51 protein-coding genes and 3 pseudogenes (1 of these 54 running past the window's edge) are annotated in these 57362 nt (G+C 63.7%); 33 read left to right on the plus strand and 21 right to left on the minus strand.

Translation table 11 applies throughout. The features are described 5' to 3' along the window. The first annotated feature begins 90 nt into the window (after window positions 1-90). The 5 genes and pseudogenes from A5788_RS15105 (at window position 91) to A5788_RS15120 (ending at window position 5018) form a co-directional block, all read left to right on the plus strand. On the plus strand, window positions 91-975 hold the full coding sequence (locus A5788_RS15105; protein WP_064868347.1) for a sterol desaturase family protein: 885 nt from the start codon (window positions 91-93) through the stop codon (window positions 973-975). Window positions 976-1242: 267 nt separating this feature from the next. Continuing rightward, window positions 1243-1611 (plus strand): annotated as a pseudogene (locus A5788_RS24595) (phosphorylase family protein); the annotation flags it as partial. Between the two features lie 380 nt (window positions 1612-1991). Next, on the plus strand, window positions 1992-2186 hold the full coding sequence (locus A5788_RS24315) for a phosphorylase family protein (RefSeq protein WP_082937820.1): 195 nt from the start codon (window positions 1992-1994) through the stop codon (window positions 2184-2186). A gap of 400 nt (window positions 2187-2586) precedes the next feature. Next, the gene (locus A5788_RS15115; RefSeq protein WP_197494447.1) at window positions 2587-3654 is read left to right on the plus strand and encodes a LysR family transcriptional regulator; all 1068 of its coding nucleotides are present in this window, start codon (window positions 2587-2589) and stop codon (window positions 3652-3654) included. Between the two features lie 170 nt (window positions 3655-3824). Next, complete coding sequence (locus A5788_RS15120) at window positions 3825-5018, plus strand: lipase family protein (RefSeq protein ID WP_064868353.1); 1194 nt, start codon at window positions 3825-3827, stop codon at window positions 5016-5018. Window positions 5019-5216: 198 nt separating this feature from the next. On the opposite strand, the gene A5788_RS15125 is transcribed toward A5788_RS15120, so the two are convergent. Then, window positions 5217-6137, minus strand: a complete 921-nt coding sequence (locus A5788_RS15125) for an AraC family transcriptional regulator (protein WP_231894063.1) — start codon at window positions 6135-6137, stop codon at window positions 5217-5219. A gap of 81 nt (window positions 6138-6218) precedes the next feature. On the opposite strand from A5788_RS15125, the gene A5788_RS15130 reads away from it, so the two are divergent. After that, window positions 6219-6659, plus strand: a complete 441-nt coding sequence (locus A5788_RS15130) for an anthrone oxygenase family protein (RefSeq protein WP_231894064.1) — start codon at window positions 6219-6221, stop codon at window positions 6657-6659. 124 nt (window positions 6660-6783) lie between these two features. On the opposite strand, the gene A5788_RS15135 is transcribed toward A5788_RS15130, so the two are convergent. From A5788_RS15135 to mhpA, 4 genes and pseudogenes are all read right to left on the minus strand, one after another. Then, complete coding sequence (locus A5788_RS15135; protein WP_005203101.1) at window positions 6784-7713, minus strand: amidohydrolase family protein; 930 nt, start codon at window positions 7711-7713, stop codon at window positions 6784-6786. A 28-nt stretch (window positions 7714-7741) separates the two neighbouring features. After that, window positions 7742-8779: a VOC family protein gene (locus tag A5788_RS15140; RefSeq protein WP_231894065.1), complete on the minus strand. Its 1038-nt coding sequence runs from the start codon at window positions 8777-8779 to the stop codon at window positions 7742-7744. Continuing rightward, on the minus strand, window positions 8776-9642 hold the full coding sequence (locus tag A5788_RS15145; RefSeq protein ID WP_005203097.1) for an alpha/beta fold hydrolase: 867 nt from the start codon (window positions 9640-9642) through the stop codon (window positions 8776-8778). The genes A5788_RS15140 and A5788_RS15145 overlap by 4 nt, the downstream gene beginning before the upstream one ends. A gap of 10 nt (window positions 9643-9652) precedes the next feature. Then, window positions 9653-11215, minus strand: a pseudogene (gene mhpA / locus A5788_RS15150) (bifunctional 3-(3-hydroxy-phenyl)propionate/3-hydroxycinnamic acid hydroxylase MhpA). A 163-nt stretch (window positions 11216-11378) separates the two neighbouring features. On the opposite strand from mhpA, the gene A5788_RS15155 reads away from it, so the two are divergent. From A5788_RS15155 to A5788_RS15175, 5 genes are read left to right on the plus strand one after another with little or no spacing between them, the layout of a single operon-like run. Next, the gene (locus tag A5788_RS15155; protein WP_005203092.1) at window positions 11379-12008 is read left to right on the plus strand and encodes a TetR/AcrR family transcriptional regulator; all 630 of its coding nucleotides are present in this window, start codon (window positions 11379-11381) and stop codon (window positions 12006-12008) included. Next, window positions 12005-12799: a 2-keto-4-pentenoate hydratase gene (locus tag A5788_RS15160; RefSeq protein WP_064868359.1), complete on the plus strand. Its 795-nt coding sequence runs from the start codon at window positions 12005-12007 to the stop codon at window positions 12797-12799. The genes A5788_RS15155 and A5788_RS15160 overlap by 4 nt, the downstream gene beginning before the upstream one ends. Before the next feature lie 11 nt (window positions 12800-12810). Then, window positions 12811-13767, plus strand: coding sequence for an acetaldehyde dehydrogenase (acetylating) (locus A5788_RS15165; protein ID WP_064868362.1), 957 nt, complete (start codon window positions 12811-12813; stop codon window positions 13765-13767). Beyond that, complete coding sequence (dmpG, locus tag A5788_RS15170) at window positions 13764-14804, plus strand: 4-hydroxy-2-oxovalerate aldolase (protein WP_005203086.1); 1041 nt, start codon at window positions 13764-13766, stop codon at window positions 14802-14804. The genes A5788_RS15165 and dmpG overlap by 4 nt, the downstream gene beginning before the upstream one ends. 35 nt (window positions 14805-14839) lie before the next feature. Then, window positions 14840-15970, plus strand: a complete 1131-nt coding sequence (locus A5788_RS15175) for an amidohydrolase family protein (RefSeq protein ID WP_064868365.1) — start codon at window positions 14840-14842, stop codon at window positions 15968-15970. 124 nt (window positions 15971-16094) lie between these two features. Here A5788_RS15175 and A5788_RS15180 read toward each other — a convergent pair whose 3' ends face one another. Next, window positions 16095-16487, minus strand: a complete 393-nt coding sequence (locus tag A5788_RS15180; RefSeq protein ID WP_005203081.1) for a TIGR03618 family F420-dependent PPOX class oxidoreductase — start codon at window positions 16485-16487, stop codon at window positions 16095-16097. A gap of 69 nt (window positions 16488-16556) precedes the next feature. Continuing rightward, window positions 16557-18272, minus strand: coding sequence for an acyl-CoA dehydrogenase (locus A5788_RS15185; RefSeq protein WP_005203079.1), 1716 nt, complete (start codon window positions 18270-18272; stop codon window positions 16557-16559). A gap of 187 nt (window positions 18273-18459) precedes the next feature. On the opposite strand from A5788_RS15185, the gene A5788_RS15190 reads away from it, so the two are divergent. After that, entirely contained in the window at window positions 18460-18990 is a 531-nt protein-coding gene (locus tag A5788_RS15190; protein ID WP_005203077.1) for an LppP/LprE family lipoprotein, read from the plus strand. A 54-nt stretch (window positions 18991-19044) separates the two neighbouring features. After that, on the plus strand, window positions 19045-19587 hold the full coding sequence (locus A5788_RS15195) for a GNAT family N-acetyltransferase (RefSeq protein WP_141630789.1): 543 nt from the start codon (window positions 19045-19047) through the stop codon (window positions 19585-19587). A 4-nt stretch (window positions 19588-19591) separates the two neighbouring features. Here A5788_RS15195 and A5788_RS15200 read toward each other — a convergent pair whose 3' ends face one another. Then, the gene (locus tag A5788_RS15200) at window positions 19592-20836 is read right to left on the minus strand and encodes an acyl-CoA dehydrogenase family protein (RefSeq protein WP_005203073.1); all 1245 of its coding nucleotides are present in this window, start codon (window positions 20834-20836) and stop codon (window positions 19592-19594) included. A gap of 130 nt (window positions 20837-20966) precedes the next feature. Here A5788_RS15200 and A5788_RS15205 point away from each other — a divergent pair, with 130 nt between their 5' ends. After that, window positions 20967-21332, plus strand: coding sequence for a TraR/DksA family transcriptional regulator (locus A5788_RS15205; protein WP_005203071.1), 366 nt, complete (start codon window positions 20967-20969; stop codon window positions 21330-21332). Between the two features lie 115 nt (window positions 21333-21447). After that, entirely contained in the window at window positions 21448-21726 is a 279-nt protein-coding gene (locus tag A5788_RS15210; protein ID WP_005203070.1) for a hypothetical protein, read from the plus strand. Window positions 21727-21825: 99 nt separating this feature from the next. On the opposite strand, the gene A5788_RS24090 is transcribed toward A5788_RS15210, so the two are convergent. After that, window positions 21826-22083, minus strand: a complete 258-nt coding sequence (locus A5788_RS24090) for a hypothetical protein (RefSeq protein WP_005203068.1) — start codon at window positions 22081-22083, stop codon at window positions 21826-21828. A gap of 27 nt (window positions 22084-22110) precedes the next feature. Here A5788_RS24090 and A5788_RS15215 point away from each other — a divergent pair, with 27 nt between their 5' ends. Next, on the plus strand, window positions 22111-23670 hold the full coding sequence (locus A5788_RS15215) for a serine hydrolase (RefSeq protein ID WP_005203065.1): 1560 nt from the start codon (window positions 22111-22113) through the stop codon (window positions 23668-23670). A gap of 27 nt (window positions 23671-23697) precedes the next feature. Here the strand turns inward: A5788_RS15215 and A5788_RS15220 are convergent, their stop codons facing one another. The 7 genes and pseudogenes from A5788_RS15220 to A5788_RS23575 form a co-directional block, all read right to left on the minus strand. Continuing rightward, window positions 23698-24786 carry a hypothetical protein gene (locus tag A5788_RS15220; RefSeq protein WP_005203063.1) on the minus strand — a complete coding sequence of 363 codons (1089 nt, stop codon included), beginning with the start codon at window positions 24784-24786 and terminating at the stop codon, window positions 23698-23700. A 103-nt stretch (window positions 24787-24889) separates the two neighbouring features. Further along, on the minus strand, window positions 24890-25534 hold the full coding sequence (locus tag A5788_RS15225) for a dihydrofolate reductase family protein (protein ID WP_064868368.1): 645 nt from the start codon (window positions 25532-25534) through the stop codon (window positions 24890-24892). Between the two features lie 102 nt (window positions 25535-25636). After that, entirely contained in the window at window positions 25637-26101 is a 465-nt protein-coding gene (locus A5788_RS15230; RefSeq protein ID WP_005203059.1) for an SRPBCC family protein, read from the minus strand. Window positions 26102-26218: 117 nt separating this feature from the next. Then, a complete protein-coding gene (gene gdhA, locus A5788_RS15235; RefSeq protein WP_442902877.1) occupies window positions 26219-27583 on the minus strand; it encodes an NADP-specific glutamate dehydrogenase in 1365 nt (454 codons plus the stop codon). 101 nt (window positions 27584-27684) lie between these two features. After that, a complete protein-coding gene (locus tag A5788_RS15240) occupies window positions 27685-28113 on the minus strand; it encodes a type II toxin-antitoxin system Rv0910 family toxin (RefSeq protein WP_064868371.1) in 429 nt (142 codons plus the stop codon). Window positions 28114-28168: 55 nt separating this feature from the next. After that, window positions 28169-29053: an enoyl-CoA hydratase-related protein gene (locus A5788_RS15245; protein ID WP_231894068.1), complete on the minus strand. Its 885-nt coding sequence runs from the start codon at window positions 29051-29053 to the stop codon at window positions 28169-28171. Window positions 29054-29119: 66 nt separating this feature from the next. Next, window positions 29120-29430 (minus strand): annotated as a pseudogene (locus A5788_RS23575) (oleate hydratase); the annotation flags it as partial. A gap of 593 nt (window positions 29431-30023) precedes the next feature. Here A5788_RS23575 and A5788_RS15255 point away from each other — a divergent pair. From A5788_RS15255 to A5788_RS15290, 8 genes are all read left to right on the plus strand, one after another. After that, on the plus strand, window positions 30024-30656 hold the full coding sequence (locus A5788_RS15255; protein WP_039854526.1) for an LGFP repeat-containing protein: 633 nt from the start codon (window positions 30024-30026) through the stop codon (window positions 30654-30656). Window positions 30657-30883: 227 nt separating this feature from the next. Continuing rightward, the gene (locus tag A5788_RS15260) at window positions 30884-31900 is read left to right on the plus strand and encodes a YihY/virulence factor BrkB family protein (RefSeq protein WP_039854524.1); all 1017 of its coding nucleotides are present in this window, start codon (window positions 30884-30886) and stop codon (window positions 31898-31900) included. Window positions 31901-32021: 121 nt separating this feature from the next. Then, window positions 32022-32555 carry a methylated-DNA--[protein]-cysteine S-methyltransferase gene (locus A5788_RS15265; protein WP_005203047.1) on the plus strand — a complete coding sequence of 178 codons (534 nt, stop codon included), beginning with the start codon at window positions 32022-32024 and terminating at the stop codon, window positions 32553-32555. A gap of 58 nt (window positions 32556-32613) precedes the next feature. Continuing rightward, the gene (locus A5788_RS15270) at window positions 32614-33111 is read left to right on the plus strand and encodes an RNA polymerase sigma factor (protein WP_141630788.1); all 498 of its coding nucleotides are present in this window, start codon (window positions 32614-32616) and stop codon (window positions 33109-33111) included. Beyond that, on the plus strand, window positions 33108-33713 hold the full coding sequence (locus A5788_RS15275) for a methylated-DNA--[protein]-cysteine S-methyltransferase (protein ID WP_005203043.1): 606 nt from the start codon (window positions 33108-33110) through the stop codon (window positions 33711-33713). Before A5788_RS15270 ends, A5788_RS15275 begins: the two co-directional genes overlap by 4 nt. A 101-nt stretch (window positions 33714-33814) precedes the next feature. Further along, the gene (locus A5788_RS15280) at window positions 33815-34609 is read left to right on the plus strand and encodes a glycosyltransferase (protein ID WP_064868377.1); all 795 of its coding nucleotides are present in this window, start codon (window positions 33815-33817) and stop codon (window positions 34607-34609) included. Then, entirely contained in the window at window positions 34606-35577 is a 972-nt protein-coding gene (locus tag A5788_RS15285; protein ID WP_064868380.1) for an acyl-CoA dehydrogenase family protein, read from the plus strand. Before A5788_RS15280 ends, A5788_RS15285 begins: the two co-directional genes overlap by 4 nt. A gap of 103 nt (window positions 35578-35680) precedes the next feature. Beyond that, window positions 35681-38047, plus strand: a complete 2367-nt coding sequence (locus A5788_RS15290; protein ID WP_064868383.1) for a lysylphosphatidylglycerol synthase transmembrane domain-containing protein — start codon at window positions 35681-35683, stop codon at window positions 38045-38047. Between the two features lie 13 nt (window positions 38048-38060). Here the strand turns inward: A5788_RS15290 and A5788_RS15295 are convergent, their stop codons facing one another. Continuing rightward, the gene (locus A5788_RS15295; RefSeq protein ID WP_064868386.1) at window positions 38061-39476 is read right to left on the minus strand and encodes an APC family permease; all 1416 of its coding nucleotides are present in this window, start codon (window positions 39474-39476) and stop codon (window positions 38061-38063) included. A gap of 120 nt (window positions 39477-39596) precedes the next feature. On the opposite strand from A5788_RS15295, the gene A5788_RS15300 reads away from it, so the two are divergent. The 3 genes from A5788_RS15300 (at window position 39597) to A5788_RS15310 (ending at window position 42313) form a co-directional block, all read left to right on the plus strand. Continuing rightward, a complete protein-coding gene (locus A5788_RS15300; RefSeq protein WP_064868389.1) occupies window positions 39597-40241 on the plus strand; it encodes a TetR/AcrR family transcriptional regulator in 645 nt (214 codons plus the stop codon). After that, a complete protein-coding gene (locus A5788_RS15305; protein ID WP_064868392.1) occupies window positions 40238-41362 on the plus strand; it encodes a DmpA family aminopeptidase in 1125 nt (374 codons plus the stop codon). The genes A5788_RS15300 and A5788_RS15305 overlap by 4 nt, the downstream gene beginning before the upstream one ends. 99 nt (window positions 41363-41461) lie before the next feature. After that, entirely contained in the window at window positions 41462-42313 is an 852-nt protein-coding gene (locus tag A5788_RS15310) for a 3-hydroxybutyryl-CoA dehydrogenase (RefSeq protein ID WP_005203029.1), read from the plus strand. 78 nt (window positions 42314-42391) lie between these two features. Here A5788_RS15310 and A5788_RS15315 read toward each other — a convergent pair whose 3' ends face one another. The 3 genes from A5788_RS15315 to A5788_RS15325 all read right to left on the minus strand — a co-directional run bounded on the left by A5788_RS15315 (window position 42392) and on the right by A5788_RS15325 (window position 48257). Continuing rightward, window positions 42392-45709: an ATP-binding protein gene (locus tag A5788_RS15315; protein WP_039854616.1), complete on the minus strand. Its 3318-nt coding sequence runs from the start codon at window positions 45707-45709 to the stop codon at window positions 42392-42394. A gap of 137 nt (window positions 45710-45846) precedes the next feature. Beyond that, window positions 45847-46686 carry a DUF4194 domain-containing protein gene (locus A5788_RS15320; protein WP_064869337.1) on the minus strand — a complete coding sequence of 280 codons (840 nt, stop codon included), beginning with the start codon at window positions 46684-46686 and terminating at the stop codon, window positions 45847-45849. Then, entirely contained in the window at window positions 46686-48257 is a 1572-nt protein-coding gene (locus A5788_RS15325; protein ID WP_064869365.1) for a DUF3375 domain-containing protein, read from the minus strand. Before A5788_RS15325 ends, A5788_RS15320 begins: the two co-directional genes overlap by 1 nt. 258 nt (window positions 48258-48515) lie before the next feature. On the opposite strand from A5788_RS15325, the gene A5788_RS15330 reads away from it, so the two are divergent. The 4 genes from A5788_RS15330 (at window position 48516) to A5788_RS15345 (ending at window position 53565) form a co-directional block, all read left to right on the plus strand. Further along, window positions 48516-50753, plus strand: coding sequence for an NADP-dependent isocitrate dehydrogenase (locus A5788_RS15330; protein ID WP_005203021.1), 2238 nt, complete (start codon window positions 48516-48518; stop codon window positions 50751-50753). A 181-nt stretch (window positions 50754-50934) separates the two neighbouring features. After that, window positions 50935-51288, plus strand: a complete 354-nt coding sequence (locus A5788_RS15335; RefSeq protein ID WP_005203020.1) for a VOC family protein — start codon at window positions 50935-50937, stop codon at window positions 51286-51288. A 126-nt stretch (window positions 51289-51414) separates the two neighbouring features. Next, the gene (phoA, locus tag A5788_RS15340; RefSeq protein WP_082937902.1) at window positions 51415-52917 is read left to right on the plus strand and encodes an alkaline phosphatase; all 1503 of its coding nucleotides are present in this window, start codon (window positions 51415-51417) and stop codon (window positions 52915-52917) included. A 111-nt stretch (window positions 52918-53028) separates the two neighbouring features. Then, window positions 53029-53565: an FKBP-type peptidyl-prolyl cis-trans isomerase gene (locus tag A5788_RS15345; RefSeq protein ID WP_064864036.1), complete on the plus strand. Its 537-nt coding sequence runs from the start codon at window positions 53029-53031 to the stop codon at window positions 53563-53565. A gap of 4 nt (window positions 53566-53569) precedes the next feature. Here the strand turns inward: A5788_RS15345 and A5788_RS15350 are convergent, their stop codons facing one another. Next, window positions 53570-54313 carry a hypothetical protein gene (locus A5788_RS15350; protein ID WP_064864008.1) on the minus strand — a complete coding sequence of 248 codons (744 nt, stop codon included), beginning with the start codon at window positions 54311-54313 and terminating at the stop codon, window positions 53570-53572. 252 nt (window positions 54314-54565) lie between these two features. Between A5788_RS15350 and A5788_RS15355 the strand changes: the two genes are divergently transcribed. Beyond that, on the plus strand, window positions 54566-56368 hold the full coding sequence (locus A5788_RS15355) for a peroxidase family protein (RefSeq protein WP_064869332.1): 1803 nt from the start codon (window positions 54566-54568) through the stop codon (window positions 56366-56368). A 21-nt stretch (window positions 56369-56389) separates the two neighbouring features. After that, window positions 56390-57362: the 5' portion of a catalase family protein gene (locus A5788_RS15360; protein WP_064869330.1), read on the plus strand. Its footprint extends 134 nt past the window's final position; 973 of the gene's 1107 nt are visible here — the first part of the coding sequence; it begins with the start codon at window positions 56390-56392; its stop codon lies off the right edge, out of view.

Consider the following 57362-nt stretch of genomic DNA (forward strand, 5'->3'; position numbering starts at 1 on the left):
CCCACCTCACCTAGACCGCAACAGCAAGCACACAAAAATCAGGAGTCACGTTCTTACACAAACATCTTGACAAGCTCTAGTGTTCTGCACATGAACGCAACAAGTACCTTGCTCCTCGCAGCTGTACCTGCATTTATCTTGCTCTCTATCGTCGAATACGTTGACCACAGACGAGACCGCGACGCCACCCACACGTTCTCCAAACGATCTGTGCTCGACTACGTCGGAAACTGGGCCACGTACCTGATCAACACGGCCGCCAAGGCGCTTACTCAGTACATCCTGCCGTTCTCGACGATCGTCGTTGCCTCAGCGCTGACGCCGCTGCACTTGTCGGCCAAGCACTGGTGGGTGTGGGTGGCATGCCTGGTCGTCACCGACTTCTGCTACTACTGGGCGCACCGCGGCGACCATCGCATCCGGCTCCTCTGGGCCGCCCACAGCGTCCACCACTCCAGCAACTACTTCAATCTGTCCACAAACCTGCGGCTGCCCTGGTTTCACCCTGTGTCCTACACACTGCGCAGCCTCGCCTGGCTCCCCGCGGCCCTACTGGGATTCCCGGTCTGGATGATTCTCCTACTCAACACCGCCGGTCTCCTCTTCCAGATTCCGTTCCATACCCAACGTATCGACAAGCTCTGGGCGCCTTGGGAGTTCATTTTCAACAGCCCGTCCCACCACCGCGTGCACCATGGATCGAACCAGCCCTACATCGACAAGAACTATGGCGGTGTGTTCATCATCTGGGATCGCATTTTCGGTTCGTATGCCGAGGAGACCGAGCCGGTGCGGTACGGGCTTCTCCACGACGTCGAGACCCAGAATCCCATCAAGTACAACTACGTCGAGACAGTGAACATGCTTCGCGACACAGCGCGCGCTCACACGTGGCGCGGACGCCTCGGCTACCTCTTCGGACCTCCCGGATACGCCGAGAAGAACAAGTCCGACGACGAACTCATCACAGCCTGAAGTTCACGACGCCACGCCGCCTCCCCCACACGGGGAGGTGGCGCCGCGCGTAGCCCCCCATACCGCGTATGGAGGGCTATCGAAATGTCATGGTTCTGCGCAGTCCGACGATGGTCGACGATGTAGACGTGACTGCACGTCGAACAAGCCCGGCCACGATCACGGCGCACGCTGCGGAGAGTCGCCCGGTACACAGCCGAACCGACTCCGGGGCATGAGACGCCAGGTCGGTTGAGGCGATTGCTTCTGCTCTGCGTTTCGGCCTCGATGCTCGCGCTGGCATGTGTGGTATCCGCGCCTGCCGGTGCGCAACCCGTCTGTCGGCCAGTCACTCTGGTGACGTCGGCGTATCCAGCAGAGTTGTCCGCGGTTCTCGCGAAGTCGTCCGGCGTCCGGGACCGGTGGACCGATGACGGAGTCACCTTTTACCGGACCGAGATCCGGGGCAAGCCGATCGTCGCAGCGATGACAGGAGTCGGCATCGTCAACGCCACCCGAACCGCCAACGCATCGTTCGCGGACCTCACCTGCTCGCGGCACGGCCTTCGGATTGCCCGGATCGTCTTCTCCGGCACGGCAGGTGGGTTACCGCCGGCGGGCATCGGCGATGTCGCGGTTCCGGCAACGTGGTACCTCACCCGCACAGGACGGGCACTTCCCGCGGATCCCACACTGCTGGCTGCCGCGCGGGCCGCACACCCGCACCTGAACCATGTCACCGACGGCGTGAATCCGCTGGCGCCCTGCGGATGCAAGCTGCCCTGGGTGCCGCCGATCGATCTGCACCGAGAACCGCGGGTGGTGGTCGGCGGTAAGGGGCTCAGCAGGACCCATACCAAGGATTCACGTTTCCGTGTGTACCCGGCAGTGGCTCCGCGACCGGTTGCAGGCCATGCTCGTTCGCAGACCCTGAGGAGACTCGTCGCGACGTCGATACGCTTGCCCGTACCGATCCCCGTGTACTCACAACCCTGTTCGCCGACGTCGATTCGGGTTCGGGCTATCTCACCTCCGACATGGAGACCGCCGCCGTCGCCGGGGTTGCGGCGTCGCACGCCATACCCTTCGTCGGCCTACGCGGGATCTCCGATGGTCCCGGCGACCCGAATCACCTTCCCGGCTTTCCGGTGAGTTTCCTTGTGTACCAACAGCTGGCCGCGACGAACGCGGCCGCGACCGCGGCGGACATCATCGCCTCAACCGCCATCTGATCGACGCCGCAAGCAAAGTGGTGGCGCGGCCGGCGGAGCGTGATGGGTGCTCGGCTCGTGCGTGTTCGCCCGATCATGTCGCACGGGCACACCGACTGTGCAGGAGTAACCGTTGACCGATCAACAGTGTCAGGGCAAGCACAGTCGTGGACGCTATGAAGCGCCACACACGACCACCTCCGCCGATTGCAGCGACCTACTACCCGTGACATATTTACCGCTCACACGCCCCATCACAGCGCCGGCCGGACAGCTCACCGGCCACCGGGTATCACGGCGGCATCGGCCGTCGCTCGCGTCGATCGGAGGAGGTCGATATGCACTCGCCAGTTGTGGTCCGTCGTCCCGACCGCCGTCGGTCGTCGGTCGCGCGGTGCTTCGTGGCAGCACGGACACGGTCGTGACGGCGAGCGGCGCGCCGTCCGAGGGTGGTGAGTTCGACGTACAGGCACTGGATCTGCGCGGTCTGCACGCACTCATCGCGGTCAGAGAGTCGGGCTCGATCTCGGCTGCAGCGTCGGCGCTGGGCTGGAGTTTCCCGACCGTGGACCACCACCTGCGCAAGCTCGAGCGACTGCTGGCATCTCCGGTGGTCGACCGAACTGCCCGCGGTACTCGCGTCACCCCGCTCGGCATGTCCGTGGTCGCCACCGGCGAGTCGATAGTGCAACTCTGCGACCAGATTGTCGCCGATGCGCGCACCTGGCGGCGCGGACAGTCCGCGGTCGTGCGATTCGGCGCGTTCCCGAGCTTCGGTGCCGCGATGTTTCCGACCCTGCACCTGGCGATAAACGCCAGCGGTACCTCGGTGGAGTACCTTCTCGACGAGAACAGCGCACTGGCCACACGGCTCGCCGACGGCACACTGGATGTCGCGCTGGTGTTCGCCGCGCCGCACTTTCCACCCGATATCGACCACCGCGAATACACGGTGGTCGGGCTGGGCTCAGAACCGGCGTATCTCGCCGTGCCAGACAGCCTCTTCGACCAGTTCACCATCTCCGCTGCCGGCGAATACGACCTGACACCGTTGCGGGGACAGCGCTGGATCCTCGGCACAGCCAACGATGCGTTCGATCGCGCGACGATGGCCTTCTTCCAAAACCGGGGGATAGAAGTCGACGTCGGCGCTCGGATCGACGACTACGCGGCCATCTTCACCTTCGTGAAATCCGGCAGCGGCGTCGCGGCCATACCCGCCATCGTCGCAGCCCAGGTGCCCATCGGTGTACACCTGATCGAGCTGCCCGAGATTCGCCGCGACATCCTCCTCGCATTCCGTCCCAGGGCTCGCACCAAGCATCGCGTCACACCGGCCGAGGCCGCGCAGGACCGCGTGATCTCCGCGGTCGCCTCGGCCGTCGACGACATGATCACGCGGACAACGTATCTCGACCACCCGCGCATCCATCGGCGTATCGGCGCGGCAGCAGGCGCATCGCCACACGCTCCCCCATACCGGGTATAGGGGGTTATCGACATGTCATGGTTCTGCGCAGTCCGACGATGGTCAACGATGTAGATGTGACCGCACGTCGAACAATCGCGGCCACGATTTCGACGTCGGATGCGGCCGTGCGGGCGCGTCTCCTCGACGTCACTGCGTCGGCTACTTCAGATTAAGGATAAGGATCGAGTATGCGTGAAATTCCGTGGCGGAGAAGAGTTGTCGCTGTCGCGATTGCAGTCGCAACCGCCGTAACCGGCCTGAGTCTCGCGCTCCCCGGGCAGGCCGCGGCCGCAATGGCCAACGGCACCGCGATTTCCTCTGAGCCGCTCCCCACGTCGGTGTGGACCATCAATGGCGCCGACGCCGGGAAGCAGCGCCGCGTCGTCTATTGGACTCGCGGCCCTCAGGGACGACCAGGCTTGTCCAGTGGTGCGATCTTCCTCCCGACGACACCGCCGCCACCCGGCGGCTACCCGGTGTTGTCGTGGGCTCACGGCACGGTCGGCATCGGAAATCAATGTGCCCCATCGATTCACGGGCCGGTCTACCGCGACAGGGACAACAACTACCTGTCGCACTGGCTGCGCCTGGGGTATGCCGTCGTCGCCAGCGACTATTACGGCTTGGGCACCTACGGCATCGACGGCACCGGTCACCACCCCTACGCCGATGCCCAAACGCCGGGCTACAACGTCATCGACATGGTGCGCGCCGCGCACCAGCTCATGCCCTCGGTGATCTCCACGAGGTGGGCCGCCATCGGGCAGTCGCAAGGCGGACAGGCGTCCGTGGCGGCGGCCAGCGTGGCGGAACAGTACGCACCCGATCTACGCTTCGTCGGGTCGGTGTCCACCGGACTCACCGGATACTTCGACCGTCTCGCCCCATACGTGATCGGGCTGGCGCCGCACGCGTCCCTTCCCGTACCGATTGAAGACGCCACGGCCTACGTGGTGTTCACTCTCGCGGGTATCCAGGCGGCATACCCGGAGCTGAACATCGCCAGCTATCTGAGCCCGCTGGGCAACCGCCTCATGAACGAGGCGAACGACAAGTGCGACGACCAGATGAATGCCGAGCTGGCAAATGTGCAGATCTCGAAGCTCTTCGCGAAGACTCCCGACGACCCGCGCATCTCCGCCGCCTTCGCTGAGATGCAGCACATTCCCACGTCAGGATTCACCAAGCCGCTGTTCATCGCTGAGGGGTACTTCGACGACACTGCGATTTATCCGGTCACCGCGTCGCTGGTGAAAGACATGAGAGCGTCGGGCGCCACGGTGAACTTCCACGGATACCCCACCACTCATGACAGCACAATGCAGGCTTCGCTCGTTGATTCGACGCCGTTCCTGGCTGGGCGTTTTGCCGCCGTGCCGTAAGCCGCGGCGGCGCCGGGCCACCGCCGTACGCCAACCCTGGTGCGCGATGAGCGGATCCGCACCTCGTCTGTCGCTCGGCACCTTCGGCAGTGCAGAAGGTAAACCGTCACAGATGAGGTGCGGTCTCGAGGGCCGCCCGCGCGTGACTCACGACGACGCGTCACCACTTTCGAAGCGGCACAGATCTTCTCGCCACCCTCATTGACGCTCGCGGCGGTAGTGCGACGGGCTTGTCCCGTGCATCGTCTTGAACGCGTTGCTGAACGAGAACGCTGACCCGTAGCCGATCCGCCGGGCAATCGTCTCGAGGCCGTCGTCGGATCCGACGAGTGCGTCGGCAGCCAGGGTCATCCGCCAGCGCGTGAGGTATCTCGCGGGCGTCTCCCCCACGCTGTCACGAAACTTGGCGGCCAAGCCGGACCTGGAAACGTGGAGCGCGGCGCCGAGTGCTGTTACGGTCCAAGGCTTCTCGGGTGACTCATGGATGAGATCGAGAGCGCCGGCAACCGTCGGATCGAGTGTGCCGGACAACCACCCCGGTCCAGCCAAGGGTCCCGCGGCGCGAATTGCGGAGGCCACCACAACGTCGAGCAGGCGGTCGATGACGAAGCTGTGTCCCGGTTTCGCGTCGGCGAGTTCCTGACGCAACAGAGCGAGTGTCGTTTCGTCGACGCTGCCGGGCGGTAGCACCGTGAAGTCGGGTAACTGCTCGATGAGGTGTCGCCCGACCTGAGACGCCGACGCATAGGTTCCGACGAGGAGTTGGTCAGCTCCGTCGCTGTGATTGCCCCACGTCAGCAGACCTCGGTGTATCGCAGACTGCATCGACTCGTGGAGCGCAATGCACTTGCCGCCCTCCACAATTCGAACGGTCGGGGCGCGGTCGGGTTCGTCGGCGACCACGTAGCGCGGCCCGTGCGCAACCAACGCGACCTGCCCCGCGGTCAGAAGCACTTCCTCTTCCGGTCGGACGAGCCACGCCGATCCGCGGTCGACAGCGATCACGGTCAGTGGAGCGCCGTCGTCGATGTCGACCGACCACGGTGCGCTCATGGACAGCCGCAGTGAGAACAGGCCCTGTGCTCGAAGCCCCGACAACATCCTGAACAGAGGGTCCACGACCTTAGATTAGACGTTCGCGTATGAAAATCAGCCGTTTCGGCATGGATAACGCCAAAGAGTCGACCGATGCTTGTAGTCATGACAATGAAATTGCTGATCGGGTCGGCCGTGCTCTGCAGCGCGGTGCTCGCTGGCTTCTACTTCGCCTACGCCACGGTGATAGCGGCCCTGAGCGGAGTCGACGGCGCTGACGCGATGCGCAGGATGAACTCCGCTGTGGAGCGTCCACCGTTCCTCGCGGTCTTCTTCCTCGCGCCGGTGCTGGCGGTGGCCGTCGTGGTCGGGATCGTTGCATTCGGTCCTCGTGACGTTCGCGGACTTGCCGGCGTGATCGGTGCGGTGCTCGTCGTCGTAGCGTCCGTGACGACCGTGGCGATCAACGTGCCCCTCAATCAACGGCTTGCCGCTGGAACGGTGGACTGGGCCACGTTTGCCAGTACCTGGGGGACGTGGAACGCGGTGCGCACCTGGCTCTCAGTGCTCGGCGCAATTGGGATGGGCGTCGCCGCGTTTCGCTGAGAATCGGTCGAGTCGGTTCAGGTGACTGCCGAGTCTGAATACGCGACGAACGCTCGCACCTTATTTGTCGCAAGCCACCTTCGGCACCGCCGAAGGTGAATCGACACAGATGAGGTGCGCCCAGCTACGGCTGCCGGAACATCTGTGCCGCGTTGGACCATTCGATCGCGTCGCGCTGCGCGGCGTCGAGGTCTGGGTAGTTCTCCAGGTTCGCGGTGAAGTAGGCGCCGGCGACCGTGGGCGCGAAGGGCCAGTCCGAGCCGTAGGTAATGTGTCCGCGCTGCGCGAACGCCAGCAGACTGGGCAACGATGCGTTGCTGGCGGTGAGTGCAAGGTCGAAATAGAAGCTGCGGAAGTCGTCGAGAATGTCAACAATGCTGCGGCCCGTGCTACCGGCTATTGCGATCGCCATGCGGTGCGCGGCGTAGGGTACGAATCCGCCTCCGTGGCTCAGGAGAAGGCGAATATTGGGGTACCGCTGCCGAATGTTGTTGCTGACGAGCAGATATGCGGCGCGCGTTGTGTCCAGGAGAAAGTCCGTTGCGAACGGTGGAATTCCCGCTACTGCCGGACTAGGGAGTTCAGCCGGATGAATGAACGCGACCGATCCGCGTGCATTGAGTTCTTCCCAGAGCGGCTCGAGTCCGTCCTCGCCCAGGTACCTTCCCGCCGAGTTGGCAAGTAAGACAACGCCGTCGGCGTTCAGATCGTCGAGCGCTCGGATCGCTTCGGTCGCGGCCAGTGTCGGGTGTGGTGTCGGCAGCGTCGCGAAGAACCCAAACCGGCTCGACGCACCACCGGCGAGTTCTGCGCAGTAGTCGTTGATCTGCGCCGCGAGACGGGCGGCGGCGCGTGGTTCGTCGAGGAAGGTTGTTCCCGGCGTCGACACCGAAAGAATGGCGGTGCTGACCGCCAACGCATCCATTGCTTCGAGCGATAGCTCGGGGGTCCAGGCGGGTAGGTCGCGTCCTCCGGCCGCGTCGATCCCCGCGGCTTGGAGCGCCGCTCGATAGAACGGAGGGATGACGTGGTGGTGGGTGTCTATGCGCGGCATGGTGATGGGTTCTCCGTAGTTCTTTCGGTCAGTTATCCGGAATCCCTACGCCTGCAAGCGCAGTGACGGGATCTTCGTCGTGCCGGAGCGAGAGCGCGCCGCGGCGGAACTGGTCGAGTTTCTCGATGATCGTCTGACCTTCTGGTGTGTGCCCCCAGATGCTGATCCCCTTGTGGGTAGTCGGTTCCCACGTCTTCTCGTCGACGGTGATCGGGTTCCAGCCGACCTCCCATTCGAAACCGGATGGGCTCTGTGCGTAGAACGAGAGCTCTTTGTCGTTGGTGTGCTGGCCGACGGAGAGCGCCATGTCGAAGCCGAGTTGCTTGACCCGCTGATATGCCTGGGTCATGTCGTCGAGGGATGCGACCTCGATGTTGAGGTGCTGAACGCGAGTCCTGATCGGATTGATCGGCAGGGCACGGACATTGGCGATGGCGATCGAGTGATGACGCTCGTTCACCCGCAGGAATCGGATCTTGAGCTTGGCGCCGCTGATCGTCTCGTCGATGTAGTCGGTGAGCCGGACGTCGAAGACGGTGTTGTAGTAGCCGCGCATCTGCTGCGGTTTGGTAGACGTGATCGCCACGTGCCCCATTCCTGATGTGCCGGTGACGAATCCGTGTTGGTTGGTCATCGCCAGTGGTGCATCGGTCACTCGGGCACGGGTGAAGATCTCCTGGGCCAGACGGTTGGGACCGGGAAAGCGGATCAGGCGTTCCACTCCGCGGACTGCGGCATCTTCTTCGGTGCCGGCCACAGTCGGCACACCTCGGCCGGTGACCCGACCAACGATCTGGTCGAATGCCTCATGCTTGTCGAGTTCCCATCCGAGGGCGACGACGTCTTCGGCGGGGCCGCGCACGATGATGAACCGTGCTTGGTGATCGTCGAGACGGAACCGAATCACGTCTGGCGACAACTCATCGAGGTGCATTCCGATGGCGTCTTTCCCGAATCGTCGCCACTCACTGAACTTTTGGCTTTCGATGACGATGTAGCCGAGGTGTACGTTCCCGAACACCGACGGTGCGACGGTCGTCGAGGCGCTCAACATCGGGCCGCTCATGCGTAGGTGCCGTCGAGGAAGTCGGTCACAACCTTGTTGAACAGGTCGGCTCGTTCCCACTGAACCCAATGGCCGGTTCGCGCCGGCATCAGCAGGTCGGCGTTGGGCATGGCGTCGACCAGCATCTGTCCCCCGGCCGGCCGGTTGACCTTGTCGTTCTGGCCCCAGATGACCAACGTGCGGTTCGGGAGTGTCTGGAGGCGCGAGTCGCGGGTGAAGTCCATGCGCCACAGGGTTTTCAGCGCGCCGAGACCCGAGGGACGTCGCAGCGGCGGATGTGCGACGACGTCGGGGTCGATCGAGGCCCGATAGCGCTCCTCGATTGCGCTCTCCGGTACCGCTTCGGCGTCGTAGACGAGGTAAGTGCGGATGAAGGTTTCGAGCTTGTCGCGGCTGGGCCCGGAGCCCGTGTAGTAGCCGAGTAGTGCATTAAGTCCCTTGGTGGGCGCCCCGCGCGTGGTGCCGATCCCGCCCGGTCCCATGAGCACCAGCCGGTCGACGCGGTGCGGGGTGTCCAAGGCCAGCCGCAGCGCGCAGGCGCCGCCGTAGGAGTTGCCCACCAGGTGGGCGGTGTCGAGTCCGAGGTGATCGAGTAGGGCGCGGATCGCCTCGGCAAGCGCGCCGAACGGGTCGGTTTGCTCGAGGTTCTTGCTGCTACGACCGTAGCCGGGCAGGTCGGGCACGATCACACGGAATCGGCTGGCCAGGGCGTCGACGTTGCGCGCGTAGTTCGACATACCGGAGGCACCTGGTCCGCCTCCGTGTAGCAGAACGACTGGGTCGCCGGTACCGATCTCGGTGTAGAAGATCTCGGTATCGCCATTGACTGTGACGGTGTGGGATGCGTTGTGAGGGGCCAACATCAGGCTTCCTTCATCGTGAGGTGGCGGTCGCCGCACGCAATCCTGCGGGGGGCGTTGGGAGGGTGTGTCCGGAGTCGGCAGCGCAGTAGACGAAGCCGTCGGGGCGCAGTGCAACGGCCGAAGCATGGTGCGTGCTGAACCACGTCCGCAGTGTGCCGTCGGCGTCGACGATGGCGTCGGGGGCCGGCCGTGCACCAGCCGGCAGTACTCTCAGCACTTCGACGCCGCGCGAGTGCCACGCGGTGTGGTCGCGTTCGTCGAGACCGAGCACGACCCAGCGACCGTCGAGCACGTCGTCGAGGTGAATTCGCGTTCCGTGCTCGTCAAGCACCCACGGCTGAGGGATCTGCCATCCCCGGGCGGGGTGGGTCTGCTCGCTGAAGAGCCCGTCGGAATAGTGGGCATTGGGGATCCATTTGTTGTCCACCATCCAGCGCGTGTAGATGGAGAACCTGGATGCGAACCGAAAGACGTTGTTGCGCAGGCTTGCCGCCCATGGGCGACGTTCGGTGATCACCTTGCCGGCGAATACGGCATGATCGGTTGTCTCGCGCACGTGGGGCTCACGTTCGACCTGATAGCTGTCGAGTGCTGACTCCGGAAGACTTCCGTCGACAACTGCGGCGAGTTTCCAGCACAGGTTGGCAGCGTCGCGTACGCCCGACGCCATCCCCTGTCCGATCCATGGCGGCATCGCGTGCGCGGCGTCGCCTGCCAGGAATACCCGGCCCACACGCCAACGGTCGGCTACCCGGACATGGTGGCTGTAGACGACTGCGCGGAGGATCTCGACGTTCTCCTCGGTGATGCCCTGACTCTTCAGGATGTCCCAAATAGCTTGGTGTGTAGCGAGATACTTCTCGTCTTCGCCGTCGCGGACCGGGAACTCCCACCTGTGATGCCCGAGCGGCGTCGGACAGTCAACGGTGGGACGCGCCGGGTCGCAATGAAAACGTAAGCGCGAGCTACCTTCCCAGTCGCGGAGCACCTTTGTGTCGATGACAACCCATCGCTCGGTGTAGGTCGTGCCCTGGTAGCCGATGCCCAGTTGTCCCCGGGTCGCCGACGACCCTCCATCCGCGGCAATCACATACGACGCGCGAATCCGAACGAAGCTGTCGTCGGCCAGGTCGGCGGCCAGGATCTCGACGTCGTCGGCACCGCTGAGCACCTTGAGGCTTTCGTGCCTCGTCAGCACTGTGACATTGGCAAACCGTTCCACTCCGGCGCGCAGCGTCGTGTCGACGGCAGGTTGGTAGATGAACTGCTGCGGTGGGTGACCAGCGCCTCGTGATGCCGGCTGCACCTCCGAAAACGGCTTGCCCTCGGCGTCGACAAATGCGACGACGCCGCCGGGCAGCATGTCGCGCTGCAGGGTGTCGGCCAGGCCCACCTGCTGTTAGATACGCATGACCTCCTCGTCTGTTGAAATTGCGCGGGCGCGACCGTAGACGTCCGGATCACGTTCGAGCACAACCACATTCAGTCCTTGTTGACCGAGGAGGTTGGCCGCGGTGACCCCGGTGGGGCCATAGCCGATGATCGCCACGTCGTAGTGCGGAATGTCGGACACGGAAGTCTCCTAGAGCCTGACCTCGCCACCAGGGCGAGATGCCACATAAGCGAGCTGTAGTGATCACTACGCTAAGACCTTGACCACGGGCCGTCAAGGACTTACTGTAATGACCACTACGGCAATTGCGGCCACTCCCCGACCAATCGAGAAGGGTGATCCGATGGCAGAGACATCGCGGCGACGTCGAGCGAATGGCGAGACGTCGAGAGCCAAAATCCTCGACGCGGCAACAGAAATCGCCAGTGAGCGTGGCTACGAGGGAACGAGTATCAACCTCGTGAGCAAGCGGTGCGGGTTGCCTGCGAGTTCGATCTATTGGCATTTCACCGACAAGGACGACCTCATCGCGGCAGTCACCGAGCGAAGCTTCGGTCGATGGCTGTCGGCGTGGAGCATGCCCGACGACGGGACGGCTCGTGACCGGGTCGCGGAGATGACCATGCAGGTGGCCAAGGCGCTGCTGGAGTCACCCGACTTCCTGCGGCTCGGACTGATGCTCGCGTTGGAACGCCGACCAGTTGAGCCGCGCGCCCGCGAGATGTATCTGCAGGTGCGAGCTGAGGCTCAGGTCCGAATTCGCGAAGCAGCCAAGGAACTGTCTCCGGATCTCGACGAGGCCGCTGTCGATCAACTCGCCACCTACGCCATGGCGGGCGCCGACGGTCTGTTCATCGCCAAGGAGATCGGCGGTGACTCGGTCGATCTACCAGCGCTGTTCGAACTCCACGGACGCATGTTGATCGATGCCGCACTCCGACTCACCGAATCACCACGAGACGAGGACTCATGATCTCTCCCCTGCCACCGGCCGACCTTGACGACTGGGCTGACAGGTTGCACACCGCACTGCTCGACAGCGCACCGATTGCCCCGCTGAGCGAGAGCATTCCCGACTTCGACGTGGCCGGCGCCTATGCGATTCAGCAGCGCAATCTCACGCGACTGCTCGACGACGGGGCTCGGCTGGTCGGCCGCAAGATCGGTCTGACGTCAGCGCCCATGCAACAGTTGCTCGGCGTCGACGAGCCCGATTACGGATTCATTCTCGACACCATGGTGTATCCCGACGGAGGCGCCATTCCAGTGTCGTCGCTCTGTGCGCCGCGCGTCGAGCCGGAGATCGCGTTCCGGCTCAGCCGTCCGCTGCAGGGACCAGGTATCAGCGTCGCCGATGTCCTTGATGCGACCGACGCAGTTGGTGCTGCCCTGGAGATCGTCGACAGCCGGATCGCTGACTGGCGAATCACTCTGTGCGACACCGTCGCCGACAACGCCAGCTCTGCCGCGGTGGTCCTCGGTCCGTGGGTGCCGATCAACGACGCACCCGACCTCGACGACATTTCTGCGTCCCTGTACGTCAACGATGAGCAGGTCGACACCGGAGTTGCCACCGCGGTTCTGGGTCACCCTGCCGAGGCGGTGGCGTGGTTGGTGAACGCCCTGGCCGCGTTCGACATCGGGCTGCGGGCCGGCGAGTTCGTCATGTCCGGATCGATCACCTCAGCCGTGTTCGTTCACTCCGGCGATACTGCGGCAGCGGATCTGTCCGGTCTTGGCCGCGTATCCATCGACTTCACCTGAGGGAGCCATCGATGACCACGACTCATCGCTACCCGGTTGCCATCATCGGCTCGGGAAATATCGGCACCGATCTCATGATCAAGATCCTCCGAAGCGACGGCCCACTCGAGGTGGTTGCAATGGTGGGGATCGATCCGAGCTCCGACGGCTTGGCGCGTGCCACACGACTCGGCGTCGCCACCACCGCCGAGGGCGTCGACGGACTGCTCGCCATGGACGAATTCGCCGATGTGCGACTGGTTTTCGACGCGACGTCTGCCGGGGCGCACCGCGCCAATTGGTCCACACTCAAGCCCACCGGGGTCCGGGTGCTCGACCTCACGCCTGCGTCGATCGGTCCGTTCTGTGTGCCCGTTGTCAACCTTGACGAGCATCTGGATGCGCCGAATCTGAACATGGTGACCTGTGGCGGTCAGGCGACCGTGCCGATCGCCGCTGCTGTCGGCGCAGTTGCTCCGGTCTCGTATGCCGAGATCATCTCGTCGATCTCGTCCAAATCAGCAGGGCCCGGAACGCGTGCGAACATCGATGAGTTCACCGAGACGACCGCCGCCGCGTTGCGTGACGTCGGGGGTGCGCAGCGCGCTAAGGCAGTGATGATCCTCAACCCGGCCGACCCGCCAATCCTTATGCGCAACACCGTGTATTGCCTTGTCGACGGCGACACCGACCATACGGCGATCGAGGCGTCGATCACCGACATGGTCGAGCGCGTCAATGCCTATGTTCCCGGCTATCGGCTCAAGCAACGTGTGCAGTTCGAGACGTTCACCGCGGAGAATCCGCTCTACATCCCCGAGACCGGCAAGTTCAGCGGCACGCGGGTGACCACAATGCTCGAGGTGACGGGCGCAGCCCACTACTTGCCCGCCTACGCAGGCAATCTCGACATCATGACCTCGGCTGCGAAAGCCACCGCCGAACGCATTGCAGTTCATGCCGCGCAGACAACAGGAGCCACACGGTGAGCAAGGTGTATGTCAGCGACATCACGCTGCGAGACGGCATGCACGCGATCCGGCACCAGTACACAACCGATCAGGCGGTCACCATCGCCACGGCACTCGATGCGGCCGGTGTGGATTCGATTGAGGTGGCGCACGGCGACGGCCTTGCCGGCTCCAGTTGCATCTACGGCTTTGGTGCCCACACCGACCTGGAATGGATCGAAGCCGTTGCAGGCGTGGTGAAACGAGCGACTGTGGCTACTCTGCTCCTACCCGGGATCGGAACTGTGCAGAACCTCAAGGACGCTCATGGCGCCGGTGCGCGCACGGTGAGGGTCGCGACGCACTGCACCGAGGCAGACATCTCCGCCCAGCACATCGCCGCTGCCCGTGAACTCGACATGGACACCGTCGGCTTTCTGATGATGAGCCACATGGCCAGTCCGCAGGAGTTGGCGCGGCAAGCCGTGCTGATGGAGTCCTACGGCGCCACCTGTGTCTACGTCGTCGATTCCGGAGGCGCGATGACCATGCGTGACGTCGCCGAGCGCTGCGACGCGATGCGTGGAGTTCTGCACGGCGACACCGAGATCGGCATCCATGCACACCACAACCTCTCACTGGGCGTGGCCAACTCGCTCGTGGCTGTCGAGCATGGCGCGAATCGTGTCGACGCGTCGCTGGCGGGTATGGGCGCAGGCGCGGGCAACGCTCCGTTGGAGGTGTTCGTGGCGGCCGCGTCGAGAGCCGGAATCGAACACGGCTGTGACCTCAATGCGCTCGAAGACGCCGCCGACGACATCGTCCGCCCGTTGCAGGACCGGCCCGTGCGCGTCGATCGCGAAACGCTGACTCTCGGATACGCCGGTGTGTACTCGAGCTTTCTGCGTCACGCCGAGAGCATTGCCGAGCGCTACGACGTCGATGCCCGCAGCCTGCTGGTGGAAGCAGGCCGACGGGGCATGGTCGGCGGGCAAGAAGACATGCTCGTCGACATCGCGTTGGACTTGGTCGCCGGAAGCCGTTCTCAGACAGCCGTTCTCACCCATGACGCCTAAGCGTCCACACTCATTTCCCGAGAGGCCCACAACCGATGACTGCTGATATCAACCCGTCCTCGCCCAGCACTGGCGAGTCCTTCGGCATGAGCCGTCGGTCGCTGTTGATCGGTGCAGGCGCGGCGGCCGCAGGAGTCGCCGTCGCAACGAGCGCTGTGCCGGCGACCGCTTCGGCCGCACCGTCCGGAAGGTACCGGATCGATCTTCACGCCCATTTCCTGCCGCCTGAGTACCGTGCCGCACTGCTCGAACACGGCCATATCACCATTGGCGGATATCCCACCCCACAGTGGTCACCGGAAGCAGCGATCGACTTCATGGACCGCTGGGGGATCCAATCCCAGGCACTCTCGGTGTCTGACCCGGGTGTGTCGTTCCTGCGCGGCAAAGAGGCCCGCGATCTTGCCCGCTATTGCAATACGTACGCCGCCAGGCTCTTTCGCACACACCGCACCCGCTTCGGCGCATTCGCGGTACTGCCCATGCCCGACGTCGCGGCCTCGATCGCCGAACTCGAGTACGCACTCGACACTCTCCACCTCGACGGCGTCGTGTTGCTGTCTGCGTACGACGGCATCTACCTCGGCGATCCCCGTTTCGAGCCGCTCATGGAGGCACTCAACCGCCGCGAGGCGTTCGTCTTCGTCCATCCCGCCGCTATCCCCGACGACGCCAAACCCTCACTGCCACTGCCGGATTTCCTCGAAGAGTTCACGTTTGATACCACTCGAGCGGCGACCCTGATGCTCGCGGGCGGAACCCTGCGCCGCTACCCCGGTATCCGGTTTCAACTCGCCCACGCCGGCGGGACGCTGCCCTTCCTGTCCTGGCGCATCGGCGTGGTTGCGGAAACGCCTGTCGGCAACCATTGGCCCGTTGGTGCGCCTCGTCCCTCTGCCCTCGATGTGCAACAACTGATCCGCACCTTCTACTTCGACACCGCCCTCAGCGCGTCGGAAGCTGCGATGCGATCTGTGCTGGAGGTCGCGCCGCGCTCGCATATCGTCTTCGGCTCCGACTGGCCGTTCAGCCAGATGGTGTTCGTCGAGGGCTCAGGCGATCCCGCTCCCGGATTGAGCAAGGTCTTCACCACAGATGAGCGCTACGAGGTCGAACGCATCAACCCGCTGCAGCAACTCCCCCGGCTGCGGGCTTCCGTGAGCTGACGAACTCGGTTCTGCCGCAACATCGACGGACATATCGATTTTGCCCGCACCTCATCTGTCGCGATTTACCTTCTGTACTGCCGAAGGTAGCTGTGCACAGATGAGGTGCGGGGCCGGGCAGCCGTCACGGCACCCGCGATATCCGGTCGGCCTCGATCGTGACGATGATGCGGGTCTGCTCCTGCCCGCCGTACCAGGCGTACGGCCTGCCGGTGTACTTCTGCGCCAACTCGTTGATCGAGTCGACGCCTCCGTCGGTGGTCATCTCGACTACCCGACCGCGAATTTGAGTGAACAGCGCTGGATTCGCGGGATCAGAGACCGCGACCGCGACTCGCGGATCCCTTTCGAAATTGCGGGCCTTCTGCATGCCCGCGACGACGTTGATCACCACGTGCTTGCCATCGGTGTCGACCCAGGTCTGGGTCAACTGTGGTGATCCGTCCGGCATCACGGTTGCGACGTAGCAGAGTGCGGGCGTGCGCAGTAGTTCGACGACGTCATCAGGTAAGTCCATGTGGAGCTCCCTCGAGGTGGTTGACGCGGCTGGGCGTCGCGCACCGCCGACTGTACTGATCGCCGGCTGTCAGGCAGGCATCACGTAAGCGCCGTCGAGCTCCTTCACCTGCTGCCAGACCCTGTCGAAGGAGTCGGCATCGGCGACGGGTCGTCGGACGGCGTCGAGCGCCCACGACTGCTGTTCGGGTGTGGCCGTCGGCTTGCCGTACAGCGACACGGCGTAGCCGGAGAAGTCGCGGATCTGGAAGTCGAAGATCCGGTTGAGCAGATCGGCGTCGAGTCCGATGATCGCGGCTTGCTCGAGGATCAACTGTCCGTAGACGACCAGCGAGAACAGGTGTCCGATGGTGAGGACGAAGTCGAGGTCCTTTTGCTGCTCAGCGCTGGGCGCAGCGGTCTGCAAGAGATTCTGCAGTGCCTGCGCTTGTTCGTAGAACACCGCGACGTTCGGCACATCGGTACGCGCCGCGTACGGCGCGGTCCAATCGCCGAAGCGCACCTTGCCCGCACCGCCGACAGGCCCCTGCGCGAAGAAGAATGCGTCGTCGGTGGCGTCGAGTCGCGTCTCGATCTCTGGGTACTCGACCGGTCCGAACAGGTAGTTGGGCATGAACTTGAGGATCTGCCCGACGTTGACGTGCACGGTGCCCTCGAGCCGCGGCAGCCAACCGATGAAGCGGTTGGCCTGGTGGAAGTACGTATTCTTCTCGTAGCCCTTGGCGGCGATCGCGTCGAGTAGCAGGGTCATCACGGTTTCGCCCTCGGAGGTCACCTTCGACTTCGTCACCGGGTTGAACAGTAGGTAGCGGCGGTCGTCGAGGCTCGCCGAACGGAAGTAGTCGACGGCGCGGTCGCTGAACAGCTTCATTGCCGACAGTCGCGCGAACGCGTCGACAAAATTGCCTTGGACGTGCGAGAAGTCGGTGACCGGGTTGCCGTAGAGGATCCGGTTGTTGGCGTGGTCGATCGCCTCGTACAGCGAATGCGTACACATCCCGACCGAACCGTGACACAGGTTGAACTTTCCGACGTTGACCGTGTTCAACGCGGCGGCGAAGGCTTCGGGGCCGGTGTGCAGGATGTCGTCGGCGCTGACCGGATAGTTGTCGAGCTCGAAGGTCGACACGAACATCTGTCCGTGCACGACGTTGTCGATGAGACGGTAGTTCTCGTGTCTGCTGTCGACGGCGAAGAACACGTAGCCGTCGGGTCCCTCGATGTCGGCGCGGCGGCCGAATACCGACACCATGCCCGCGACGTTGCCGTTGCCGATGTAGTACTTGGTGCCCGACGCGGTGAATCCGCCCGCACCGTCGTCGGTCAGCACCATGTCGGTGCTGTACACGTCTGCGCCATGGGTTCGTTCCGACAACCCGAAGGCCATCACCTCGCCATCGAGAAGCTGCTGTGCCGCTTTGGTTTTGGCGACCTCGTTGCTCGACATCCAGATCGGCCCGAGACCCAGAATGGTGACCTGCTCGGCGTACCAGTACGACAGACCGTAGAAGCCGAAGATCTCGCTGAGCGCGGCATTGCGCGCGGCGTCCCAGCGTCGGTTCTCGTCGCCGTCGGCATATGCGGCGGGCGTGAGGAACGTCGCGAACAGCTTTTCCTTCTTCTCGAACTCGAGGAAGTCGCTGACCCACTCGGCGTTCAGATCGGCCTGCAGCAGGCGTTCCTTGCCGTAGGACTCGAAAAAGTCGATCGTCGCGCGCAGCAACCTGCGGGTTTCGGCGTCGAACTGCGAGTAGTCGTTGGTGGCAGGGTTCAGCAGCAGACTCATGGGGCCAAGCGTAGCCAGTCGGGCAATGCGCCCAGAGATCGACCATCCACCGTCAATGGGTCTGGTCCACTCGGTAACGATCGCGCGTCTGCCCTGCATCGAAAGGTACGGCGGCTAACGCGCCACGACGTCGAGCCGAAAGTCCCCACAGGGCCGGGAAACGTCCACTCGAACCTTGGAGTCATCAATGTCTCGTCGTCGCACACGTGTACTGAGTTTCCTCGCCGCATCCGCATTCCTGACGTCGCTGGCGGCAGCGCCCGCAGCAGCTGCCCCGCCGGGCGCCCAGGCTGCCGGTACCTCCGTCGGCGGAGCATGCCTGTCGGTCGCTTCGTCGGAAGTGCAGCGCGGACTCCGCCAGATAGGTCCGCCACTCGGCCGAAACGATCTGCACTGGGTGCTGCGCGCCAAGTCGAACGACCGCACCCCGTGGTGCCCGCCACTGATGTGGGCCGCGTTCGACACGTCGGGCGGCACGGGTTCGTCGCCCGTGGCCGTGCTGCTGTTCCGACCCGGAAAGTACCTCGGCTCCGCCGGGAAGCCCACCGGCTTCGTGTCGGTGACGGGTTCGACGCCGATCAGCGTCACGATTACCTACAAGTGGCTGAATCCGGGTGACGCGAACGCCAACCCGACGGGCGGTCCCGTCTCGTCAACCTATGTGGGACTGTGGGATTCGTTCTTCCGCTTCGGTGAGCTCCGGCCTCCCGGAAAGTGAGTTCGACGCCGCGCTCGTCGAGCATCGCCGCGCACGTTGGCTATGCTGCCGACCATGCACACCGAGATCGTCGACGCGGCGCGCCTAACCGGAGATCCGCAGGCGCGCCAGCGGTTTGCCCGCGAAGCGCACCAGATCTTGTTCGGCTTGGTCCGCGACGGCGCTGCGCTCGGATGGGTTGATCCGCCGGCAGAAGCCGAGGTGGCCGAGCTGATCGACGAGATCCTCAGCCATGTCGCAGTCGGCGACGCGTCGCTACGGGCTGCGTACGTCGACGATGTGCTTGTGGGCCTTGGCTACTGGAGTCGCTATGCCCGGCCGACGCATCGGCCGCACGCCGACATCGAGAAGATCGCCGTCAGCCCGAGTGCTCAGGGCATGGGGATCGGTCGCGCGCTGACGGCCGCCCTGATCAACGATGCCAGGGCAGCCGGCGTCGAAGTACTCACCTTGGATGCGCGCGGCGACAACATCACGGCGTTGTCCCTGTACGAATCCCTGGGTTTCACCGAGTACGGACGCCTACCGAGATTCGTCGCGTTCGGGGAACGCCGCTACGACAAGGTCTTCCTGATGATCGATCTGCGCTCGACGTGAGGCACTATGCCTTCGCGTCTCCGGCGCCCGCAGCGGTATCGGTGCGCACACCGGCACTCCAGGCATACGGTAGATCGGCTCCGTTGAGCAGGTAGTCGCCGATCGACCGCAGCTTCTGGTTGATCGGGTTGTGCACGGCAAGGGTACGTGCGTTGCGCCAATGCCTGTCCAGCGCAAGCTCTTCCGCCACGATCGACGCCCCGCCGACCTCGAAGAGTTCGTTCGTCGCCGCGAGTACCTGGGCCGCGATCGCGGCCTGCGCCTGTCCTGCGGCAAGCTCGACCCGCGTGATCGCCTCGGCGTCCTCGGGGTCGTTCGCGAGCAGTTCGTCGAGGAGATCCGCGACGGCAAGGACGCTCGATCGTGCCGAAAACGCGGTGGCCGAGAGGCGTCCGACGATCTCCTGAACCAGCGGGTCGTCACGCTGACGATCGGCGACGGAATGGGTGAATGTGCGCTCGCGCTTGGACACCCATTCGATCAGGTCGTCGGTCGCGCGTTGCGCGATACCCGCGAGGCCGGCCAACTGGAACAGTTGAAGGTAGGCGGTGGCATACGTGGGGCCGGCTGCTCCGTATCCGGGACCGAGGATCTCGTCGTCGTGGACGACGACATCGGTGAAAATGGTTGTGCCACTTGCGGTCAGACGCTGGCCGAAGCCGCGCCAGTCGTCGATACGCTTGACGCCCTCCCGTGTTGCCGGAACGAGGACGCTGACCCGTTCACCGTCGCGATCAGCGGCCACGAGGATGTGGTCGGCATACAACGAGCCTGTGCTGTAGAACTTCTCGCCGTTCAACCGCCACTCGTCGCCCGTTCGGGTCAGTACGGTGCGGTAGCCGTCGATGGCGCCCGCGCCTGGTTCGGTGATCGCGTTGCCCACCAGGATGCCGTCGGCGATGGCGGAAATCAGTCGGTCGTTACGTGCGATGAGCTGGTCTTCGACAAACGAGAAGTGGACGCGCAGCGCCTGTGTGATGTTGGAATCTGCTGCGGCGAGCGCGATCAATTCGGTGAACAGGTCGCGCACCGACGCGCCGGAGCCACCGAGTTCGACGGGCAGCCGCTGTGCGCCGAAACGACGCTCCCACAGCAGCGCGACCTCGGGGTGCGCAAGAGTGCGCGACCGCTCGCGCTCGACCGCACCCGCGGCGATGGTCGCGTACACGTCGTCGAACGTGGCGGGGTCGAAACTGGTGGGACGGTCGTCGACCTGTGCAGGACGATCCGGCGTCAAAGAAGTGGTCATGGGAAGTCAAGCTGTCATGTTCGTGCGTCGGTGGCACCCGTTGTGCTCACGGGGATGTTTACTCGGCGAGGATGTTGGTGCCCGTTCGCGCCTCGGACGTGGCAGATCCCCGACGTAGAATCTTGCTGACATGACCTCGCAGAACCAGTCCATCGATACGCTCGTGGCAGAGCGCAATCGAACGGTGGAATTGATCGAGTCACTGTCTGCACGGCTGGCCGCGGTGCTCGAGGCGACCTCCGACGAGGCGTCCGACGACGAGCACGACCCAGAGGGATCGACGCTCGCCGTCGAGCGCGGACACCTCGTCGCTCAACTCCAGCGTTCGCGCGACCGGCTGGTCGAGATCGATTCCGCAGTCGAGCGGGTCGAGCGTGGCTCGTACGGACGATGTGAGACGTGCGGCGAGCAGATCGATCCCGAACGGCTCGACGTCTTGCCCGCCGCACGCCAGTGCATCGACTGCGCCAGAAAGGGTTCGACGCGCCGGTGGTGATGCGCCGTTCACACAAGAGCACCGCGACGCTCGTTCAAGCAACCGACGCAACACTTTTCAAGGCCCCACCAACCTGCAAGAGTTGAGCCCCAGACCAGACGAGGGGGCAGATCTCATGGCACGCACTCCCAAGCGCTCGATCTTCTCCGACAAGGCACAACCTGCCTTGAATCCCGTGGAGGTCGATCGCGGTCGTCGAGCCGCACGAGCCGCCGTCAACACTGCACGAGGATCGTTGTGGCTCACCAAGAAGCGGCTCTACCGGCGGTACCGCGACAACGCAGGCGACCGCTTCCTCGACTGGCCGCGCTGGGAAGCCGCGTATCTCGCTGAGTACGGATCTTCGACGCCAGGGGTCGGCAACAAAGCCACCGATTACAGCGGCTACGCCTGACACGTCGTGGGCCAACCCGGCCTCCGACCGCAAGGTTCCAGACGTCTCCCGTTTTCAGTCAATCTCGGAGGTGCCTGACTGTAAAAGGCCAGGTCGGCTTTACGAAGACGGTTCAGAAATGACTGAAAACGGGAAGCCGAGCAGGCCTGGTGCGACCAACCGGGCGGTATCGCGGCTGATGAGGGAGTAATCTCCTCCGAAATGCAGGCTAGTGAACTGCATCACACCTGTGGAGGTGCGGCGATGACCGGTCCCGCTGAACGCGTTCTGCTGCGTCGACACCATCAAAGCCAACTCCATCAAAGTCGACTCCATCAAAGTCAAGACCGTCAAAGCCAACACCATGAGAAACCCCATCGTCGACGGCGCGTCCTGGGTGCGGTCGTGCTGGCGGTGGCTCTGCCGCTGGCCGCATGCTCGACCACCACGTCGAGCAGTAAGCCGTCGGAGTCATCTCAGCCGGCCGATCCCAATGCGGCCGTGGCCAATCCCCTGCCCGACAACGCGGTGGGCAACGCCGTGGGCAGGCTCGACGGTTTGGTATCGGACCTGATGTCGCGCACCAAGATTCCAGGTCTGGCTGTAGCAGTGGTGCAGGGCGGTGAAGTCAAGTACGCCAAGGGTTTCGGAGTCACCGACGTATCCACTCGCGCAAAGGTGAACGCAGACACGGTGTTCCAGCTGGCGTCGGTATCCAAATCGGTGGGTTCGACCGTGATCGCGAAGCTCGTCACCGACAAGGTCGTCGGTTGGGACACGCCGGTCGCGACGAACTATCCAGGTTTCGCGCTGTCCAATCCGTACGTCACCTCCAACGTCACGATCGCCGATATGTACGCCCACCGCTCCGGACTACCCGAGCATGCCGGCGACAAGATAGAAGATCTCGGGTACAACCGGGAGCAAGTGATCAGCCGACTGTCAGCGATGCCACTTTCCCCATTCCGGATCACCTACGACTACACTAACTTCGGCCTCACCGCAGCCGCGACGTCGGCAGCCAACAAAGCAGGCGCCGACTGGGCAACCCTCTCGCAGAACGAGATCTACGGCCCGCTGGGTATGTCGCGCACCAGTTCTCGCTACTCCGACTTCGCGGGCCGCGACAATCGCGCGGTCGGGCACATCAAGTCCAACGGGCAGTGGGTCGTGTCGCCGTATCCGCGGCAACCTGACGCGCAGTCGCCCGCGGGCGGGGTGTCGTCGTCGGTCAACGACATGGCGCACTGGATGTCGATGGTGCTCGCAGGCGGCACGACCAGTTCCGGGCAGCGAATCGTCGACGCCGACGCGCTGACGCCAGCGCTGACTCCACAGATCGTGTCGTCTCCCGCAGCGGCTCCCGACGATCGTGCCGGCTTCTACGGGTACGGCTTCAACTCATCGGTCACCGAGGCGGGGCGTACGCAGTTCAGTCACTCGGGTGCGTTCGCGAGCGGTGCGGGTACCACCTTCCTGATGATCCCCTCGGCCGACCTCGGCATCGTGGCGTTGACCAACGCCGCGCCCATCGGTGCCGCGGAGACGCTCACCGGCAAGTTTGCCGACATCGTGCAGTTCGGCGAGGTGAAGCACGACTGGGCAACGCTCTACGGCAACGCATTTGCCGACATGAGTAAGCCTGTGGGATCGTTGGTGGGGCAATCCCCGCCCGCCAATCCGACACCAGCGCAGCCGCTTTCGACATACGTTGGCGTCTACCAGAACCCGGTGTACGGGCAGGCCGAGGTTCGCGACAACGGTGGCAAGCTGATGCTCGACATGGGCCCCGGCGGCGTTACGAAGCGCGAACTGCGTCACTGGGACGGCAACACCTACACGTTCACGCTGCAGAACGAGAACGCCGAACCCGGGTCGATCTCCAAGGTCACCTTCGACGGCCCCGGCATGTCCATCGAGTACTACGACGACGCGTCCAACAACGGGGTGTTTGTGCGGTCGTGAGGGGCGACGTCGCGCATGCCGTCGGTCCTATTTCGCCAACACCGTCGCCGCGATCTTTGGCTGCCAGTTGTTGGTGAGCAGCGCACCGAAGTTGTCTTCCCGATTATTCGACGACGTTCCCTGGTCCCGAACCGAGTAGATGAACGCGGGGCCGCAATAGCCCGACTGTCCGGCCGCCCGCAGAACGTCGACGATCTGCGTCGCCTGCTCCTGCTGGGTCACCATGTCGGTTGCCCCGAATCCCAGTGAGCCAAGACCCAGGTTGCTGGAACCCGATGTCCCCGCAGCCGGTCGGGTCGGAGCACCCATTTCGGTAAGCCAGATCTTCTTGCCGGAGTCGCCATTCGACGTCATCACCGATCGGATCTGCTGAGTCTCGCTCCAGCCGTTGGGCGTTGAGTTTATGCCCTTCGGAAACACGTACGGGTGCATGGCAGTCGCATCGAAGTAGTTCTTGGCACCCGCGGCGTACATCTTGGTGACAAAGTCGACGGCGCCGGCGCCAGGGCTCATGCCCGCGGCAACGACAGTCGACGACGGCTGTACCTCTTTGATCGCGGTATACGACGCCTTCAGCAACGCCGTGTACTCGGTGGGATTCGCCGGATACAACCCCCAGAAGGCCGGCAGGTTCGGCTCGTTCCAGATCTCGTGACGCGTCACGTCGGGGTAGCGCTTGATGAAAGCCTTCAGGAACGGGGCAATGCTCGCGGGGTTTGACGGGGGTGCGTACATCCCCGCCAACGCACCCCCGCGTCGTGCCCATGCCGGAGTCGACAACACCAACGAGAGCACCTTCAGCTTGTGAGCACGTGCCGCTGAGATCACCCGGTCCGTCACCGCCCAGTTGTACGTGCCCTTCGTGCTCTCGATCGCCGACCAGTTGACGAGTACGCGCAACCACTGGCCGTTCGTCTTCGATACAGCGTCGAGTTCCCTGTTTAGATCCGCCGCACTCATGGTCAATTGCGGGGCGCCCTGGGCGAAGCCGTAGCCGGCGGCGGGCGCGATCACATCGGCACGGGCTGCCGAAGACCCGACCAGAATCGACCCGACGAACAGGGCGATCGTCGCGACGACGACCAACGAACGCGTTGCTGCACACTTCACTCGCATAGTCCGTACCTCGCAGGTCATCGACGCTGATCGAATGAGTCTAGCCAGCGAGAAGCAGATCGGGTCTTGCTTACGATTCCTTGTCCCTAATTTGTCCTGGTCCCTATTTGCGGTTCCAGAACTGATGGATCAGCCCGGTCGTCGTCGGGACAGACTCGATATCGAAGCGTGTGTGAATCCCGCCGAGTCCTGACCACAGCGATACTCCCCCGCCGAGCACGATGGGGTTGATGGAGAGGTGCATGAAGTCGACGAGGTCGTCGCGGAGGAACTGATTCACCGTCGATGGTCCCCCGCCGATACGCACGTCTCCACCCTCCGCCAGGTCGAGGGCGAGTTCGAGCGCTTTCGCGGGCGAGGCGTCGACGAAATGGAAGACGGTTCCATTGTCGAACGTGATGGGTTCGCGCTCGTGGTGGGTCAACACGATCACCGGAGTCTGAAACGGGGGTTCGTCTTCCCACCACCCGCGCCATCCGTCGTCGGGCCACTCGCCCTGCTGTGGCCCGAACTTGCCGCGGCCCATGATCTCCACTCCGACACCCTGACCCCACACGCTGGAGAAGACGCGGTCGGCACTGATCGGCGCGTCCGCATTCTGGACGCCGGCGATCACGCGTCCGTCGAAGTTGCCGAACAGTTCGCCGGCGCCGCCGATCGGTTCGTCCAGCGTGATGTGATCGCCTGCGGCGTAGCCGTCGAGCGAGACGTTCATCAGGTCGACCCGTACCTGCGCCTTGCGTGCCATCGTCAGACTCCTTGTCCTCGTCGTCAGCGACTGCTGATCGCAGTCACCCTACGACTGACCATGCGCGAGCGCGGAACTCATCGGTGATGGCGCCGCCGGTTCTCAGCCGCTGACCGCCGCGGCCAAACGTCCCAGTGTGTCCTCGAGCTGTTCCTCGGTGACCAGCGGAAAGCTGACCTTCTTGAGGAGATCCTTGTCGGTGACCTTCGACCAGTCGTAGGTGTGACGCACGAGCGTCTTATCCGGGCCCTGGGCTTCGAGCTCCCACACCCACTCCCACCCGGGAGGCTCGGTGCCGGCAGGTGCGGTCTGCCACGCCAGGAGTTTGTCCTTGGCGTAGCCGGTGACATGGTTGTCGGTCTTGTACTCCCCGCCCATGTGCGCACCCTCCATGTTCATGGTGAATACGTCGCCGACCTCCTGAATCCGATCGGCATGGTCGACGCTGCGGACGAATCCCGAACCGTCGAGTTCCGGATGGCGCCGAGGATTGCTGAGCACGTCGAAGACCTGGTCGGCCGGTGCATCGATGACTCGTTCTACGGTGACACTCGTGTGTTCGCTCATACCTCCACCGTGCCGAAGGCACCGACGCTTGGCAACCATGCCGGCGAATCAGCAACGGTGGCGAACGGTCAGCTGGGGCTCACCGATCAACCGGGCGTGCGGCAATGGCGCGGCGCGTCAGATCACCCCGAGCGCCAGCATCGCGTCGGCGACGTGGGTGAACCCCGCGATGTTTGCGCCGAGCACGTAGTCGCCGGGCGCCCCGTATTCGTCGGCTGTCCGCAGGCAGTTCTCGTGGATGCCGCGCATGATCTGGGCCAGTCGTAGTTCGGTGTGCTCGAAGCTCCACGAGTCGCGAGAAGCGTTCTGCTGCATCTCGAGTGCGCTTGTCGCGACACCGCCGGCGTTGGCGGCCTTACCGGGAGCGAACAGGACACCCGACGACGAGAAGGCCTTGATCGCCTCCGGGGTGGACGGCATGTTGGCGCCTTCGGCGACGATGGTGCAGCCATGGGCGATGAGGTTCGCGGCGTCGTCGGCGTTCAGTTCGTTCTGCGTGGCGCAGGGAATCGCGATGTCTGTCGGCACATCCCAGATCGAGCCCGAGGACACGAAATATGCTGGTGCACCACGCTTCTCGGCGTAGTCGGAGACACGCCCGCGTTGAACGCCCTTGATCTGTTTGAGGAGCTCGAGGTCGATCCCGTCCTCATCGACGACGTAGCCACCGGAATCCGAGCAGGCCACAACCCGGCCGCCGAGCTGGTGGACCTTGTCGATCGCATACAGTGCGACGTTGCCGGAGCCGGAGACGACGACGCGCTTGCCGTCGAGGTCTTGTCCCCTGGCGTTGAGCATCTCGCGCACGAAGAAGACGACGCCATAGCCGGTGGCCTCGGTCCGCACCTGCGAGCCGCCCCACGACAATCCTTTGCCGGTGAGTACGCCGGACTCGTAGCGGTTGGTGATGCGCTTGTATTGCCCGAAGAGGTAGCCGATTTCCCGACCACCGACGCCGATATCACCCGCCGGGACGTCGGTGTGCTCGCCGATATGGCGGTACAGCTCGGTCATGAATGATTGGCAGAACCGCATGATCTCGCCGTCGGATCGACCCTTGGGATCGAAATCCGAGCCGCCCTTGCCCCCGCCGATGGGGAGGCCGGTGAGCGCGTTCTTGAAGATCTGCTCGAACCCGAGGAACTTGATCACTCCGAGGTAGACGCTCGGGTGGAACCGCAGGCCACCCTTGTACGGTCCGAGTGCGGAGTTGAATTCGACCCGGAAACCACGGTTGATCCGCACTCGTCCTGCGTCGTCGACCCAGGGCACGCGGAAGATGATCTGTCGTTCTGGTTCGCAGAGGCGCTCGATGATCCCGGTGTCCGCGTAGTGCGGGTGCTTGGCCAACACCGGCCCCAGGCTGTCGAACACCTCGCGTACCGCCTGGTGGAACTCGACTTCGCCCGGATTGCGGGCCACCACCTCGTCGTAGAGATCCTGCACCTTCTCGTCGAAGAACGACACCTCACACACCTCCATACGCTCGCCGAAACGGCCGGTCAGGCCGCCGGACACCGTCTTGGAGCCTATCGCCCGATAGAAAAACCTCTCATGTCGGGCATCGCGGACGCCTTCTTCGGTCAGTGGAGCGCCGCGAGATTCTCGATGGACCGTCGAACGTCGGAGGTGATGACCTTGGCGACGAGGCGGCCGATGGGACCGCTCAGCAAGCCGCCGTCGAGAGTGGCGTTGAGGTGGAATCGAGAACCGCTCGTCGTCTTCGTCACCGTCATTCGTAGTCCGATCCGAACCCCGCCGATGCCGTGTCCTGAGAGTGAAATCTTCTCTGGCTCAGAGTATTCGGTCACCGTCCAGTGGATGACGTTGCGAAATCCCTTGACCTTGATCAGCGACGAGACATTGGTCCCAACGGTGATCTGGTCTGGAAGGTCACTGCGCCAACCTCCGAAGATCGTCATCCATTCGGGAAACCGCGAGAGGTCGGACGCCAGATTCCACGCCTGTTCGGGTGAGAGATTCGATTCGACACTCACGTCGACGTCGGCCATGGGTACCTTCCGTTCGAGGATGTGGGACTCGCTGGTGGGTGAATTGCGCCGACGATCAGAAGATCTCGGGCAGATCGCTCGACACCCTGTCGGTGAACACCGCTCGACGCTTCTCCAGGAACGCGGTCACGCCCTCGGCGACGTCGGGCATGGAACCCCTGACAAAGATCGCTTTGGAATCTGCCTCGTGCGCTTCACGAGGAGTCGGCGCACCCGCCATCCGCCAGATCAACTGACGCGTCAGAGCAACCGACACGGGGGCACTGTCGGCGGTCATGTCGCGTGCCACGGCGATCGCGGTGTCGACAACCTGATCCTTGGGGACAACCTGCTGGACCAGGCCGGCGTCCAATGCCTCTGTGGCACTGACCATCTGGCCGCCATACGTCCATCGGAGCGCTATCGGGATGCCCACGAGGCGTGGCAGGAACCACGACGAGCACGCCTCGGGCACCAAGCCGCGACGGGTGAACACGAAGCCGAACTTGGCGTCGTCGGAGGCGATGCGGGCGTCGGCGGGCAGCGTCATCGTCACCCCGACACCGGCTGCGGGGCCGTTGATCGCCGCCACCACGGGCTTCAAAGAATCGAAGATCCGGAGCGACGTCTGCCCGCCGGAGTCGGGTGGAACGACCCCCGGGGTGGTCTCGCCGTGGACGAACGTGTCAGCACCGGACTCCAGGTCGGCGCCTGCGCAGAACGCCCGGCCGTTTCCGGTGATCACGACGGCGCGCACGGAATCGTCCGCGTCGGTGACCTCGAGTGCAGCCTTGATCTCTTCGCCCATCTCATGTGTGAAGGCGTTGAGCCGGTCCGGCCGATTGAGGCGCAGGATCACGATTTCGTCATCGCGATCGATCTGCACGGCTGTGGACGGACCAGCGGGGTGAGATGGACCAGCAGGTTCAGACGGACCAGCGGAGTCCTTCGACGACGGCATTCCGTCAATCTACGCGGATGGTCGCAGATTCAGACAAGCCGACGCCGCGACCTGGAGGGTCGCGGCGTCGGCGTGCTCGTCCTCGGGTGCCGTCAGTCCAGTTGCCGGGTTCGAGCTGGGATTGGTCTTGTGCAGCCAGTACATTTCGTCGAGCACCGACGCGTTGTCGATGGCGAGTGACGGGATCGATTTGAAGAGATCCCACAGGGCCGCGAAATGCGCCTCCATCTCGCGTCCACCGCGGCATCACGAATCAGGAACGCCGCGCCAGCCAGGCACGCGAGTCCGGAACCGACGAAGTAGGCACTCTTGCCGTCAACATCTGCCGGCTAATCCGGCCGTCCGAATGCCTCGAAATTTCCATTACTTCGGTACACGTGCGTCTCGCCTTTTGTCGTCGCACATCGTGCGCCCGCGTCAGGATCGAACTCGAACAACGTCGACGCTAGTTGGCTAAGTGCGGATCCTGTTCCGGATCGAGATGAGGTGTTGTCTTTCCGGACAGTGTGATCTGGCATTCTCTCCACTCGGCGCGGACTGGTACGCCACGGTTCGGCGGCAGCCCACCAAAAATCGTGAGCCGCGTCTGCGCGACCCCGACAGACAAGAAGCCGCCGACCGAGGCGGTCGACGGCTTCTGAAATGGACGGAATCGGTCATGCGCCTCTCGGCGAAAAATCCGCTCTAAGCGGTGAAGGGTGGGACCCGGGGCAATGAATCCGACGCCGTCGATGGTTCCAACTGTCGATGGACCCAACGTATTCCGCCGCCCCATAGCGGGTTTCTTGGACGTGGAACTCACGATTGGGACACGATCCTTGTCCGCTACGTCGGCTTCGCCAGACTGATGTTGCAACACTGCACCAGTCGGCGAGTTCTCGTCGAGTCTGGTCGTCGGATGTGGTTACGGTCCTGAACGCGGTCTTGACGACCGTGTACTACTTCAGTGTCTCGAACCGAAAGGGAACCAATGAAGCAGACAACTCGCCGCATCGCCGGTGTCGTTGCGGCGGCATCGGCAGTCACCCTCATCGCTGCCGGTTGCAGCGATGACAATGACTCCAGCTCGTCGGCATCGGCATCGGCGTCGGCATCGGCAAGCGAGTCCGGCATGGCGGGGATGTCGGGGATGTCAGGCTCGGCGGCTGCTGGTGCCTCTGTGGAGCTCAAAGCGGCTGACGGAAGCACGGTCACGCTGACCGGACCGATCGCGGCGAAGTATCAGGCGGCGACCGAGCAGCAGAAGACCGATCTCGGCGCACCGAGCACCGGTGCCGAGGCATCGGGCACGGGCTCGAACGGTGTTGTGTTCCAGCAGTTCGCCGGCGGCGTGATCACTGCGAAGAATGGCGAAGAGGCCACCCCGGCGTACATCACGTGGGGCAAGATTCGCGACGCGTGGAACGTCAAGCGCGATGCCGAGGGCAACCCGTCGGCGGAGGGCAAGGGCGGATCGCAGGGTCCGCTCGGCGCAGCAACGAGCGACGAGACCACCGAAGGTGACGTCAAGACGTCGACCTTCGAGCACGGCAAGATCACGTGGAACTCGTCGACCAACACCGTCGAGGTCACGGTGAATGGCAAGGTCGTACCGACGCAGTAACCGCGCCAGATCTGAGTTCGCGCTCAACGGCGGCTCTTACCCGCACATGCTGCAGGTGAGAGCCGCTTGTTGTTTCTACTTCTCTGGCGTCGGTTGCGCGTCTGCTCGGCGAGCCGTGCTGCCCGATCAGGATGCCTCCGAATAGGATTTGTCGAAGCGGTGGCCGTGGCAAGCGCACAACGTCGCCATTCTCAAGGCAAGGGAGGCGAGAGTTGTCATCTGGGCGATTGTCACTTGCCGAGCGAATCGACAACTTTCAGCACCGCCATCCATCAACCGGATACCCACTGGCTGTGCTCTACAAATTCTTCGACGACCAGGGCGGTTATCTCGCCGCACTGATCGCCTACTACGGGTTCGTCTCGTTGTTTCCGCTGCTTCTGGTTTTCACATCGATCCTGGGAATCGTGCTGCGCGACAACCCTCAACTCGAGCAACAAATCCTCGATTCCGCGTTATCGCAGATCCCGGTCATCGGCTCGCAGCTGCGTGAAACGGGCACGATCAGCGGTAGTGGTGTGACGGTGGCAATCGGCGTCATCGGCGCGATCTACGGCGGACTCGGAGTGGCCGTGGCTATTCAGAACGCCATGAACATCATCTGGAATGTACCGAGAAACGAGCGACCGAATCCGATCCAGGCACGCCTCAAAGGGGCAGTGCTGTTGCTGACAATCGGAGGATCGATCATCGGTCTGACCGTGTTGAACGGATTCGTCGCCGCGGTAGACCTCGGTACGGTGGGCAAGCCTCTGGCGATTCTCGCATCGGTGATCTTGTACACGACCGTATTCACCATCGCGTTCGTCATCGGAACCGCACGCTCGGTGAGCGTCCGCGACGTATTACCCGGAGCGATCGCCGCAGCGCTGTGCTGGCAGGCGCTTCAAACCTTCGGCAGCGTCTACGTGCAACGCGTGATCGTGAGGTCGAGTGCGACCAACGGCGTGTTCGCGGTGGTGTTGGGGCTCTTGGCTTTTCTGTACATCGCGGCGGTGCTCGTCATCTTCTGCGTCGAAAGCAATGCTGTCCGCGTCGACAAGCTCTACCCGCGTTCGGTATTGACGCCATTCACGGACAACGTCGTCCTCACTCCTGGCGACGAGGCCGCGTATACCGCGCAGGCACAGGCACAACGGAGCAAGGGATTCGAGGAAATCGAGGTCTCGTTCGACAATCCGGCCACCGCGGATGCCGACCCCGAGCGCACTGCTCCGAGTGGGCAACCAGACATCGAACGATGACGATTCAGCGGGCAGCCATTGCCGGTCGACGGGTCGATGTCCACACAGATCTCACGTTTGGAGGGCACTGTGCGACTGCGTGGCGATGAGCAATGTGGACGAGACAGGAAGCGTGAAGATGATGAATGGACACACGGAGGGCGCGGGGAGCACAGCGAGATGCGGCGCGGTCGTGACCCCGCTGGGTGCTGTGACAATCGTCGCGACAGGCGAAGCGATCACCGGGATCTACTTCTCCGATCAGCGACATCGTCCCAAGGACGCGGCGTTGGGTGACCACGTCGACGACGATGCGTTGGTCGACGCCGCGGCATCGCAACTTGTCGAGTACCTCGCGGGTGACCGAACCGACTTCGACCTACCGGTCCACACTCACGGCGACGCGTTCCACCAGGCGGTGTGGAATGCGTTGCGCGGCATTCCGTTTGGCACGACCACGACCTACGGTCAGGTGGCAGCGGAGATCGGGATGCCGCAGCAGGCGCAGCGCGTCGGGCAGGCTGTAGGGCGCAATCCTGTTGGCATAGTGATCCCGTGTCATCGGGTGATCGGGGCCGACGGCTCACTGACCGGTTACGCAGGTGGGCTGCAGCGCAAGCGGTGGCTTCTCGAACTCGAGGAGCCGAAGGAGATCCGAGCATCGAGGTTGTTCTGACTGCTACGAACGGCGATCTCACGTTCTCCGGTTCCGCGGCGTTTACCGTGTGATGGACATGAAAGAGCCTTTCGAGCGTGCTGTGTCGACGCACGGTGCAACGGTACTGAGAGTCTGCCGGGCCGCCCTTGGTAGCGGACCCGACGCCGATGACGCCTGGTCGGAGACCTTTCTGGCGGCGCTGCGCGCCTGGCCGGACCTCGCTGAGGATGTGAACGTCGAGGCGTGGTTGGTGCGAGTTGCCCAACGCAAGGCCATCGACATCATCCGGGGACGACAGCGTCGTCCGACCCCCACCGAAAACATCCCGGAGGCGGCAGACCTGCATTCTGCGGCCCCCGATCGTGCGGGAGTGTGGGACGCGGTGGCCCTACTCCCCGACCGTCAACGCCTCGCCATTGCCTACCACTACATCGGTGGTTTGCCCCACACCGAGACCGCTGAATTGCTCGGCAGTACCCCAGACGCTGTCCGGCGAGCTGCCGCCGACGGCATGAAAGCGCTACGACGCACCTACATAGATGCCGACGATCAACGAGGACACGAAAACCCATGAGTGACAATACAACTGAACTGGGAATCCAGTTCGCGGTCTCCGAGGACGATCTCACCGCCCTGCACGCGCGGCTGGAAATCGGTGCAGTGCAACAAGGACTTCTCGACGTCGGCTACCGAACCGTCGATACGCCCATCGGCACACTGTTGCTGGCGGCGACAGAGGCGGGACTCGTGCGCGTCGCCTTCGAGAACGAGGGATTCGACGCGGTCCTCGACGACCTGGCGACCAGGATCGGATCACGAATTCTTCGAGCGCCGGCAATGCTCGACGACGCGGCCGCCCAACTCCACGAGTACTTCGACGGACGCCGACACGAGTTCGGACTGGCTCTCGATCATCGTTTGTCCTCGGGTTTCCGCGAGCAGGTGCAGCGATACCTGCCGCAGATCGGGTACGGGCAGACCACGACGTACAAGCAACTCGCTCAGCGGGTCGGCAATCCCGCCGCGATTCGAGCTGTCGGAACGGCCTGTGCCACCAACCCGCTGCCCGTGGTGGTTCCCTGTCATCGGGTGTTGCGCACCGACGGGACGCTCGGCGGCTACCTCGGCGGGTTGGAGGTCAAGTCGGCCCTGCTCGCGCTCGAAAGTGCCGCGTGACCTCGCCGATCATGATTGTTCGCGCGCGTACGGGCTAGAGTTGGGTAACCACGCCTTCAGCCAATGGGCATCGCGATCGTCCGACCCGTCCTGGGGGCCCCGTGCGTGCATTTACTACCCCTGTCTCATCTACTACGGCTGTCTCACCGACTGCCGCTACCTCACCGACTGCCGTCAACCGGATTGCCGTTGTGGTGCCGGCGCACAATGAGGAAGATCTCGTCGCCGATTGTGTGACGAGCGTTCTCGTCGCGGCGCGCAACACCCCGCACGAGGTGGCAGTGACGGTGGTCCTCGACAACTGTACGGATGCGACCGCACGTCGAATACCACTCGGCGTGAGAGTGATTTCGTGTTCCTTCGGCTCTGTGGGGGCCGCGCGTCGAGAAGGCTTCGCGCGACACGGCACCGGGCGTGCCGTCGATGACGCTGCGACGTGGTTTGCCAGCACCGACGCCGATAGCCGGGTGCCGCCAAACTGGTTCCAGCAGCAACTTCACTTCGCCGACGACGGTGCCGACTGCTACCTCGGCACCGTGACGCCCGACGGATGGACGGGGTGGACGCGACATGTCGAGCGTCGCTACACCGAGTCGTATCGGAATAGGGAGGGACACAGTCACATTCATGGCGCGAACCTCGGAATGCGCGCCACCACCTATCACGCGGTGGGCGGGTTTGCGCCGATACCCCACGGCGAGGACGTCGAATTGGTGCATCGTGTCCGAGCTTTCGGTGCGCGGGTCGTCTCGTCGCATCATGCGCCGGTGATCACATCCACCCGTGCACAAGGTCGGGCAGAGCACGGATTCGCCGCTTACCTACGGTCGCTCGATTCCGCCTCATGTCCCGCTCCATCATTTCCCGCCACCGCTCAGACGGGAGGCTACGCATGATCGACGACGCCTCGGCGCGAGCTCGCGATCTCCTTGACGACGGCCTTGCCGTCCCGCTTCCCGGCGCGAGCGAGACACGGACGCGATGGGGAACCCTGCGGGAGCTCTGTCATGTCGACATCGCCGTCGGACGGCTGGTGGAGGCGCACTTCGACGCCGATGCCATTCTCCACGAGTTGACCGGCCGTGGCACCGAACCAGGTGAGTTCTGGGGCGTGTGGGCCGCGGAGCCTCCCGTGCCGCGCGTGACCGCTGAGCTTCGGCGCGGAGGCCGGTGGCTCCTCACCGGAGCAAAGCCGTGGTGTTCGGGAGTCTTGTCGTGTGATCACGCACTGATCACCGCGGACGTTCTCAACGGCGGTGGTGAGCGTCGAATGTTCGCCGTCGAACTCGGCGCGGAGGGTGTACGCCGAGAGCCTGCCGACTGGACCAACGCGGGCATGAATCGCACCGAGACCGGAACCGTCGTCCTCGACGGCGTCGTCGGCCGACCGGTCGGTGAGCGTGGTGCCTACCTTGATCGCGCCGGGTTCTGGCACGGAGGAATCGGTGTGGCGGCCTGCTGGGTTGGCGGTACGCAGAAAGTTGCCGACGTGCTGTACGCCAAGGCGTCGTCGGCGCACAGTGGGCTGTCGGACATCCTCTTGATGCACCTCGGCGCCGTCGAAGCCGAGATCGCGACGGCTGTGGCACTCCTCGACGTGGCTGCATGCGAGGTCGATGCCAACCCGTCAGACATCGCGGCGGCCAGACGACGCGCTTTCTGCGTTCGCTGGTCGGTCGAACAACGTGCAAGCGCCGTGATCGACCGGGTCGGGCGCGCGCTGGGACCCGGCCCGCTGGTCCACGATGCCGAGCACGCTCAAGCCGTCGCCGACCTCCAGGTCTACGTGAGGCAATCACACGCCGACTCCGATCTCGCGAGCCTCGGTGCGCTGGTGGTCGAGAGAGCGCGAGCGGCTCGGTAACCCGTCGCCTCCCGGGTTGTGGCCGCATGTCCCGATATGTTGGGGTCTGACTACGCCCGGCACACCGTCGGTGCGCCGAAACGTGGGAAGACACGAGCAGCGGATGGATGTCGACGGACGTGAGGTCACCGTCTCCGGTGACCTGCTGCAGCCGCTGACGCGGCGTACGTCGGACATCCTTCGTCTCATTACCTCGGCGATCGTGCTGATTGTCGTCATCGTGAGCTCACTGATCACCCGGGGCGACTGGGTGGCACTGGAGAAGTCGATCTCCGACATCGTCGGAGTGTTGACGCCCACCCAGGCCGGGTTGGTCTATCTCGCGTACGGCATCGCGATTCTGGCACTCCCGTTCATGATCCTCGTCGGTCTGCTCGCCGCTCGACAATGGCGACTGCTCTGGGCGTACGCGACGGCAGCCGCGATCAGCTTTCTAGCGCTGTCGGTCAGCGAGAACGGTATCGCCGCCCCGACATGGCATTTCGATCGCAACGAACGGCTCGATTCGCTGCTGTCGCAATTCCTCGACGATCCGCGCTGGATCGCGATGCTTGCCGCCGTCCTGACGGTGTCGGGACCGTGGCTTCCCGCCCGCTGGCGACGCTGGTGGTGGATCCTGCTCCTGGCCTTCGTCCCCATCCACCTCGTGGTGAGCGCCGTCGTACCCGCGCGCGCGGTCCTGGGGCTCGCGACCGGTTGGTTCGTCGGCTCACTGGTTGTGTGGGTCGCGGGCACGCCCGCGCTGGTCGTGCCGCTCGAAGATGCGGTACGGATGCTGGAACAACGGGGTGTGCGCGTGACCGCGCTCCGCGTGGTCCGGCCGGCCAGTCGCGGACCGCTCGAACTCGTCGCCCACGCCGACGACGACATCATCGTCGACATGTACGGACCTAATCAGCGCAGCGCAGGTCTGCTGCGCGAGTTCTGGCGCAAGATCCGACTGCGCTCGGAGGAAACAGCACCGCTGCAGCTATCTGCGCATCGAATGGTCGAGCACCGCGGACTCATGACGTCCGTCGTCGACGACCTCAGTCTGTCGAACAGTCGTGTTGTCGCCGTTGCGCCCCTTGATCGGGATTGGATGATGTACGCGTGTACACCGCCCCGCGGCACGCCCCTCCACACGTGCCGCGACGACGTCGCGGTGGCCGACATCTGGGCCGCGTTGCACACGCTGCACGCGGAGCGGATTGCCCACGGCGACCTTCGGGCGGCGCAAATCACCATCACCGATGGCCGCATCGTGTTCGGCGGTTTTCACTTCGCGGAGTTCGGTGCCACCGATGTCCAGCTCCAGTCCGACATTGCTCAATTGCTCGCCACCACAACCGACCTCTACGGTCCGGAGCCCGGCGTCACCGCGGCGATCAATGCGTTCGGAGCCGACGCGGTCCTGACCGCGTCACGACGGTTGAGCTCGTCGGCGTTGCCGAGGCGGATACGCGACCAGCTGAGCGACGCCAAGAAGGTGATGTCGTCGGCGCGCGATGAGATCCGTTCGCAGACAGGCGCAGACGAGATCCGTGCCGAGACCATCACGAGGTTCAGTCGCTCCCAGATCATCCAGTTGGTCCTGCTGGTGGCGCTGGTCTACGTGGCCTACCCGTTCATCAGCACGGTGCCGACCTTCTTCAGTGAATTACGCACCCTCGACTGGGCGTGGGCATCGGCCGGTCTGGCGGCGTCGATGTTCACCTACGTCGGCGCAGCGGCCGCCCTATGGGCCTGCGCCGACGGTCTCACGAGCATGTGGAAGCTCACCGTTATGCAGTTCGCCAACACATTCGCCGCGACGACAACTCCGGCCGGCGTCGGTGGACTCGCGCTCAGCACGCGGTTTCTGCAGAAGGCCGGTCTCGGGGGTGTTCGGGCGACGACTGCTGTCGCGCTGCAGCAGAGCGTGCAGGTGATCGTGCATGTGGTGCTGTTGTTGTTCTTCACTGCGATCGCAGGAACCTCTGCCAACCTGTCGCATTTCGTTCCCTCGGCGACGGTGCTCTACCTCGTCGCGGGAATCGTGCTCGGTGCGATCGGTCTTTTCTTGTTCATTCCGACGCTTCGCCACTGGCTCGGTGCCTCGTTGCGTCCACGACTCATCGAGGTATTCGCCGACCTGCGCGCGGTGGCGCGTGAACCCAAACGGCTCGGCATCATCACACTGGGTTGTGGCGCAACGACTCTCGGCGGTGCACTCGCGCTCTGGGCAAGCGTGCACGCGTTCGGGGGGAATGTCTCGTTCATCACAGTCACCGTGGTCACGATGGTCGGCGGGACGTTGGCCTCCGCCGCCCCGACGCCCGGCGGTGTCGGGGCCGTCGAGGCGGCACTGATCGGTGGCCTGGCGGCGTTTGGTGTTCCTTCGGCAGTTGCTGTCCCGGGTGTGCTGCTCTACCGCGTACTGACCTGTTGGCTTCCGGTGTTCATCGGGTGGCCGGTGATGCATTGGCTCACCAGGAAGAACATGATCTGAATCTGCACGCCACTCACACGTCCTCGTGTATCGGGTCGGGCAGAGTCCACCGATCGGCACGACGCGGGTAGAGATAGGCGATGTAGTACAGGGCACCCGCGACCAGCGTGCCGACCGCGATCGCCAATTGGACCCATGTCCCCGGTGTGATGAGCTGATAGCAGACGTAGAGGCACACCGCGATCACGACGAGCGGGGCCAGAGGCCACAAGCGCATTCGGTAGCCACGGCTCGTCGGTGCTCCCCTGCGTCGCAGACGTAGCGCCGCACACGCGACCATCAGGTAGAGCACCACCGTGGTTGCTCCGGTTGCATTGACGAGCCAGTCGAGTGGCAGGAACGCGGCGGCGACGGCCGCCACCAGGCCAACCAGCACAGTGGCGGCAACGGGTGTGTGCAGGCGAGGATGCACGCGGCCGAGCACGTCGTCGACCGGCTTCGGCCACGATCGGTCGCGGGCCGATGCGAATACGAGTCGCGCGATCTGCAGAATGATCGCGATGACCGCATTGATGATCGCGATCGCAATGCCGACGCTGATGACAACGTTGAGCGTCGGCCCTCCGCGTGCGATGAGAAAGTAGTTCATCGGTGCCTCGGCCGAGAGAAGATCTTTCATCGATGGTGCCCCGACGACCACTGCCATCAGAGGGATGATCTCAACGGCGACGGTAACGGCGAGACAGACCATGATCACCCGCCCTATCATCTTGCCGGCGTTCTTCGTTTCCTCGACGTAGTACACGGCCGCTCCGTATCCGTTGTAGGCGAACAGCGCCACCGGTACGAGCGTGACGAGGGCCGAGAATCCAACAGGGCTCAGTGAGCCGTCGACGATGGTTTGTGCGTGGACGAACTCCCCCGGACCGCGCGACACATGCGCAAAACCCAGTATCGCCAGCACAGTCACGGCAGCTATCTCGATCACGAGAAAGAGTCCGGTGACCCAAGCATTGGTTCGGATGTTCAACGTGGCGACGACCGTCGTGACGACGATGACCCCCACCCCAATCCACTTGCCGGACAGCCCGGACCACGCAACCCCGAGATATTCACCTGTACCCAACGCGATCACCGCGATGATGAAGATACCGCTGACGAGTGTGAGCAAGAACAATGCGAATCCCGCTGGCCGACCCAGAAGTCTTGCCGCCCAGGTGTATTCACCACCCGTTACCGGATAGGTCGCTGCCAGCTCCGCGTAACACATGCCCACGAAGATGGCAGCTACCGCGGCGATGGCCATTGTCAGGACCGAAGCGCCGCCTGCCGCCAAGAGGATGGCCGGAACGATGATGAACACGCTTGACGCCGGAGTGACCGACGACAGGGTGATAAAGATGTTCTCCCGCATCGTGAGGCTCCGGGAGAGTTGCTGTTCGTATGCGACGCCTGCTGCCGGCGCGATGCGCGGGTTGATGTCGGTCATGCGTGCTCCTTCCAGTGACCGGGAAAATTCCTTGATTGGTCAATCAAAGAATTATGTGTTTATGCTGTCAATGCGTAGAAAGGCGCGTAATCAGAAGTTAACTGGCGAAACAGGAGGGTCATGGCTCGGCGCAAAGACCAGGCCGCGGCGAGGGATGCGATAGTTACAGCGACGCTCGTCGCGATACGTGATCGCGGTCTGGCGGCCCTCCGTATCGCCGACATCGCGGCCATCGCCGGTGTGTCGACAGGAACCATTCACTACTACTTCACCGATTTCGAGACACTGCTGAAAGAAGTGCACAGGCTCGCAAGCGACAGGTTTTACGCGGCCCGCCTTCGCGAGGTCTCGTCACTCGCAGATGCTCGCGACCGGCTGCGAGTGATGATCTCCGCGGGCCTTCCGCGATCGGGGGACGACGCATTGGTATCTGCGCTCTATCAACTCGATTCGCATCTCGGGTTGCGCGATGACCACGCGATCCTGGTCACCGCGCTCTTCGACAAACAGGTTGCCCTGTACATGGGAATTCTGGATGTCGGTGTTGCGCAAGGACACTTCACGCTGACCGAGCCGTCAGTCGACATCGCGGCGAACCTGGTGACACTCGAGGACGGATACGGCTTGCACATAATCACCGCAAATGCGTCACTCTCCTATTCCCGTGCAGTGCAATTGATCTCGTCGTACGCGCGTACCGCAACGGGTTGTCCCGACATTGTCGGAGCGGACTGTGCCCCGATGAACCGAAACGCAACGTCATGAGTCGGCCACGCATTCGCGATCTCGGGGTCACGCTTCCCGGCACGCCCGGACCGAAGAATGCGATCACCGACGTTGCAGGCGTCGAGGTCGGCTACACCACGCTCATCGAGGGGGCAGGTCCGCTCGAGGTCGGCCACGGGCCGGTGCGCACAGGAGTGACGGCACTTCTCCCGCGTGGCAGAAACGGTGTGGGTAGGCCATGTTCGGCAGGTTTCTACTCGCTGAACGGAAACGGCGAGATGACGGGTGCCCACTGGATCAACGAGGTGGGAGAACTCTCACTGCCGATCACGATCTCCAATACGCACGCCGTTGGAACGTGCCATGCCGCAGTGATCGAGTGGATCAACGACTTAGATCCTGTGCTGGGCAGACAATGGCTGCTGCCGGTGTGCGCAGAGACATGGGACGGCTACCTCAACGACATCAATGGCGGCCATGTCACGGCGAACGCCGTGCGTGGTGCACTTGATTCCGCTTCGGCAGCGGCGCCAGCCGAAGGCAACGTGGGTGGCGGTACCGGGATGAACTGTTACGGCTTCAAGGGGGGTAGCGGCACAGCGTCACGCGCCGTCGAGATCGGGACGCACGAGTTCACCGTTGGGGCTTTCGTCCAGGCGAACTTCGGCTCGCGCAGCGAACTGACCATTGCGGGAATACCGGTGGGAACTCGGGTCGACGTCCCCAACCCGATGGAGACGGAGCCGTGGTTGGAGCACGACCTCTCTGTTCCGGGCGGTGCCGGGTCGGTCATCGTCATCGTGGCTACGGATGCTCCGACAACATCCGCACAGTGCACGGCTATGGCGCGAAGAGTCCCGATGGGACTAGCCAGAACCGGTACGACCGGATCACTGTTCTCCGGTGATCTGTTCCTCGCCTTCTCGACGGCAGATGATCGCTCCTCCACGACGGGATTTCCGCTATCGGACAGCGACGTCCTCCTCACCACCCAGACTGTGATGCCGTGGAATCGGATGGACGCGCTCTACGCGGCGACGGTGTATGCGGTCGAGGAAGCCGTGCTCAACGCGCTCGCGGGCGCCGAAGACATGACCGGACGAGATGGGCATCACTCCTATGCGCTGCCGCACAGTGCGATCACCGCGCTCACAGCCTGATCGGGTTGGTGGACCCCCGCCGCGACCTCGGGTTCATTTCGTGTGGCCCTTGCGCAGTAGGCTGACCTGCGACCACGTTTCACAATCTGGAGGAGCTCCATGACACAGCTCGGAGTAGTCGGCGGCGGCACGATGGGTGCCGGTATCGCCGAGATCGCGATCCGCGCGGGTGACGACGTCCTCGTTCTCGAGCGCGACCAGGCTGCGGCTGACGCGGCCCGCGCACGCATCGAGAAGTCGATCAACCGTGCGGTCTCGAAGTCGAAGATCAGCGCCGACGATGCCGAGCAGGCGTTGGCCCGTCTGACGCTGACCACCTCGGTGTCCGACTTCGCCGACCGCGAACTCGTCATCGAGGCCCTGCCCGAGATCGAGGCACTCAAGGTGGGTTTCTTCGCCGAACTCGACAAGATCACCGCTCCGACCGCGATCCTCGCCACCAACACGTCTTCGATCCCGATCATCCGTATCGCCAAGGACGTCGCAGACCCGAGTCGCGTTGTCGGTGTGCACTTCTTCAATCCGGTGCCGGTCATGCCGCTCGTGGAGATCATCTCCAGCTTGGCGACCTCGCCAGAGGCAGTGGCGACCGTCACCGAGTACGCGCGAGATCACCTCGGTAAGAAGACGATTCAGGCAGGCGACCGCGGCGGCTTCGTCGTGAACGCCTTGCTCATCCCCTACCTGGTCGACGCCATCCGCATGTACGAGAGCGGCTACGCCACCAAGGAAGACATCGACACCGGGATGGTGAACGGCTGCGGACACCCGATGGGCCCGTTGACGCTCAGCGACACCGTCGGACTCGACGTCGTTCTCGACGTCGCCGAATCGCTGTACGACGAGTTCCGCCAGCCCCACTACGCGCCGCCGCCCCTGTTGCGGCGCATGGTCGAGGCGGGCTACCTCGGCAAGAAGTCGGGCAAGGGTTTCTACGACTACTCGTCCTGACGCGACGCTCTGATCAACGAGGGCCTCGGCTGGTTGCTACCAGCCGAGGCCCTCGTTGGTCAGTGGTGGTCGGTGCGCTCAGACGGGCAGACGGCTCGTGCTCGTTCGACGTAGATCCGAGAACGTCTGGATCGACGTCGAGATCGCGGTGGCGATGGGACGGCTGTTGACGTCCTCGGTCTTCGACACCATGACGACGTTGTCGATGTAGGGCTGGATCGTGCTGGTGTTCTGCACCGTTGCGACGATGATCAACTGGAAGCCGAACTTGCGGAACGCCGCGAGTGCCTGCTGCGCGAACTGCGGGTCGGACTTCGAGAACGCCTCGTCGAGCATCAACTGCGCGAAGATGGGACGGTTTCCCTTGCCGTGCGGACTCGCCAGGTTGAAGCTCAACGCCCCTGCGAGGCAGAACGCCATCAACTTCTCTTGCTCACCACCCGAGTTGTCGCCCGCGTTGCTGTACGTGCGGATGGTCTCGCCGGTCTCGGCGTCGCGTTCCTCGCAGTAGAAGTCGAACCGATTACGCACGTCGAGTGCGTCTCGCGTCCACTGACGGTCTTCGGGCGTTGCACCGGCGAGTCGTTCACGCAGAAGCAGTATGTCGGCATACTGCTCGAGGATGGCCTCCTCGTCGCCGAATCCGACGGCTGCGGTTCGCGACGAGATCTGCCGCGCCTTGTCGGTCAGTTCGGCGACTGCCGCGAGAGTCTTGCGACCGGGGCAGAGCCGTAGGCGGGTTCCGCGGTTGAAGGCCACCGAGCCGAGCCCGGAGTTGACCCGCTCGATCTGCTCGACGATCCGTCGCTCCTCGGCCTCGGCCGCCATGTGCAGACTCAGGATCGCGCCCGGCGCCTGCTCGGTGATGAGTCGTCGCATTCGCTCGTAGGCGGCAGGCAGCTCGCGCTCGTCGATGCGGCGGCACAGCGCGACATAGTCGTGGACGCGCTCGTCGAAATCGTCGCTGTCGTTCGGGATCGCGTCCGGGAACTCCTTGTCGTAGGCGTCGAGGACGCGACCCAATTCGTCGCGCGAACGTCGAGTGTCGGCGCGCGTCCGATCACGCTCGCGCCCAACGGCTTTGAGTAGATCCTGGCGGAACGGATCCGGTGCGAGCACGTCGAGCACCGCCGCGGACTCCTCGCGGAAGCGATCGAGCGTCGCCTCCGCGTGGGCAGAGACGGGTTCGATCTTCAACCTGTCGACCAGGTCGAGTAGTTGAGTACGACGCTTGTCGTGGGTGGCGATCTTGTCCCGCACGAGTGCGGCCTGCGAAATGGCGGCGCGGACCTGCTCCCAGATGTCCTCGGCCTTGCGTTGCAGCGCCTCGGTGTCGGGATTCTCCTCCATGAGGAGCTCGTACTGTTCGGTGAGCGCGTCGACGCGGTCGTCAGCGGTATCGAGGTCGATCTCGTTCCACGCGGCGAACTGTTCGCAGACCCGTCGGTAGGCGTCGCGTCGCTGCTCCTTGGCTGTGCGCTCTCGGTCGAGTTCGGCACTGCGAGCTCGCGCCTGCTCGTACAGCTCGTTCTCGGACTCGAGTTCTTCCTGCAGCGCAGCGATTTTCGCGCTCACGTTTCCGACGAAGATGTACTGGGACGGACGCAACTGCTGACGGTCGTCCTTGATGGCGAGCTTCGCCGAGTCCTTGCGAAGGCCACGGTCGGTCACGGCCTTGGTGTGTTCGACGAAATCCGCGGTGGAATCGACGCACACGTAATTGCCGAGTTTGGCAAGGATCGTGAGGGCCTCGTTGGTGCACGGGTGGTCGGGTTCGGCCGCCCGGAGCGTCGCCCCGAGCGTGCCCGGCTCCACCATCGGCGCGGGACGCGTCTCTGCGTGGTGGAGCTGAATCCGCCCGCGCATGTCGTGCTCGTTGACGAACTTGAGGGCAGCCGCAAAATGATTGTCCGGCACCAGGAGTCGCAGCCCGGCGTTACGCAGGACCTTCTCGACTGCCAGCCGCCACCTCTCGGCAGAGGGTTCGAGCTCGACGAGTTCGGCGACATACCGCAGTTCGGACTCGTCGAGTTGGAGTGCATTGGCGATGATTCGACGCATCTCGTGTTCGGCGCGAGGCAGCGCGGAGCCGGCGTGGCGCACGCGCTCGAGTTCGTCACGGGCAGCGTCGCGTTGGGAGCGCGCAGCGACCTCGGTGGCGAGGGTCTCGGCGAAATGTGGCTTGCCCGCCTCGAGTTGACCGTCGAGTCGGGTGGCCTCCTCCATCAGGTGCTCGCGTAACTCCCAGAACGCCTCACCGTCTTCCGGAATGTCGAATCCGAGCGCGGAGATCTTGTGTTCATAGGTGGCGCGACGGATCGACGCCTCGTTGCTCGCCTTCTGCGCCGTCGAGAGTTGTTCCTGCAGCGGCGCGAGATCGCCTGTCGACGTTGCGATCCGACCGAGAAGGTGGCTGTGATCCCGGCGGAGTTGATCGTGCTGCGAGTTGAGCGCGGCGAGGTCGGAATCGAGGCGGGCGATTTGATCGTCGAGGTCGGCGATCTCGGGTTCGGCATTGTGCAGCCGCAGGTTGGTGACGTACGAGCGGACGACCTCGGGCTCGATGGTGTCGAGAACCGTGAAGGTCGCCGACTCCGCCGCATAGCGCTCCTGCATCGCCTCGACGTTGTCGAGGATGGTGCGCTTGCGCCGGGATACGTCGAGGAGTTCACGCGCCTCGACCAGTGGATCGATCTGCTCGAGTGCGTCGGAGATGCCTGCGATGCTCGTGGGTTCGTCGAGCATGAACTCGCGTACGAACTGTGCGAGTCCGCCAACGCTCTTGAGCGACTTGGCCTTTCCGAGCAACTGCTGTGCGGCATCCGAGCCGCGGATACCGATCAACGAGTACAGGGTCGACAGATACTTGCCCTCTCCCGGACCGCCCTGCCAGCCGCGGTCGCGGAACCGGGCGGCGCTGTAGCCATTCGCGGCCCACTCGTTGCAGGCGTCGACGATGTCGACGTCACCGTCGTGGATGAAGTACGCGCTATGGGCATCGGTGAGTTTGCCTGCGCCAAGCCACTTCAGCACCAGTCCGGTGATGGCTGTGCCCGACGTCGAGGTGTAGGTGACGGCGATCGCCGCCCAGGCTGGGCCGCTTCCGCGGAGATACATGATCTCGCGGTGTGCTCCCGTTGCGTCGCGACGCTCGCCCCACGCACCACGCACGTACTTGCCGACGGTGCGTCGACCGCCGGACGAACCGGCCGCGGTGGTATCGCCAGAAGCATTGAAGTTGCGACGGTGATCCGGCAGGAAGGCCAGCGAAATCGCGTCCAGCAGTGACGATTTACCACTGCCCGACGAGCCCGTGATGAGTGCGCCGCCCGGGCTGAACCCGATGGAGTGGTAGCCGTCGAAGACTCCCCAGTTGATGAGCTGCAACCGGGACAGGTAGTACTGCTCGTCCCCCTCGCCGCGATCGGGCGTGCTCCGCTGATCGAGCGTGTCCCGCTGATCGAGCCTGTCCCGCTGATCGAGCCTGTCCCGCTGATCGAGCCTGTCCCGCTGATCGAGCCTGTCGAGATCACTCACCACTCGTCTCCTTCGTCGTCGGAGTATTCGTCGGTGGAATCCGACTGGTCGGCGGGCGTCGAGTTGCCTTCTGCGCCCGCCGAATCGGCGTCGACGGCGAGATCGTCACCGGTGTCGCCCGCGCCGATGAACTGCTCGAACTGATGCTGTAGGTCGGTGATCACCGAGGCGGTCATCACCGCCGTGATCACCGGGCTGACGGTGAACGTGTCGGGATCGTCGCGGTGTCTGCGTAAGAAGTCGAGCTCTTCGAGCTTGTCTATCGCGCGCTCGATCCGCTTGTCGAACAACGCGAGGTCGCGGTCGATCGTGTTGGTCACGCCCGCGAACATCTCGTGGATCTCCTCACGGGTGATGATCGCTGTCTCCTCGCGCGACGAACGCAGGAACTTGGCGAGGTGCAGGGCGAGGATAGCGTCGTAGGTCTGGATGGTCTCGCGCTTGAGAATCTTTCTGCCCCAACGTGACTCGTATCCGGCCTGCTCGACGAATGCCACCTGGAGCTCGTCGACAAGGCGCAGTCGGAGGTCGAGCTCCGACAGGCGGCTGCGCAGCACATCCTGATACTCGGTGACCCACGCCCACAATTGTGGGTTGCGGTCACCACTGACATGCCTGCGCGTGAGGAGATTCTGCAACGCCCAGCATGCGCGATCGGGCATCGCAGAGACATCACCGTCGAATCGGGGCGCGCCTGGTCCGTCGATCCTCCCGTGTGTCGCCGCGGTCGGCAGATCGTCGTATCCGGCGAACTCGTCGACGGGCGTGCCGGTGGAGACAGCGGCGTCCGTAGATGCCTCGGGAGTGTTCGGATCGGTGGTGTCGGTGCTGGTCATCAGGCGTCGGCTTCCGTGCTGAGAATCGAATCGGTATCGCTGTACTGGGACGGGATGGGCTCGCTGAACATCAGCGTCGGCACTTCGATCGCGCGGTCCTCGCCCTCCAGCGACCGGAACCGCACAAACGACGACCCCTCCCCAGGCTCGCGCTGCATTTCCCGAGGCTGGCGCTGTGCTTCCCGAGGCTGGCGCTGTGCTTCCCGAGGCTGGCGCTGCGCTTCCCGAGGCTGGCGCAGGGCCCACGACCACAACACGATGACATGCGCGAGGTACGGCTCGTCGAGCGCGGCGATCGCGTCGCTCAACGACAGCGGTCCCGCGGTCAGCTTGTCGTTCACCACGTCGGCGAGTTCCACCGTGTCGACCTGCCCCGCGAGAGATGCGAATGATGCCAGGTTGGTGCGTCCGTCGGCGGGTCGTGCCTGCTCCGGCGGTGCCGGATTGCGGATTTCGAACGCGAGCCGACCGATGGATGTCACCTGCGGCGTTGCGACCGGCAGCTCGTAGCCGAGACGACGATCGGCGAGTGAATCCTTGAGCAACTCGTTGGCGGTGGCCAGTGCGTCGTTGAGCTGTCGGGCAACGCCACGGCTCTGCTCGAGAGTTCCTGATGCGACGAACCGTCGGATTCGACGGGCACAACGCTGCCTGATTCGCCCGACCTCGGCCATCTGCTCACTGACCAACGGGAAGAAGTTCTCCATCACTGCGCGCAGTCCGGTGTCGATACTCGGCAGCCTGTCGACGACGAGCTCGATGTCGGAGATGAGGCGGGCGCGCTGCACCGGATCCTGGATCATCTGGGTGAAGGCGTGATAGGACGCGCTTTGGGATGACTCGAGGAGGGACTCGTAGTCGTCGAACATCTGTCGCTGTCGATCGCGGTAGGCGAGGTCGGAGTCGTGCGGGTCGTCGAGCAGTGCTGTGGTGATGCGATCGAGCATCGCGCCGTACTGGCCGATGTCGGTGATGATCTGCTCCATCTGGTAGGCGATCGCCCGAGCCTCGTCCTCAGCTCCCCGCAGGTCGAATGGTCGACGGCGTCCCTCGTTGAGTTCGACGAGTTCGGCGTCGAGTTCGTCGATCTGGCTCTCGATGTCTTCGCGAATTCGTTCCGGATCGTCGGTCACCTGAGTCGCGACCCGGTGCAGACCGGCGGCCACGCCCATGATGGACCCGCCGGTGGCGACGCTGTCCTCGCGCCGCAACCGACGCATGTATGCGATCACCGAGCGCGCCTCGGTGCTCAGGAAGCACACGTTGGGCGCCGACGGCGATGCTGCGTCGGTGACGCGGTGCAGCCACCCCTGCTTGGCCCACGACTTGATGAGATCGAGGCCGGTGGGCTGGTCGGAGGTGCCGAGTGCGGCGATGTCGCGGTCGAGGCGAATCGCTAGCTCTGACTCGGAATGGCGAATTCCGAAATCGAGATGACGCTCCATCAGCGTGACGTACATCGCGGAGTTCGAGGCCGCGAACAGTCGGACAGCTGCGGACCGCTGGATCGAGCGGTTCGCCTCGAACGTGTCGGTCAGCGTCAGAGCCCCATCCACGGCAGAGTTCACCATCGTCACCTCACGGTTGCACCTCGTTCACGGACCGCGGTCGAGTCTGCCATGGCCGGTCGGCCCTACCGCGAGCGCACCTCAGTGGCAGAGAACACGCTGTCAGCGAGACGCGACCCAGTTCATTTCGCGAGCACGTGCGGCACGGGTTTGGCTGACGGAATAGGGTTGACGCTGGACGCGCACACCCGCGCGTGGCCAGCGGTTGCGACACACGACCCAATTGTGTCGGGCGACCGCACTCGAGAGCGAAGGCAGGTTATGAGCGACAAGCAACCGACCATCATCTACACCCTGACCGACGAGGCGCCGATGCTGGCGACCTACGCCTTTCTGCCCGTTATCCGGGCGTTCGCCGACTCCGCCGACATCAACGTCGAGACTTCCGACATCTCCGTTGCGTCGCGCATCCTGTCCGAATTCCCCGATTATCTGACCGACGAACAGAAGGTCGGCGACCACCTCGGCGAACTGGGACGTCTCACCCAGGACCCGGACACCAACATCATCAAGCTTCCCAACATCAGCGCCTCGGTTCCGCAGTTGCTCGCTGCGATCAAGGAACTGCAGGCCAAGGGATACGCCATTCCCGACTATCCGGGCAATCCGAAGACCGACGAAGAGAAGGAGATCCGCGACCGGTACACGAAGTGCCTCGGTAGTGCTGTGAACCCTGTACTGCGAGAAGGTAATTCGGATCGTCGCGCGCCCAAGGCGGTCAAGGAGTATGCCCGCAAGCATCCACATTCGATGGGCGAATGGTCGATGGCGTCGCGTACCCACGTCGCTCACATGCGTGAAGGCGACTTCTACCACGGCGAGAAGTCGATGACAGTCGAGGGCGACCGCACGGTGAAGATGGAACTGGTCACCGCCGACGGCGAGTCCATCGTCCTCAAGCCCGAGGTCAAGCTTCTCGACGGCGATGTCGTCGACAGCATGTACATGAGCAAGAAGGCGCTGATCGAGTTCTACGAAAAGGAGATGGAGGACGCCTACAAGACGGGCGTCATGTTCTCGCTTCACGTCAAGGCGACGATGATGCGGGTCAGCCACCCGATCGTGTTCGGTCACGCGGTGCGCACCTTCTACAAGGAGGCGTTCGCCAAGCATGGCGACCTCTTCGACGAACTCGGCGTGAACGTCAACAACGGGCTGTCGGATCTGTACGCCAAGATCGAATCGCTGCCGGCGTCGAAGAAAGAAGAGATCATCGACGACCTGCACAAGTGCCACGAGCACCGGCCGGAGCTCGCCATGGTCGACTCCGCTCGGGGCATCTCCAACTTCCACTCTCCCAGCGATGTGATCGTCGATGCGTCGATGCCCGCGATGATCCGCGCCGGCGGCAAGATGTATGGCGCCGATGGTCGGCCCAAGGACACCAAGGCGGTCAACCCGGAGTCGACGTTCTCGCGGATCTATCAGGAGATGGTCAACTTCTGTAAGACCAATGGGCAGTTCGATCCGACGACGATGGGCACAGTGCCCAACGTCGGACTGATGGCCCAGAAGGCCGAGGAGTACGGCTCGCACGACAAGACCTTCGAGATCCCGGCCGACGGTGTCGCGAACTTCGTCGACCTCGACACCGGGGAGATCCTGCTGTCCCAGAACGTCGAGGAGGGCGATATCTGGCGCATGTGCATCGTGCGCGACGCGCCGATTCGCGACTGGGTGAAGCTGGCCGTGACGCGTGCGCGTGAGTCGGGCATGCCGGTGGTCTTCTGGCTCGACCCCTACCGCCCCCACGAGAACGAGCTGATCACCAAGGTCAACACCTACCTGAAGGATCACGACACCGAAGGCCTCGACATCCAGATCATGTCGCAGGTGCGTGCCATCCGCTACACGATGGAACGTCTGATCCGCGGCCTCGACACGATCTCGGCCACCGGCAACATCCTGCGTGATTACCTGACCGACCTCTTCCCGATCCTCGAGCTCGGCACCAGCGCCAAGATGCTGTCGATCGTCCCGCTGATGGCAGGCGGCGGTCTGTACGAGACAGGTGCGGGCGGTTCTGCCCCGAAGCACGTCAAGCAGCTCCTCGAGGAGAACCATCTCCGGTGGGATTCACTTGGTGAGTTCCTGGCGCTTGCGGTCAGCCTCGAGGATCTGGGCAAGAAGAACGACAACCCGAAGGCCAAGGTGCTCGCCAAGACACTCGACGCGGCGACGGGACGACTGCTCGAGAACAACAAGGGCCCGTCGCGCAACACGGGCGAACTCGACAACCGTGGCAGCCAGTTCTATCTCGCGATGTACTGGGCGCAAGAGCTGGCCAAACAGACCGATGACGAGGAATTGGCCAAGCATTTTGAGCCGCTGGCGAAGACGCTTGCCGAAAACGAGGATGCGATCGTGGCCGAGCTGAACAAGGCGCAGGGCGAAGCCGTCGACATCGGCGGTTACTACGCCCCGGATTCGGACAAGTTGGCTGAGGTCATGCGTCCGAGCGCGACGTTCAACGAGGCGCTCGACTCCGTTCGCGGCTGACGCGCGGTACGACGACGACACTGGCTCCCGATCTGACACAGGTCGGGAGCCTTTCGTATGTGCGGGCTTCTGCGTGTGTGCGGACCGAAAGTCCCGTTCGTCGGGCTGTCGGGTGCACTAGCGTGAATTCCGGGGTTGGGGTTCACGCTGAGCAAGCTCGATTCGGCCAAAGGAGGCCCACGTGAGTGACCACGAAGTCCGCATGATCGTTCTGTCGACGGATGATCTCGACGATTCCATCAAGTTCTACAGCGAGACCTTGGGCATGGCGCTCAAGTTTCGTGACGGAGCGCATTTCGCCGCTCTCGACGGCGGGTCGTTGACGCTCGCGCTCGCCACAGACGTCGACCATCCGATACCGGGCAAGGTGGTGGTCGGCATCAAGACCGATGACGTCGACGGTGACGCGAAAGCTGTCGAGGAAAGCGGTGGCGCCATCATCAAGGGCCCCTACGACGACGCGCACGAGCGTCGAGCAGTCGTTTACGACAACAAGGGCAACGGACTGGTCTTCTACAGCCCGCTCAAGCGCTGAGGTCGCGCGGCCACCCGAGTCGTGGTCGGGTGGCCGCACCAGCGTCGACCCCACGACAACTTTTGTTCACATATCGCAACGACCATGTCCGAGTTCAGTGAAACGACGGATATGGGGAGAATGCGGATGCGACGACATCGGTACATGGCGGTCACGGCTCTGGTGTGCGCGACGACGGTGATGGCGGCGTGCGGCGGTGACGGAAGCAACGATGCGGCCGGACCACTGTTGAATCCCGTTGCCAAGGGCAAGCTTTCGGAACATGGCGGGGCGACGAGGGCTGGCGACGACCGCAGTTCGCTCATCGCCGACTCCATCCGAAACTCCGGGGCCAAGAACGTCATCCTGCTGATCGGTGACGGCATGGGGGATTCCGAGATCACCGTTGCTCGCGACTACGCGCAGGGCGCGGGCGGCGCCTTCAGTGGGATCGACGCCTTGCCGCTGACGGGTCAGTACACGCACTACTCGCTCGACAAGGACGGAAAGCCCACCTACGTCACCGATTCGGCGGCGAGCGGTTCGGCGTGGTCGACCGGCACGAAGACGTACAACGGGGCGATCTCCGTCGACATCGAGGGCCGCTCCCAGCAGACGCTGCTCGAACTCGCCAAGAAGGCAGGCAAGGCGACCGGTGATGTCACCACCGCTGAGATCCAGGACGCCACACCCGCGGTGCAGGTCGCGCACGTCACCAATCGCAAATGCTATGGGCCCGAGGAGACATCCGAGAGGTGTCCGACCGACGCCTTGGAGAAGGGTGGCAAGGGTTCGATCACCGAGCAGTTGCTGGGAACGCGAGCCGACGTCGTGCTCGGTGGTGGCGCCAAGTCATTCCAGCAAACCGCCACCGCAGGCGAATACCGGGGCAAGACGCTCGAGGTCCAGGCGAAAGAGCGGGGCTACCGGATGGTGCGCAGCGCCGACGAACTCAACGGGGTGACGATGGCCAACCAGGACTCCCCCGTCCTCGGACTCTTCGCCGACGGCAACATGCCTGTCCGCTGGAACGGACCTGTCGCGACCAAGGGCGGTTACCTCGAACCCGCCGCGACGTGCACCGACAACCCTGAACGTGGCGCATCCACTCCGAAGCTCGCCGACATGACGAAGAAGTCCATCGACCTCCTGAAGGGCAACGACAAGGGTTTCTTCCTGCAGGTCGAGGGCGCGTCGATCGACAAGCAGGATCACGCCGCAAACCCGTGCGGTCAGATCGGCGAGACCGTTGATCTCGACGAGGCGACGAAGGTGGCGCTCGACTACGCCAAGGAAAACCGCGACACACTGGTGATCGTCACCGCCGATCACGCACACAGCAGTCAGATCGTCGAGTCGATGACTGCCGACGACGTACAGAAGGCCGCCGACGATGCGAAACTGCCCGTGCAGGTGGAGAAGGACTCCATCTATCCGGGATTGACCCGCGTGTTGACCGGCAAGGACGGCCAGCCGCTCACGGTGTCGTACGGGACGTCGGACAATCTGGACGCGATGGATCAGGGCCACACGGGCACGCAGGTGCGGATCGCCGCGTACGGACCGAGCGCGGCAAACGTCGTCGGCTTGACCGATCAGACCGATCTGTTCTTCACCATCTCTCGCGCACTGGGACTCCAGGGTTCGTGACGTCGACGGTGTGGTCGGGTGCGGCTCACGGTCAGGGGTCGGCCGTTCGGTAGCGTGACGGCCGTGAACATCCGTCGTTTCCTGCTGCCCGTAGCCGTTGCCTCGTTGACGATCGGACTCGCCGCGTGCGGCTCCGATTCCGACTCAGACTCGGCTGCATCGACGTCGACCTCGTCCACGTCGACGCCGTCGTGTCCGTCTGCGGCACCGGCCGCGGATGCCAAGCCGGACTGGACCCTTCGTGGCACCACGGGAAGTGTCGACGTCGTCGCCTCGACCTCGACGACGGCACCGGCAGTCACGGTGACCACTCCGTTCGCGGTCGACCAGACGCAGGTTCACACCTTGCGGGAGGGCAGCGGCGAGGTTGTCCCCGACACGGCCACCGTCAGTGTCTGTTACGTAGGCGTCAATGGTCGTGACGGCAAGCAGTTCGATACCAGCTATTCAGGGGGCACTCCCGCTCAGTTCCCGCTCGGTCAGGTTGTCGTCGGTTTCAAGAAGGCCATCGCGGGTCAGAAGGTGGGTTCGTCGGTTGCGGTCGCGATGAACCCTGAGGATGGGTACCCGAATGGCAATCCCGCCGCGGGCATCAACAAGGGTGACACCCTGGTCTTCGAGCTGACGATCGTCTCGATCGACGGGTAAGGAGTCACGCGGTTTCGTCCGCGAGCACACGGAGCGCGAGCGCCGTCTTGCTGGCCAACGGGCTTGCCTGACAGCCCAGATCCTGAAGGCCGCGTCGCAGATCGCTCGCGACGGCCACGGCCCGCGCTGCGACGTTGTGCGACGATTCTCCCTCGCGGACATCGATGTACGTGGAGACCCCGACGACGTCGAGGTGGTCGGACAACCACCTCTCCACCCGAACGTGTCGGACGTCGCGAATCGACGTGTTCCATACCTGCGAGGTGATCGGCCCACGGATCACGAGGTGATCGATCGGTGTCCCCGACGACGCGCAAGCAACCAGAAACCGACGCTGCGCCGTGTCGAGGAGATGGGTGGGGTCGGCGCCGCCGTTGATCGCCGCAGACATACTGCCGGCGGGATGACGGGCACACGCCGATGCTCTGAGCTTGCGGTTGCTACCGCACCATTGATCGGAGATCCGGTATTCGAACTGGTCATGATCGAACGGGCCGGCCCAATCGCCGGTGAGCCGATCGCTGCACTCCGGATGCATGGTGACCGTGAGGTCGTCGAAGACGCCCGTGCGCATCCTGATTGCGACTCTGCTGTCGTACAGGGGGGTCGGAACGTCGGCCGACGCATCGCGTGACTCTGCGAACCAGAACTGTCTGTGCTGCGAATCGGCGACACGACGACCGAGTGCCGAGGCCGCGTCGTCGACTTCCGTCTCGATATTGAACGTGATGCCGATCGGGACGATCACAAATCACCTGCCACTCTCCCGTTGTGCACGACATCGTCGATCGCGCCGATTGGACCTTCGCCGGATGCGTGCACCGACTGGACTTCCAGCCTTCGTGAAAGATCCGCGGGCTGCACGAGTACCTGGGTACTCGAAATCAGCGTGTGCGTACTGAGGTAGCGCGGTACGCATGCACCACAGGGCGGGCGTCGGGGATACTGATCGGGTCACGATCTTCCCAGGGCAGTCGGCACGGGTACGGAAGAGGAATCGGTGGTCGATCAGAGAAGTACCGTTGAGCGGGTCTTGGCTGTGACTGCGGAGACCGTCGACCGGGTGGTCGGTTGGTCGCATTTGCCCAAACCGCTGGCGTTGGCCGTGCTGGTCGGCATTCGCAGCCAGCTGCGCGCGCTGAACCTCGTCGACACCGATCCCGATCCCGTCCCGCCGCTCGATCCGCCGTTGAAGGCGTCTGACCACTGCAAACGCACGATCGACGGACGTTTCGACAACCTCGCCCAACCCGATATGGGATCTGTCGGTGCCCGTTTCGGACGTAACGTGCCGCTGGAGGCGACCTGGCCCGAGCGCGGGGCGAGGTTTCATGAACCGAGCCCGCGTGTGGTCAGTGAGAAGCTGCTCGCGCGCACCGAATTCCAGCCCGCAGACACTCTCAATCTGCTTGCGGCCGCGTGGATCCAGTTCCAGGTCCACGATTGGGTGAGTCACCTCACCTCACCTGATTCGGAGCCGTGGCTCATCGATATCGACGCCGACGACCAGTGGCCGCACTCCCGGCCGATGCGGGTTCCGCGCACGCCCGCCCTCGACGGGCCGGCCGACGTCCCGCCGACATATGCGAACCGAGACACCCATTGGTGGGACGCGTCGCAGATCTACGGCGACACGGAGGAGTACGCGGTCGCGATCCGCGACCACGATGCCGAGGGCAATCTGCTTGCCACCATCGAACTCGCCGAGGACGGACTCCCCACCCTGGCGGCAGAGCAATTGCTGGATGCGAACGGACCCAAGGCGAATTCGTGGCTGGGACTCGCGCTGATGCAATCGTTGTTCCTGAGGGAACACAATGCGATATGTCGACGACTGACGGTCGCATACCCCGACCTCGAGAGGGATCAAGATCGGCTGTACAACGTTGCGCGACTGGTCAACTCGGCGTTGATGGCCAAGATACACACCGTCGACTGGACGCCTGCGATCATCGCGCACCCCACAACCGTGACGGGCATGCATGCGAATTGGTACGGAATACTCGGTGAGAACTTCACCACGAAGTTCGGTCGACTCGTCGACAACGAGATCCTCTTCGGAATCCCAGGTGGCAGAACCGATCTCGACGGGGTTCCCTTCTCGTTGACCGAGGAGTTCGTCGCGGTCTACCGCATGCATCCGCTGTTACCCGACCAGCTCGATGTGCGCAGTCTCGCCACCGGTCAGACCCGCCGCTCCTACCGGCTCGACGAGCTTCTCGCCGACCACGTGCATGAACGAATGGCCGATTGGTCGATGGACGATCTGCTGTATTCGTTCGGCAGGGCCTTTCCCGGGGCATTGACCCTTCACAACTTCCCGGCCGCTCTACGTGACCTCGCGCGGCCGACCGGCGAGGCGATCGACCTCGCCACCGTTGACGTCCTGCGCAGCAGAGAACGAGGAGTCCCCCGCTACAACGAGTTCCGGCGACATTTCCGACTCCGGCCCGCGAAGAGCTTCAGCGATCTGACGGACAATGCCGAGTGGGCGAAGCAACTCGAGCGGATCTACCCCGACATCGACGACGTCGATCTGATGATCGGTCTCTACGCAGAACGCAAACCTCGAGGCTTCGGATTCTCCGACACCGCTTTTCGCGTCTTCATCTTGATGGCATCACGCAGGATCGCCGCTGATCGATTCCTGACGACAGACTTCACCCCAGACGTCTACACCGAAGCGGGGATGGCGTGGATCCGCGACAACACGATGCGCACTGTTCTGCTCCGCCACTTCCCCACGCTCACCCCGGTGCTCACAAAGGTCACCAACCCATTCGCACCGTGGCCCTCGACCTGACGCGCCGAAAGGACTCTGACAATGAGCCGTGAATACGTGTTGTGGGAGCCAGAGATGGAGGACACCCCGCCTGGCGAGGCGGAAGTGGTGGCGAAGATGGTGCAGATCCTGCGCACGAACAACGAGCACGCCTACGCCAAGTACAAGCGCGGCGTCCGGGACGCCCACGCCAAGACCCACGCCGTACTACGCGGTCAACTCGAAGTTCACGCCGATCTGCCAGAAGAGCTCGCCCAGGGATTGTTCGCGGAACCACGGACGTACCCGATCATCGCTCGCTTGTCGAGCACGTCGGGAGCCATCCGTACCGACCAGATGAGAGGCGTCCGCGGCCTCGGCATCAAGGTCATCGGCGTCGATCCGACCGCCGAGCGCGCATTACCCGACGACACCGCCGTCACCCAGGACTTCATCATGGTGACCCATCGAGAGTTCTTGTTCGCGAATGCGAAGGACTATCTCACCAAGGGTATGCCGACCGCAGTGCTGCTCGCCCGAGTCTCCGATCCCGTCCTCGGGTGCGGCGAGCGGTTGTTGGCGGCGCTCGACTCCCGGATTCTGACCAAGATCGGGCATCCGCTTCCGGAGACGTTGCGGGTTTTCATCAAGGAGAACACACACATTCTCGGCGACACCTTCTATACGTCGGCTCCGCTGCGCTACGGAAAACATGTCGCGAAAATATTGTACGCGCCCTCGTCCGCTGAGGTGTGCGCGCTGGCAGGCCAGCCGACGCCTGACTATCGTGGCGTTAACGCGCTTCAGGACATGACGGTCGATTTCTTCGGCTCGCACACGGCTGAGTATGAACTGCGCGTGCAACTGTGTACGAATATCGACCGAATGCCGATTGACGATGCCACGCGACCATGGTCAGAAGAAGAGTCGCCGCATCGAACCGTTGCGACGATCAGATTTCTGACTCAGGATCCCTACACGCCTGCGCGACGCGCATACGGTGACGACGTCCTCTCGTTCAATTCCTGGCGCGGAC

It is taken from the genome of Gordonia sp. 852002-50816_SCH5313054-c, assembly GCF_001665925.1.
In the GTDB taxonomy this organism is placed as follows: domain Bacteria; phylum Actinomycetota; class Actinomycetes; order Mycobacteriales; family Mycobacteriaceae; genus Gordonia; species Gordonia jacobaea.

What these genes read in the sequence shown, in the direction of transcription:
- A5788_RS15105 (WP_064868347.1), top strand. Translation starts at nt 91, where the DNA reads ATGAACGCAACAAGTACCTTGCTCCTCGCAGCTGTACCTGCATTTATC.
- A5788_RS24315 (WP_082937820.1), top strand. Translation starts at nt 1,992, where the DNA reads ATGGAGACCGCCGCCGTCGCCGGGGTTGCGGCGTCGCACGCCATACCC.
- A5788_RS15120 (WP_064868353.1), top strand. Translation starts at nt 3,825, where the DNA reads ATGCGTGAAATTCCGTGGCGGAGAAGAGTTGTCGCTGTCGCGATTGCA.
- A5788_RS15130 (WP_231894064.1), top strand. Translation starts at nt 6,219, where the DNA reads ATGACAATGAAATTGCTGATCGGGTCGGCCGTGCTCTGCAGCGCGGTG.
- A5788_RS15135 (WP_005203101.1), bottom strand. Translation starts at nt 7,713, where the DNA reads ATGCCGCGCATAGACACCCACCACCACGTCATCCCTCCGTTCTATCGA.
- A5788_RS15140 (WP_231894065.1), bottom strand. Translation starts at nt 8,779, where the DNA reads ATGAGCGGCCCGATGTTGAGCGCCTCGACGACCGTCGCACCGTCGGTG.
- A5788_RS15145 (WP_005203097.1), bottom strand. Translation starts at nt 9,642, where the DNA reads ATGTTGGCCCCTCACAACGCATCCCACACCGTCACAGTCAATGGCGAT.
- A5788_RS15155 (WP_005203092.1), top strand. Translation starts at nt 11,379, where the DNA reads ATGGCAGAGACATCGCGGCGACGTCGAGCGAATGGCGAGACGTCGAGA.
- A5788_RS15160 (WP_064868359.1), top strand. Translation starts at nt 12,005, where the DNA reads ATGATCTCTCCCCTGCCACCGGCCGACCTTGACGACTGGGCTGACAGG.
- A5788_RS15165 (WP_064868362.1), top strand. Translation starts at nt 12,811, where the DNA reads ATGACCACGACTCATCGCTACCCGGTTGCCATCATCGGCTCGGGAAAT.
- A5788_RS15175 (WP_064868365.1), top strand. Translation starts at nt 14,840, where the DNA reads ATGACTGCTGATATCAACCCGTCCTCGCCCAGCACTGGCGAGTCCTTC.
- A5788_RS15180 (WP_005203081.1), bottom strand. Translation starts at nt 16,487, where the DNA reads ATGGACTTACCTGATGACGTCGTCGAACTACTGCGCACGCCCGCACTC.
- A5788_RS15185 (WP_005203079.1), bottom strand. Translation starts at nt 18,272, where the DNA reads ATGAGTCTGCTGCTGAACCCTGCCACCAACGACTACTCGCAGTTCGAC.
- A5788_RS15190 (WP_005203077.1), top strand. Translation starts at nt 18,460, where the DNA reads ATGTCTCGTCGTCGCACACGTGTACTGAGTTTCCTCGCCGCATCCGCA.
- A5788_RS15195 (WP_141630789.1), top strand. Translation starts at nt 19,045, where the DNA reads ATGCACACCGAGATCGTCGACGCGGCGCGCCTAACCGGAGATCCGCAG.
- A5788_RS15200 (WP_005203073.1), bottom strand. Translation starts at nt 20,836, where the DNA reads ATGACCACTTCTTTGACGCCGGATCGTCCTGCACAGGTCGACGACCGT.
- A5788_RS15205 (WP_005203071.1), top strand. Translation starts at nt 20,967, where the DNA reads ATGACCTCGCAGAACCAGTCCATCGATACGCTCGTGGCAGAGCGCAAT.
- A5788_RS15210 (WP_005203070.1), top strand. Translation starts at nt 21,448, where the DNA reads ATGGCACGCACTCCCAAGCGCTCGATCTTCTCCGACAAGGCACAACCT.
- A5788_RS24090 (WP_005203068.1), bottom strand. Translation starts at nt 22,083, where the DNA reads ATGGGGTTTCTCATGGTGTTGGCTTTGACGGTCTTGACTTTGATGGAG.
- A5788_RS15220 (WP_005203063.1), bottom strand. Translation starts at nt 24,786, where the DNA reads ATGCGAGTGAAGTGTGCAGCAACGCGTTCGTTGGTCGTCGTCGCGACG.
- A5788_RS15225 (WP_064868368.1), bottom strand. Translation starts at nt 25,534, where the DNA reads ATGGCACGCAAGGCGCAGGTACGGGTCGACCTGATGAACGTCTCGCTC.
- A5788_RS15230 (WP_005203059.1), bottom strand. Translation starts at nt 26,101, where the DNA reads ATGAGCGAACACACGAGTGTCACCGTAGAACGAGTCATCGATGCACCG.
- gdhA (WP_442902877.1), bottom strand. Translation starts at nt 27,583, where the DNA reads ATGGAGGTGTGTGAGGTGTCGTTCTTCGACGAGAAGGTGCAGGATCTC.
- A5788_RS15240 (WP_064868371.1), bottom strand. Translation starts at nt 28,113, where the DNA reads ATGGCCGACGTCGACGTGAGTGTCGAATCGAATCTCTCACCCGAACAG.
- A5788_RS15245 (WP_231894068.1), bottom strand. Translation starts at nt 29,053, where the DNA reads ATGCCGTCGTCGAAGGACTCCGCTGGTCCGTCTGAACCTGCTGGTCCA.
- A5788_RS15255 (WP_039854526.1), top strand. Translation starts at nt 30,024, where the DNA reads ATGAAGCAGACAACTCGCCGCATCGCCGGTGTCGTTGCGGCGGCATCG.
- A5788_RS15265 (WP_005203047.1), top strand. Translation starts at nt 32,022, where the DNA reads ATGAATGGACACACGGAGGGCGCGGGGAGCACAGCGAGATGCGGCGCG.
- A5788_RS15270 (WP_141630788.1), top strand. Translation starts at nt 32,614, where the DNA reads ATGAAAGAGCCTTTCGAGCGTGCTGTGTCGACGCACGGTGCAACGGTA.
- A5788_RS15275 (WP_005203043.1), top strand. Translation starts at nt 33,108, where the DNA reads ATGAGTGACAATACAACTGAACTGGGAATCCAGTTCGCGGTCTCCGAG.
- A5788_RS15285 (WP_064868380.1), top strand. Translation starts at nt 34,606, where the DNA reads ATGATCGACGACGCCTCGGCGCGAGCTCGCGATCTCCTTGACGACGGC.
- A5788_RS15290 (WP_064868383.1), top strand. Translation starts at nt 35,681, where the DNA reads ATGGATGTCGACGGACGTGAGGTCACCGTCTCCGGTGACCTGCTGCAG.
- A5788_RS15295 (WP_064868386.1), bottom strand. Translation starts at nt 39,476, where the DNA reads ATGACCGACATCAACCCGCGCATCGCGCCGGCAGCAGGCGTCGCATAC.
- A5788_RS15300 (WP_064868389.1), top strand. Translation starts at nt 39,597, where the DNA reads ATGGCTCGGCGCAAAGACCAGGCCGCGGCGAGGGATGCGATAGTTACA.
- A5788_RS15305 (WP_064868392.1), top strand. Translation starts at nt 40,238, where the DNA reads ATGAGTCGGCCACGCATTCGCGATCTCGGGGTCACGCTTCCCGGCACG.
- A5788_RS15310 (WP_005203029.1), top strand. Translation starts at nt 41,462, where the DNA reads ATGACACAGCTCGGAGTAGTCGGCGGCGGCACGATGGGTGCCGGTATC.
- A5788_RS15320 (WP_064869337.1), bottom strand. Translation starts at nt 46,686, where the DNA reads ATGACCAGCACCGACACCACCGATCCGAACACTCCCGAGGCATCTACG.
- A5788_RS15325 (WP_064869365.1), bottom strand. Translation starts at nt 48,257, where the DNA reads ATGGTGAACTCTGCCGTGGATGGGGCTCTGACGCTGACCGACACGTTC.
- A5788_RS15330 (WP_005203021.1), top strand. Translation starts at nt 48,516, where the DNA reads ATGAGCGACAAGCAACCGACCATCATCTACACCCTGACCGACGAGGCG.
- phoA (WP_082937902.1), top strand. Translation starts at nt 51,415, where the DNA reads ATGCGACGACATCGGTACATGGCGGTCACGGCTCTGGTGTGCGCGACG.